Consider the following 56,469-nt stretch of genomic DNA (forward strand, 5'->3'; position numbering starts at 1 on the left):
TGGCGTTCGGCCAGCACCCGGTAGAGCTGCACGGCCTCCTCGGCCGCGGTGAGGCCTTCCTCGCGGCGACCCAACGCCCCCAACCGGACCGAGACGTTGTTCAAGCTGGTTGCGAGGGCGGGTTGGTTGTTGGTGTGGCGGTAGTGCTCGGTGAGGGCGTGGGTGAGGGTTGCGGCGGTGGTGGCGAGTACGCGGGTCTGGTCTGGGATGGCGTCGTGGAGGGCGGCGAGAGTGTCGGGTGGGGTGGTGGGGGTGGAGGCGATCTGGTCGAGTGCGGTGATCAGGGGGGTGGGGTTTTCGACGCGTGTGGCGACTCGGACCGCGGCCAGGTGCAGGGTGGGGTGTCGCACGCACCAGGTGGTGAGTGTGTCCGCGGTGGCGGTGAGGGTGGGGTGTGCGGCGGCGCGGGCGCACACGGTCAGCAGTTGCTCGGCTTCGCCTTGGTTGTCGGTGGTGGCGGCGAGGGTTTCGATGACGCAGTCGCGGGTCGGGTGCAGCATCAACCTGCCCACGAGTTGTTCGGCGAGCCGGTCGGGTCCCAGCCCGGCGTAGGAGCCGATGGCCTGTCCGGGGTAGAGGCTCATCAGCCAGTCCCGGATCCTGGTGTGGATCAGGCGTGGCTGGTCGATGAGATCCGGTATCCGCGCCAGCACCCGCCCGAGTTCTTCGCTGGTGGTGGCGCCGAGCACGATCGTGGCCGCCAGGACGTCCTTGAGCGTGGCGATGCCGAGGCTGTCGAGATGGTGGCGGGTGGCGGTGGCGCTCCAGTAGCGGTGTTCGTGATCGAGGATCCGGTCTTCCAGACTCTGCTGACCCGCCACAGGCGTTGTGGTGGGGTGGCCGGTGTCGAGCAGGTCTGCCAGGGCACCCATCTGCACCCCCAGCACTGTCGTGTCGTTCCCGAGATCCCGATACGGTCCGGCCAACACTCTGGTGGCGGCTTGGGCCCACAGGACCCCTTCCAGATCGGCGAGTCGAGGAAGCTCGGCCGCGAACGCGCGCACGGTGTCGCCGTAGGTGGCACGCCGGGATTCGGGGCCGTCGTCGAGCGGGAGCAGGAGGGTGTGGCGGGTGCGGGCGGTGAGGTCACCGACCACGTCGCTGGTCGCGCCCAGTTGGGCCCACCATTCCCCGACGGTGCGGGCCAGCAGCAGTACCTTCACCGGCTTGTCCCCGACGTGGGCGGCCAGTTCGGTCAACAGCACCCCCACCTGCGGCACCCGCGCTTCGGCGTAATCGATCACCACCAGCAACGGGGTCACGACCTGCCCGAGCACCCGCAGTCTCTCGGCGGAGTCGATGGCGGGATCGAGCCACAGCACCGACCAGCGTTCCTTACTCGCGGCGAGTTCGGTACCGAGGTGGTGAGCCAGGCGGGTCTTGCCCTGCCCGCCCGGACCGTGCACCAGCCACATATCCACCCCGGGCCCGGACGCCCAGGCGCGCAGGTCGGCGAGCACCTCGGCGCGGCCACGGAACTCGACCACCGCGCGACGCGCGGTCAGCAACGTCGCCGGCGTGCCCGCCACCGTCGCCACACGGGTCGGGGACTGGTGATCGGCCAGGCCCTGCAACTCCACCGGCGCCCACTCCAACCCCGCGGTGCCGCAGTGGCGTTGGACCACCTCCCGGAATCCCGTCTGGGCCAACAGGACATAGGCGGGCACCACACCGAGCGCGGCGTAGCCGCGGTGATCGGGGTCGGTGGCCACCACCCCGGTCAACACAGACCCGCAATAGACCGCCGCCCCGGAGATCCCCTTCCACGGCGACTCTCCCAACGCGGTGGGTGGATGTTCGATCAGATGCAGGATGTGCCGATGGCCGTAGCCGTCGCCGGGATTGAGAGTGCCGGTCGGCTGCTCGGTGTCGGCGGCCTTGCCCACCTGCTGGGCGAAATCCGGTAAACCCCAGGTGCGACACGCGATCCCGGGCTGGTAGGTGACGATACGACCCCAGATCACCGGCCGCATCCGCGGCGGCTCCCACTCGGGGTCCTCGATCTGCACCAGCGCGGCATCGCTCGTGCCGTCCCCACGCCCGCACCAGGCCACCGACGCGGTGTACACGCCGGGACGACCCGGTCGAATCACCGTCACCTCGGTGGTGTGCTCACCGACCACATGCGCCGAGGTCAACACCAGGCCAGGCGCGATCAGATACCCCGAACCCGCGCCCGCGCCGGTCACACCGACCAACTGCTCCCACCGCACCCGCGCAACCCCTCCTATACGCCGGGCCCGCCGACCCGATCCTCGTGGCTACGGCTCGTAGCGCTCGTCGTCGGCGCCCGGCACCCGCTGTTGCCGGTCACTGCCGACCAACACACCCCCGCCACCCGGGCTCTTCGGGGTCAGGGTGAGGGTGACGCGGTGTTTGCGGGTGTGCCCGGCCCCGGCTTCCGCATCCCCGGTCACCACCCACGCCTTGAACCCCGCCTTGGCTTTCGCGTCCCGGCGCAACTCGACCTCGAACGACAACTCGATCGGCCCGACCTCGAAATTCAACCCCGCCCCGACCCCCTTCGCCGATGCCGCGAGCAACTCATCACGCAACGCCGCGACCGCGTCCGCCAACTCGATCTCCATGACCACCCCTATCGCCATCGGTAGCACCACCGCTACATTCCCGCCCATCCTGCACCCACCACCACAAAACACGAAAAACCGTGCACCAACGCTTGTTTGGACGGGCCAACCCCATCGGCGCCATCGCCTCACCACGTTCGGGAATCGTTCATCTACCGAACACCCGCCGGACCGGCGCCGGACGCGACGTCCCCGCAAGCGCGAATGTTCGGAAACCCGTTCGTTTTCCGGTAGAGCCGCACCCGGTTGTCGAACACGTTTACCGAACGCTCGGAGGGGTGTGGATGGCATTGGTCGGTCTCGTTCGCGTCAGCACGAGCAAGCAAGAGACTCTGCGCCAGCACGACGACCTCGATCCGATCTGCGTGAAGGTGTTCGAGGAGAAGATCAGCGGCAAGCTCAAGGTCGCCGACCGGCCGGGCCTGCAGGCCGCGCTCGACTACATGCGCCCCGGCGACATGCTCACCGTCCAGGAAGCTGACCGCCTCGGTCGCAACCTGCTCGAGGGCCTGACCGTGCTCAACGACCTGTTCCAGCAAGGTATCTCGGTGAAGATCCTGCACGGCATCGCCGCCGGCGAGCACACCGAACGCAGCCTGATCCTGGACCTGGCGCTCGCCCTGGCCGAAGACCGCCGCCGCGACATCGCCCGCAAAACCCGCAACGGCCTGCAAGCCGCGGCCCGCCGCGGCCGCAAGGGCGGACGCCCACGCGTGGTCGACGCCGACAAACGCCGCGCGATCCTGGCACGCCACGCCGAAGGGCAGTCCCGGCGCGAGATCTCACGCGGTTGCGTCAGCCTCGCCGTCGTGCACGGCGAAGTGAAAGCCGCCCAGCTAGGAACGGCGCCCGCGGCGGAGTAACCAGGACGGCGGCGGCCTATCGCCGAAGTTGTCCGATAACCAGGAAACGAACCGTGCGCGTCGCACGGCGTCCGGCCAGATCGCCCGGCCGTCCCCAGGCGACGTTGCCCCGATAACCGTGGTTATCAGGCAACACATCCCCGACGCCCTGCCGGACGGGATTTTTGTCGCCTCGAGAAGGTCCGTCGGCGCGCCGTCCAACTACATCTCGCTCTGGCGGCCATCGAGGCCGATGCCTATACCCGCATGTCGGTATGGGTTGTGGTGCCGTAGTGAATTTCGAACACTCCGTCGCCGATCGGTACGGAGTCTCGTTCGATCTGCTCGATCCAGCGATCCGGCCAGCGTGTTGTCACCTCAGACCATCGCACCCCGTCCAGCGGCACCCCGGCGAGGTCGACATCTCGCAGGTCGGCGCGGGTGAAATCGTTGAGCATCTGCTCGAGATACCCGAGATGACTCATGAGCTCGGCCAATGCGATGCTTACCTTCCCATGCACCATAGACCGAGACAGGGTTTCGAAGTCACGCCCCGCGTAGCGCGCCATCGTCACAGCCTCGTCAGCATGATCGAGTATCCGCAGCAGGAACTTCCAGGCCACGGAAGCCCACTGGTTGGGCCCCGTAGTCTCAACGGTGCAGCTCGGCTCAATCGGCCAACTCTTTTCCACCACTTCCACGAGTCCATCGAATAGAGCTGAGCGGTCGGACTCCTCAGCTTGTTGGAAGATCCGTTTCACCTCTGCGAGATAGCTGTCGACGGCTTCATCTTGTGCCTCACGTCCGCCTGGGGCTTTGCCGTGCTTATGGATCTGCTCCTGGATGGGTGCGAGGAGCGCCTGGACGTACATTTGCGCGAATCTACGGCTAGAAATCCAGTCGAAGTCCACGTTTTGCCGGTTGAAGATCGGCTCGAGGTATTCCCGGACTTCGCGGAGATGGCCCTCGTCGAGAAGGTCGTTCTGGCCGACTGTGAGTGCGAAGCGCGCGGCCGCACCCAGCTTCGCCGCGTACTGGGCGCGCAACACCAGCCGTGTCGACAGCGGCATGAGCGCGAGTGCATCGGAAGCCCACTGCAACGAACCAGCGTCCTCGTCTTCGTCTTCCGGATCCGGGTACATCAGATCAGTGGGGAGTTCCGCGGGCAGAATGGCTGTCAGACCCGCCTCGATGTCGATTTCGCCGCGCACCTTCTCGACGAAATCGGTGTGCTGTTCATCGAGAAGCACCTCGCGCAGGCCGGCCTCGATGTCGAGCCGCTCGGCCAGACCGGCGACGAAGTTCTGATGCTGTTCGGCCATCCACCGGTCCCGCGAACCGCGTCCGTGTAGGGATTTGGTCATTGCCCCGCGCTCCTGTCTCGATGAGTCGCGATGTTCTTTCGAGCCTTTCGCAGGTTGGAGCGGACGGTTGCCGGGGGCAGGGACAGCTGTTGGGCGATCTCACCGGGTTTGTATCCCTCCAGGGTCCAAGCCATCACTTGCCGTTGCCGCGGTGGAAGGGCGGCCATCGCGGCAACGAGGTCGTCCTGTTCTACCCAGTCGTCGACCTCATGCGATGATCCGAGAAGGGCCGACCGTTCCGGCTCGGCGATCAGGTCCTCGGTGATGCTGGCAATCCGGCGAACGAACTCTCGGCTGGCTACAGTCCGCGCCCAAGTCTTGGGATACTCGGTGGTCGTCCAGTTCCGCCATGCCAGAATCATCGTCTCCTGCACGATGTCGGCCGCGTCGACCGTCCGCGCGCCATGCAGGACAAGAAACCCGACGAGCTTCGGGGTGAAGTCACGGTAGAAGGCCCGAAACGCCTCGCGCTGCTGGGCATCCGGGGTTGCCCGTGCCGAGGGGATCGTGGGCGGCAGTCGCACGTCGGCGCCGCCGATCTGATCAGGCTCGTCCATCATCGCCATGCTCCATAGTCCGGCCCACGGTCAATCTGGTGCGCAGGCCTGCCGGGCCATGCTGGGTGTCCACACTGCTGTTCACCGGCAGCACCTTGACGAGCTCGACCATCTGGCGCCGATGGCCGCGCAGCTCGGTGGCCTTCCACCGTAGCCGTAGCCATACAGCAATGAGCGCCAGAACATTTCCTCCCACGATCAGACAGGCGAGCTCCACACTCATCCGACTTCGTTCCTCTCCTCGCACTGGGGTGTCACAAAGGTAGAGGCGTCCGCGGGCCCGAACGTGCACCGCGCGTCCGAAATTCAGGACTCGGCGACGTCGACCACGGTCGGGCGCGACTGGTAGTCGCGCCGGTGTACCAGGATCGGATGAAGCCACCGGACCTCGGGCGTCTGGGCCTCACGCGGGCCGGTCCAGTAGGTGTGCCAGTGCGCCCGGCGCAGGTGTGCACGAACCCGGTCCCCGCCGCCGTGCGCACTATGTTCGTCGCCGCCGTCGCTGGCGGGTTGGCGGGCCGCGTGCAAGGCGGGGCCGATATCGAAACCGAGATCGATGACCGTTCGAGATTCCTTGCGACGGCGTCCCTTCCGCCCTCGGCGCCCCGAATCGGGCTCGTAGTCGCGGGCGTCGCGGCGGTCGCTGCACAGATACAGCAGCAGGCTCAACGCGAGATTGTGCACGCGCCGCTGGTCGGCAGCAACCAGCGTGCCGAAACTGCCGTACTCGGTGGCGCGCTCGATCAACGCGTCGACGCTGTAGGTGCCCGACACCGGCACCAGCACGGTGGACTCGTCGTGGCTGGGATGCCCGCCCTCGTAGTGGATCCTGCTGGCCAGCGCTACGACCAGCTGCTCGACGTTCGGGTCGGCGGTCGAGCAGACCGCCTCATGCTTGGTCATACCGGTGATCAGCATGCCGACGAACATCGGCTGACCGACCACCGCCACCGGACTGCCGGCCGCCACGGGGGCGGGGATCGGGGTCGGGAAGACTACGAACGGATCCGGATGAGGCAACCGGGCGAAGACCTCGCAGGGCACCGCGGCGCGGGTATCGGTCTCGAGGAGGCTGTCGGCGAGCCCGGGATGCACGCGATACACCACTCGATGCCGCCGCCACAGCCTGGCCGCTTCAGCGGTCATCACGCTGAGGGCGCACAGGTTGGCGAACTGGGCGCCACGAACCGCTTCCAACCGGGTGAGCAAAAGCCTCCCCCGCGCGAAAGCCTCCGGCCCGTCGGCGGTCATCGTCGCGCGCAGCTCGTCGAGGGCGACCGCGAACTCGGGATTGCTCCGGCCGACGTTGAGCACCTCGATGGTGTCCTTGACGTACTGCTCGGCCACCTGCACGGCCTGCTTGGCCGACAACGCCTTCTCCATCCCCACCACCGAAGTGTGGCACCACCCACTGACAGAGATCCGTTACCTTGCAGAACCTTCGACACGTTTTCCAACAGCTCGGATGTAGGCGCGAGCAGGACCGTTCGGTCGACGAGGCAGACGTCGGTAAATCGAACGATTTCCGACACTCTCGATGTGTCGGTTACGAGGCTGGCGCTGGAGCAGGTGGCCAATCCTGTGGCTCGACATTGGCGGGCTTCTGGCTGACATCTTGGTCCCAGTCGAACACCGGTACTGGAGGACCCCACTGCTTCGGGCTGACGAACGAGATGGTCCCAGTACCGAAATTCACCTTCACGAACGAAGCGCCGCCGAAGAAGCTCGCCCCGTCGAACCAGGCGTTGTCGGAGAAGGTCGCCCCGCTGAACCCGGCGTTGCCGGAGAAGGTCGCCCCGCTGAACCCGGTGTCGCTGGAGAAGGTCGCCCCGTCGAACCAGGCGTTGTCGGAGAAGGTCGCCCCGCTGAACCCGGCGTTGCCGGAGAAGGTCGCCCCGCTGAACCCGGCGTTGCCGGGGAAGGTCGCCGCGCGGAACCCGGCGGTGCCGGAGAAGGTCGCTGCGTTGAACCAGGCGTCGCGGGAGAAGGTCGCCTCATCGAACCAGGCGTCGCGGGAGAAGGTCGCCTCGCCGAACACAGCGTCGCGGGAGAAGGTCGCCCCGCTGAACCAGGCGTTGTCGGAGAAGGTCGCCCCGCTGAACCGGGCGGTGCGGGAGAAGGTCGCCCCGTCGAAGCCGGCGTCGCCGGAGAAGGTCGCCCCGCCGAACCGGGCGTCGCGGGAGAAGGTCGCCCCGCCGAACCGGGCGTCGCGGGAGAAGGTCGCCTCGTCGAACCAGGCGTTGCCGGAGAAGGTCGCCCCGCCGAACCCGGCGTTGCCGGAGAAGGTCGCCCTGCCGAACCGGGCTGAACCCGAGAACGTCACATTGCTGAGGTCGACGTCTTCGAGATGTGCTGTGCGGAAGTCGAAGTCGCTTGTCGACCAGCTGTACTCGGCTGAGGGGCGGAGGTGGTCGGCGATGACACGGACGGTGGTGGCGCGGACTTCCCGGTCGTTGTGCCGGTATTCGAGATGGTGCTCCTGGTCGTCCGCGCGGGTGCCGTCGGCTGTCGCTCGATGCTGTTTGACGACCAGTTTGCTCTGGTGGTTGGCACCGAGTTCGGGGCTGTATGGCAGGCGCAGATAGCCGCACAACACGTCGATGCACTGCTGGCGGCGCAGTCCCTCGGATTCGTCGGCGACGCCGGCCATCGCGTAGACCCCGGCGATGCGGACCGCGACATCGGTCGCGCCGAGTTGGGCGGCCGCGGCGCCGAACCGTTCGACGAACCGGGACTGCTCCAGATCGCGTTGGCGGCGGTAGGCGATCACCAAGGCGACGACACCACTGACTCCGGCGACGACGGTCAACGCGACTCGGGTGATGTCGATCTCGGCGGCAGCCTTGCTCGCGTCGACCGGAGTGATCCACCGCAGGAACCCATAGGCGACGAACGCCACACCGAGCCCGGCGGCGAGAGCGAGCAGGACCGCGGGAAGCAACCGGATCCGGCCCGCACGGCGCCCGATCGCCGCGCGGGAATCCTTGCTCAGTCGCGCGCGCAGAGCGGTTGATCTCGTACGTGCCTGTGCGCGAACCGCGCTCACCCTCCCGGCCATCGCACGATTCTGCGCGATACGGGTGCCTACCACCCAGTAGTTCACCCGATCGCCGTGCGGCCACAATATCGACTGTCGAAGAATCGATCGTTTCCGACGCGTGGCTGTCGAGATGGCAGCCGGTTTCCTTACCTGGAGCACTCGGCCTCCGGCGTTGCGAATGCCATACGTCGGACCGCAGGGTTCGCGGACACGATGGCCGCGCTGGTCGGCGTGCACGCGGGGCTCCGTGGTGACGACGCGCCTACGCGCAAGAATTGGCCGATTTCGAAAGCGCAGTGGCAGCACTGCTCCAAGAGAGCCAGTCCGCGCTCTCGCTCTACATCGGCGAAACCCTCACGGAAACGTTCCGCGCTCGCAGCGGCGGTGGTTTGAACCCAGCCTTCGGCGATCGGCGCTCCAGTTGCTGTGCGACCAATACCCGGTAAACCAGCTCAGCGAAGACGACGGGGAAGATCTTGGCGAGATCGACCAGACGCTGCGCGAGGTTGCCCCGGATATCGAACCTATGACGGAAGAAGACATTCCAACCGGACTGCCCGAAAGCCACTGGCGGTGGTGGCTTCCCAGTGGAAAGCCCGCCGACACCGAAGAATGGGAATGTGGGATGAACCCGAATAGCACTTCCCGAGTTACGTGTTCACCGCTTCGGCGAGGCGGGGAAGTTGGCGGAGGGGATTGTGGCGTTCGACTTCCATGCGTTGGTCGGCGTCGAAGATTTCGCTGAGAGCGGGGGCGGGGTCGTGGTCGCCGGTTTGGGGGAGGGTGGCGGCGCTGAAGGGCCAGTCGGAGCCGAAGACGATGTGGTCGCGGCTGGTGACGGCGAGCACGCTGGCCATGGCGGCCGGGTAGCCGCTCAGCGCGGTGTCGTAGTAGAAGCGCGAGATCTGGTTCTGGATGTCGAGGACGGATGGCTTGGGCAAGTCCTGCGGCCACAGGTCGCCGAGTACCGTCTGCGACGCCACGCCGATGCGGTGCGACAGGAACGGCAGGGTGCCGCCCGCGTGCGAGAGCTGGAACCGGATGTCCGGGTAGCGCTGGGTCATGCCGGTGACCATCATCATGGTCGCGGCGCGCGTGGTGTCGAAGGTGAACTCCTCCATGAAATCAGGAAGGGGGAGTTCGGGTTTCGCGTCGGCAGGGATGGCAGCGGGATGCACGAAGACGAACGCGCGGCGCTGGTTCAACGCGATCATCAGCGGTTCGTAGCGCGGGTCGCCGAGGTAGACGCCGTCATAGGCCGAGAGCAGCACCACACCGTCGAGGCGCAGGGTCTCCAGCGCGTAGATCGCCTCCTCGATGGACGCGGCGATATCCGGCATCGGCAGTACCGCGAACGCGCCGAAGCGGGTGCGGTGGGTCTTGATCAACTGGGCGGCGTAATCGTTGCAGTAGCGGGCCAGATCGTTGGCCTCCTTGCCGTGCAGGAACGACACACCGGGATCGGAGACCGAAAGTGCTTGCGCCTGAATGTCGTAGTAGTCCATGAAGGCGAGCGCGTCCTCCGGCGACCACGTGGGCGTCGGGTAGCCGCCGATGGTGAAGTGGCCGTGCGCGAGCAGCGCCGCGCGGTAGTCCGGCGGCAGGAAATGCGCGTGCAGGTCGATGCGGTAGGTGCCGCTCGGGGCGGGCTGCCTGCGGATGGGTGCGGCTTGCGCACGCGCGGCGGAGAATTCCGGCGCGGCCCCGAGCGCGGCGACACCAAGGGTGCCCGCGGCGACGCCACCGAGCATGCGCCGACGAGACAGGGTGGACTCGGTCATGAGACTCGCTTTCTGGAGGATTGGTCAGGCGGGCGCTCGGTCATGGCGGCGCTCGAGGCCCACGGTGCGATGAAGCAGGCCGCTAGCCGCGGCCGGTGAGATCGAGGGCGATATCGATGATCATGTCTTCCTGCCCCCCGACCAGTCCGCGCCGTCCCGCCTCGGTGAGCAGGGTGCGAACGTCGATTCCATAAGCGGCGGACGCCGTTTCGGCGTGCCGCAGGAAGCTGGAGTACACCCCGGCGTAGCCGAGGGCCAGCGTTTCCCTATCGACCTGCACGGGCCGGTCCATGAGTGGACGGACGAGATCGTCGGCGGCATCGGTGAGGGCGTCGAGATCGGCGCCGTGCTTCCATCCGGTCAGGTCGGCGACCGCGACGAACGCCTCCAACGGCGTGTTGCCCGCACCCGCGCCGAGTCCGGCCAGCGAGGCGTCGACCCGGGTGACGCCTTCCTCTACGGCGATGACGCTGTTGGCGACGGCCAGCGACAGATTCTGGTGCGCGTGGATGCCGATCTCGGTGCTCGGATCGAGCACGGCGCGGTAGGCCCGCACCCGTTGGCGCACACCGCTCATGGTGAGTCGCCCGCCGGAATCGGTGACATACACGCAGTGCGCGCCGTAGGACTCCATCAGCCGCGCCTGCTCGGCCAGCCGCGCCGGGCTGTTCATGTGGCTCATCATCAGGAATCCGGAGACGTCCATGCCGAGCTCGCGGGCGTAGCCGATGTGCTGCGCGGCGATGTCGGCCTCGGTGCAGTGGGTCGCCACCCGCACCGAGCGCACGCCGAGCTCGTAGGCGCGCCGCAGGTCCTCGATGGTGCCGATGCCGGGCAGCAGCAGCGTGGTCAGCCGAGCGGTGGTCAGCACTTCGGCCGTCGCGGCGAGCCACTCCCAGTCGGTGTTGCTGCCCGGTCCGTAGGTGAGGCTGCCGCCGGACAGGCCGTCGCCGTGCGCGACCTCGATCGCGTCGACGCCCGCCGCGTCGAGAGCGGCGGCGATGTCGGCGACGATCTGCGGGGTGATGCGGTGGCGCAGCGCGTGCATGCCGTCCCGCAAAGTGACGTCCTGGAGGAAAACCTCGGTCATCGCACTGCCTCCCTGGCTCCTCGGGCGATCTGTTCGGCGACGCGCAGCGCCGCGGAGGTCATGATGTCGAGATTCCCGGCATACGCCGGCAGATAGTGCGCGGCGCCTTCAACTTCCAGGAACACCGACACCTGATGCGTCACCAGCCGGTCGCCGACGAGCGTGCGCACCGGGGCGTCCCGCGGCACCGGTGTGATCTGGATGTCCTGCTCGAGCCGATAGCCGGGGACGTACGCCGCGACGGATTCGACCATGGCCCGGATGGATTCGCGCACCGCGTCCCCGGCGTGCCGCGCCGGATCGTCGATGAGCGCGAGCACCGTGTCGCGCATGATCAGCGGTGGTTCGGCGGGGTTGAGCACGATGAGGGCACGACCCCGCTCGGCGCCGCCGACGGCGGTGATCGCCGCGCCGGTGGTCTCGGTGAACTCGTCGATGTTGGCGCGGGTGCCGGGACCCGCCGATTTCGAGGCGATCGACGCGACGATCTCGGCGTACGGAACCGGCGTGACGCGCGAGATGGCCGCGACGATCGGAATGGTGGCCTGCCCGCCGCAGGTGACCATGTTGACGTTGTCCGCGTCCAGATGCGCGTCGAGGTTGACGGCGGGGACCACGAACGGACCGATCGCGGCCGGTGTCAGGTCGACGAGCCGCTTCCCGTGCGGGGCAAGGGCTTCGGCATTGGCCAGGTGCGCGCGGGCCGAGGTGGCGTCGAACACGATATCGATCTCGGCGAAATCGGGCATGGCGATGAGGCCCCGCACGCCGTCGGCGGTGGTGGGCACCCCGAGCCGCGCCGCCCGCGCCAAGCCGTCGGAAGCGGGATCGATGCCGACCATCGCGGCCATTTCCAGGGTGTCCGAGAGGCGGAGCACCTTGATCATCAAGTCGGTGCCGATATTGCCCGAGCCGATCACAGCGACCTTGGTGCGGGTCATGCGGTTTCCTCCATGCTGAAGCCGACGGTTGCGAGCGTCGCTACGCCGTAACGGATTTCGGAGTGCACGCGCGCGCCGGGCCGCAGCGGCGCCATCGGGCCGAGCGCGCCGGAGAGCACGATCTCGCCCGCACGCAGCGGGTCGCCGAGGTCGCGGGCGGTGCGCGCGAGCCAAGCCAGCGCGTTGAGCGGATCGCCGAGGCAGGCGGAACCGGTTCCGGTGGAGACGATCTCGCCGTCCAGCCGCATACTCATGCTGACTTCGCGCGGCTCGAAATCCGCCAGCGACAGCCGCTGCTCCCCGAGCGCGAACCACCCGCTGGATGCGTTGTCGGCGACGGTATCGCCGAAAGTGATGTCCCAGTCCGCGATTCGGCTGTCGACGATCTCCAGCGCCGCGACGGCGTAGTCCACCGCGTGCCGCACGCTGCGGGCGTCGATCTCTTCGGTGTCGAGATCGGCGGACAGCACGAAGGCCAGTTCCGCCTCGATCTTCGGTTGCAGCAGTCGCGGCCGGTCGGCCAGTGGGATGCGAATGTCCATGTCGGCGAACAGGACTCCGAAGTCCGGCTGGTCGACGCCCAGCTGCTGCTGCACGGCGGGCGAGGTGAGGCCGATCTTGCGGCCGACCACCCGCGCGCCGGATTCGACGCGCGCGCGGACACCGAGCCGCTGCACGGCGTAGGCGGCGGCGACGTCGTCGCTGCCGATGAGGTCGCGCACGGGCGCGGCGGGCACGCCGGTGTCCGCGGCCTCGGCGAGCCGTTGCGCGGCGGCCAGGACCGCCGGGCTCTCGGTGACGGTCGAGGTCATCGGGACTCCTCGTAGTCGGGGGTGATCAGGTGCTCGGTGCTGCGCTCGGGGAGCGTCGCGTGGCCGGTGGGCAGGCGAAGCTGCCGCGTCAATTCCGCAACGAGCGGCGCGGTTTCGCCGCGCGGCGCGACGCCGAACACGAACCGGTCGGGACGCAGCACCACCACTCCGCCGCGGCGGACTCCGGCCTTGCCGAACCAGCGCACCAGCGCGCCGGTGTGGTCTTCGATGTCGGCCGCCGCGTCGCCGCCGCCCCGACCGTCGCCGGGCTTGCCCTGGGGGCGGCTGCCGAGGGGATAGACCGTGACGAAGTGACTGCCGAGCCCGTCCAGTACGGCCAGATCCTCGGCGGAGCACGCCGTGCGCGGGTCGACGCCGTAGCCGAGCACGGCGAAGCCGAGGCCGAGCACGTCGTCGAGGCGGCGATGCCTGCCGTCGTAGGTGCGCACCTCCGGTTGCGGAGCGAGGGTGCCCTCGACCCCGCGCAGCCCGCGCCGGGGCAGACCCAGGTAGGCGTCACGGCGGAACCGGGGCTCCGGCTTCATCTTCGCCCCGCGGATCCAGCCGCCGAGCCCCGGCACTCGCAGCGCGGTGGTCAGCGCGACGTCACGGATTCGGGCAGCCACCGGGTTGTTCACCGAGACAAGGTCTTTCATCCACACCGACATGGTGATGATGGCCTTGGCGTGCGGGCGGCGCTCGGACTCGTAGCTGTCCAGGATCACCGGGTCGGCGCCGTGGCGCAGGATCGCGGTCAGCTTCCAGGACAGGTTGTCGGCGTCGCGCACACCGGAGTTCATGCCCTGGCCGATGAACTGGGGCGTCATGTGCGCGGCGTCGCCCGCCAGCAGGATGCGCCCATCGCGCCAGCTGTCCGCGACGACGGCGTTGAAGGTGTAGACGAGCTTGCGCAGCACCTCGACCTCGTCCGGGTCGACGAACCGGGAGATGTGCGCGCGGACGTTGTCGGGGTCCTCCATCTCCTCCTTGGTCTGAGACTCGCGCAGCATGAACTCGAAACGGTGATGTCCGCCCGGCTGCGGACAGGACACGATCGGCAGCTCGGGCTCGCAGACGAAGTTGAAGTACGGCAGGTGCCGGAACGCGTCCACGCCGTCTTTGGCCTTCAGGTCCACCACGAGCCAGCGCTCCGGGAAGCTGGTGCCGGTCATGTCGATGCCCAGCTGGGTGCGCACCACGCTGCGGCCGCCGTCGCAGCCGACCAGGAACTGTGCTCGCACCCGTTCGGAGGTCCGGAGATCGGTCTCGGGTTCCCGTTTGCCGTAGCCGGTGCCCGCGCAGGCGGCGTGCTCGACCCCGACACTCGTGGCGTCCTGATCGAAGCCGACGACCTCGCGGCCGCGCCGCACGGTGACGTGCGGGTAGCTGTCCAGCGCCCGCTCGAGGGAGTTCTCCAGATACGGCTGGTAGAGGAAGTTGACCACCGGCCAGCCGAGGGGACGCTCGATCTGGTTGAACTGCGCGAGCAGCGACCCGTCGGCGCGGACCCACTGGACGGTGGAGTCGATGTTCATGTCCGCGGCCAATTCGTCTGCCGCACCGGCTATTTGGAAGATCCGCATGCCTTCGTCGTCGGTGTAGACGGCGCGGGCCAGACCGTAGTACTCCGGTTCGCGCTCCAGCACGAGCACCCGCACGCCGCGGCGGCCGAGCAGGTTGGCCAGGGTGAGCCCGGTCGGTCCGAGCCCGACGACCACGACGTCGTAGTCGAATTCGCTCATCGAGAAAGTCCTCCCGACAGTTCCGGCACCGTGATCTCCGGCGTGCGTACGGTTTCCAGGGCGCGGCGGAATTGGGCGAATTTGTCCAGCACCGTCTGCCCGACGGTGGTGTGGCCCCAGATGCTGATGCCCTGATAGGTGCTCGGTTCCCAGGTCGCCTCGCGTTCCGGCGTGATGACGATCGGGTTCCAGCCGACCTCGAGTTCGAAGCCGGACGGTGTCACGCAGTAGTAGGACAGCTCACGGTCGTTGGTGTGCTGGCCGACCGACCACGCCATCCGGAACCCGAGATCGGTGACGCGCTGGAACGACGCGAGCATGTCGTCCAACGTCGCGGACTGAATGTTGATGTGCTGCACCCGGGTTCGGATCGGGTCGATCTTCACCCCGCGCACGTTGGCGATCGCGATCGAGTGGTGGCGCTCGTTGACCCGCAGGAAGCGGATCTTCATCATCAGCCCGGAGACGTTCTCGTCGATGTAATCCGACAGGCGGGAATCGAATACGGTGTGGTAGTAGCCGCGCAGCGACTCCGGCTCCCTGGACACGATCGCGACGTGGCCCATGCCCGCCTCGCCGGTGACCCAGCCCGAGCTGAGCATTCGCAACGGTTCGGGTGTGGTCACCGCGGCCGTGAAGATCTCGGTGGCAACACCTTTGGGCCCGGGGAAACGCCAGAGCCGCTCCACGCCGCGCAGGGCGGCTTCGTCGGCTGTGCCCTCCTCGATCGGAACCCCACGATCGGCGACCCTGGCGATGATCCGGTCGAACGTCTCGTGATCGTCGATCTGCCAGCCGAGGGCGGTCACGTCCTCGGCCGGGCCGCGCTCGATCAGGAATCGGCACGACCGGTCGTCGAGCCGGAAACGCAGGGCGTCGGCGTCGAGCCGGTCGACGTGCATGCCGATCGCCAAGGCGCCGAAGCGATCCCAGTCGGTGAGCCGCTGGGACTGCACCGCGACGTAGCCCAGATGTACCGCTCCGAACACCGAACCGTCGGTGTTCGGGCGCAGGAAATCGTTCACGACTTCGCCTCCAGAAACGCGGTCGCGAGTGCGTTGAACAGGTCCGCGCGCTCCCACTGCACCCAGTGGCCGGTCTTGGCGGCCAGGAACAGGTCGCAGTTGGGCATGCGGTCGGCCAGCATGCGGCCGCCCTCGGGCCGGTTGACCCCATCTTCGGCGCCCCAGATCACCAGCGTGCGATGGTTCACCTTGCCGAGCCGGGGGTCACGGGTGAAGTCCATCCGCCACACCGTCCGCAGCCCAGACGGCCTGCGCAGCGGCGGATTCACGACCACGTCGGGATCCAGGCTGGCCCGATACCGCTCGTCGATCAGCTCCTCGGTGATCGCGCTCGCGTCGTAGACCAGGTGGTCGCGCACGAACGTGGCGAGTTTCTCACGGCTCGGGCCGTCGCCGCCGTAGTACGCGAGCAGGGACTGCAAGCCTTTCGTCGGCAGCGCACGGGTGGTGCCGACGCCGCCCGGACCCATCAGGATCAGCCTGCCGACCTTCTCGGGGCGGTCCATCGTTAACCGCAGCGCCGCGGCGCCGCCGTAGGAGTTGCCGACCAGGTGCGCGTTCGGCAGGTCCAGCGCGTCGAGCAGCCCGCCGACCGAAGCGGCGAGATCGCCGAACGGGTCGGACTGATCGATCCGCTTGGTCGAGCGGCCGTAGCCGGGCATGTCCGGGACGATGACCCGGAAACGCCGCGCCAGCGCCTCGATGTTGCGCGAGTAGTTCGAGTGCCCGGATGCGCCGGGACCCCCGCCGTGCAACAGCACCACGGCCGGGCCCGCGCCGAACTCGGCGAAGAAGATGTCGCGGTCGCCGACCCGAACCGTTCGCCCGGCGTCGACCCCCTTGTCGATGCTTGTCACAAGCCACCTCCACAGTTCAGATGATGAAATCATCAGTTGCGAGGAAACTCTTTGTCAAGAGTAAATGATGAGAACATCAGAAAAGATGGTCGGATCAACAGGATGGATCGACGTCGCGCGCACGGCTGCGCGCCGCGCCGAGAATCGTCTCTGATCGTTTCCTCAGTTACGATTCTCGGGACGATTCCGAGTGGGAGAGGGCCGATGACCACCGAACCCGTAGTGCGCAACCGCGTCGATCGGCGACGTGAGCGCACCCGCAACGCACTGCTCGGCGCGGCGCGCAAGTTCCTCTCGGAGGGGCGTTCGGCCGTCAGCATCCAGGAGATCACCGACGCCGCCGACGTCGGATTCGGTTCCTTCTACAACCATTTCGAATCCAAGGAGCAGCTGTTCGACGAGGCGGTGGCCTCGGCGCTGCAGGTCTACAGCGAGATGCGCGACGCCATCGTGGCGCTCTACGACGACCCGGCCGAGGTGTTCGCGGTCAGCTTCCGCCTGACCGGTCGGTTGCAACGGCAGATTCCCGAGATGGTCAAGGTCGTGCTGAACTCGGGCATGTCGATCATGCTGCGGGGCGAGGGTCTCGCGCCGCGCGCGCGCCGCGACATCGTCGCCGCCCAGGAGGCGGGCCGATTCGAACCGATGGACCCCGACCTGGCCGTGATGGCCGCGGGTGGTTCGATGCTCGGCCTGCTGCAACTGCTCGACATCGAGCCGGACGCCGACGCCGGCGCGCTGTCGGACGAGATGGCGTTCCGAGTTCTGCGCATGTTCGGCATGAACAAGCGCGCCGCGCAGAAACTCACCTCCACCGAGCTGCCGCCGCTGCCGCAGCTCTGACCGTCAGGGCCGGAAGGCGCGCAGGGCGAGGTCGACGAGCGAGTCGGCGTATTCGGGTGTGAGCGGGCCCGAGCGGTGCAGCCATCGCTGGAACAGCGGGCCGTAGAGCACCTCCAGCACCAGGTCGAGGTCGGCGTCCGCGGCTAGCTGACCGGCTTGCTGCGCGCTGCGCAGGCGGGCCTTCTTGGCGTCGTCCATCGGGCCCGCCAGCTTCTCGCGGTACTGGGCGGCGAGCTCGGGATCGTTGGCGATCTCGGTGTTCAGGGCGCGGATCGGCCGCTCGAAGTCCGGATCGGCGAACTCGGCGACTGTTGCCCGCATGACCAGCTTCAGATCTGCCTCCAGGTCGCCGGTGTCGGGAAGATTCAAGCCCTGCCCGTCCGCGTCCTCGCTGAGCGCGAGGAAGGAGTCGAAGATGACGGCGCCCTTCGACGGCCACCACCGGTAGATCGTCTGCTTGCCGACGCCCGCCCGCGCCGCGATGGCCTCGATCGAGACCTTCCCGTACCCGACCTCGGAGATCAGCTCGCGGGTCGCCGCGAGGATCGCCTGGCGTGAGCGTTCGCTGCGCCGGGAACGGTCCGGCTGGGGGGCATTCGACATGCGTCGAGACTAGCAGGCCAACGAGACGGAACGGTTCGTGTTGACAGAAGGGACCCGAGCGTGCAGACTTTGAGCGAACCGAGACGTATCGTCTCGACTAGAGGAGGTGGCTTTTCCATGACGACCGCCAAAGTGTGGTTCATCACCGGCGCTTCGCGTGGCCTCGGCCGGGCGTTCACCGAGGCGGCGCTCGCGGCGGGGGATCGCGTGGTGGCCGCCGCGCGTAATATCGCGCCGCTCGATGATCTGGTCGCCGAATATCCGGACCACTTGGCTCCGCTCGTGCTGGACGTCTCCGATCGCCTAGCCGTGTTCGACGGCGTCGAGCGTGCGGTGGCGGCGTTCGGCAGGCTCGACGTGGTGGTCAACAACGCGGGCGGGCTGCTGTACGGCATGGTCGAGGAGGCCACCGAGGAGCAGATCCGCGCGCACCTCGACGTGAACTTCTTCGGCGCGGTGTGGGTGGTTCAGGCTGTGCTTCCGCACCTGCGCGCGCAGGGATCCGGGCGGATCTTGCAGATCACCTCGATGGGCAGCAGCGGCGGCATGGCGTCCGTCGGCTTCTACGGCGCGGGCAAGGTGGCGCTGGACTCGCTCAGCGAGGCGCTGGCGATGGAGGTCGAGCGATTCGGCATCCAGGTCGTCATCGTGGAGATGGGCGGCTACTCGACCGGGCTCTTCACCGCGGGGACCACGGCGACCGAACCCCTCCCGCACTACGAGACGTTGCGCGCCGAACTCGCCGAGATGTGGGGCGACGAATCCGGACCCGACCCGAGCAACGCGGCCCCGGTGATCATGGAACTGGCCGCCCTGCCGAATCCGCCCCGGCGACTCATCGTCGGCAGCCAGTCCTATGACCAGGTTCTGGAACTCGACCGCGCCCGCGCCGAGTTGTACCGGGAATGGGAACAGCTCAGCCGGAAGGCCGCGGGGTGAGCCCGGCGAGCCCGATACTGCCCGCGAGGTCGGCGAGGGTGGCGTCGAACAGCGCGTCGGGGTCGCTGACGGGCATCGGGTAGTTGCCGAACACCTCGAGGGTGACGTGTCCGTACAGCCGCGCCCAGAGCGTCATCATCAGATAGGCCACGCCCAAGTCGAGCTTCTCGGCGGGGAACTTCTGACTCGATTCGGCGAGCATCGCGAGCAATTCGGTCTGGAAACCGATCAGATCCTCGCGCAACGCGTCGGGAATCGCGTCGGTCGGCGGGGTCACCAGGTCGTAGGTGGTGAGCAACCGGCCCGCCGCGCCCAGGAAGACGCGGCCGAACGGTTCATCGAATTGCCTTATCCCGCCGGGGTTCTCGCCATTCGGCGAAGCGAACACGAGGGTGAACTCGTGCGGGTGGGCGAGGGCCCAGCGCCGAAAGCCCTTGCAGATGGCGAACAGTTGCACGACGCCGTCGTCGGGCAACTCGGCGACCTGCCCCGCGAGCTCGTCCGCCAGGTCCACGCAGATGTCGCGGCGCAGCGCGGCGACCAAGTCCTCGCGCGAGGCGTAATGGCGATACAGCGCGGGCGCGGTGATGCCGAGATCGCGCGCGATGGCGCGCAGGGTCAGCGCCTCGGGCCCCTGGTCGGCCAGCACCGTCCTGGCCACCCGCCGGATGTCCGCGTCGTGTATCGCGGGCATCCGGCCCCGTCGTGCGGGTTGTGTCATTCGTATGCGACCTGCCAGCTCTTGATGCCGTTCAACCAGCCCGAGCGTAGCCGGACCGGCTCGGAGACCTCACGCAGGTTCGGCATCACATCCGCGATGGCGTTGAAGATCAGGTCGAGTTGCAGCCGCGCCAGGTTCGCGCCGACGCAGAAGTGCGTGCCGGTGCCGCCGAAACCCACGTGCGGGTTGGGATTACGGGTGACATCGAATTCGAAGGGCTTCTCGAAGCGCTCCTCGTCGAAGTTGGCCGAGGCGTAGAACAGTCCGACGCGCTGGCCCTTGCTGATGGCCTGGCCGCCGATCTCGGTGTCCTGCAGGGCCGTACGCTGGAAGGCGATCACCGGCGTCGCCCACCGGACGATCTCGTCGGGCGCGGTGCGCGGCCGCTCCGCCTTGTACAGCTCCCACTGCTCGGGGAAGTCGATGAACGCCTTCATACCGTGCGTGGTGGCGTTGCGGGTGGTCTCGTTGCCCGCGACCGCCAAAAGGATGACGAACCAGGCGAATTCGTCCGATCCGAGCGCCTCGCCGTCGAGGTCGGCGGTGACGAGCTGGCTGACGATGTCGTCGGCCGGGCACTTGCGGCGCTCCTCGGCGAGGTTCCACGAGTAGCCCATGATCTCGGCGGTGGCCAGCTTGTGGTTGCCGTCGAAGTCCGGATCGTCGTAGCCCATCATCTGATTCGACCAGTCGAACAGCTTGCCGCGGTCGGACTGCGGCACGCCGAGCAACTCGGCGATGGCCTGCAACGGCAGCTCGCACGCCACCTGCTGGACGAAGTCGCCGCCGCCGGTCTTCTTGGCCTCGTGGACGATTCGCTCGGCGCGTTCGTGCAGCGCGTCGCGCAGGCTCTGCACGGCGCGCGGGGTGAAGCCGCGGGAGATGATCCGCCGCAGCTTGTCGTGGATGGGCGGATCGGTGTTGACCAGCATGGCGCGCTGGATGTCGATCTCGTCGCGGGTGATGTCGCCGTTGAAGCGGATCACCGCGGTGTTGGCGTTGGTGGAGAACACCTCGGAGTTCTTGGAGATCTCCTTGATGTGGTCGAGCTTGCTGACCACCCAGTACCCGCCGTCGTCGAAGCCGCTGACGCCGTTGGGCTGGTCGACCCACCAGACCGGGGCGGTCCGGCGCAGCTCGGCCCACTCCTCGACGGGCAGACGGCTGGCGAGCAGGTCGGGATCGGTGAAATCGAAATCGTGCGAGATGGATGGCGCGGACACGGTACCTCCTTTGGAACACGTTCCACAGGAGTGAACCACACCACACTCTATTTGTGAACACCATTTAGTAAATCGGGTTCACTTGATCTTCGGATCAGTCCGACGGTGGTCCGGCGAGGATGGCGGTGACGACGTCGACGAGCTCGCTCATCACCTGCTCGGGGCTGAGCTGGACGCCGGAGATCGCGAGCAGATCTTGGGTTTGATGGACGTCGCCGAGGACCTGGAAGGTCAGGGTCATGGCCTGCGCCAAGCGGAACCGGATGGTGTGGCGGGGGAGGTCGGGGAAGGCGCGGCTCAGCAGGGTCATGAAACGGCGAGCTTGGTCGGCGAATCCCTCGGCGACGGTCGACAGCGCGGGATGGCCGCTGCCGAGAACGCTCGCGATGAACTTGACCCAGGAGCCGCCCTCGCCGGTCGCCATCTCCCACACCGGCAGCACGAACGCCTCCGCCAAGCCGCGGGCGCCGACGACGCCCGACTGCTCCACCTCGTCGAGCAGGGCGGCCCGCCGGGTCGCGACCGCGTCGCTGCGCTGCCGGATCAGCGCCTCGATCAAGGCTTCCTTGGACCCGAAGTGGTAGTGCACCGCGGCGACATTCGCGCCCGCGGCCGACATCACGGCGCGCAGCGACACCGCGTCGATACCGCGTTCGGCGAACAGTCGCTCGGCCGCGAGAATCAGGCGCCGGTCGGTCGGCATGGCTAGTTCTTCTTCGCTGATTCGAAGCTCGGCACGGTCCGCTGCGCTGGTCACCTGCTGCATTGTAATGACCGTTCGCCCAGCGCAGACGTTATCTCTATCAACTGATGCAATCACTTGATAGAGTGCCGTTCGTGAGTACGACCACCGTTCCCGCCCACGACTTCTCGGGACTGACCGCCCTGGTGGCGGGCGATCCATCCGACACCGTTCCGGTCGTGGAGGTCTTCACCGGAACGGTCGTCGCGCGACTGCCGCAGTCCTCGCCCGCCGATGTCGCCGCGGCGTTCGACCGCGCCCGCGCCGCCCAGGCCGAATGGGCGCGCTGGCCGGTGCGCCGCAGGCTGGCCGTCTTCGAGCGCTTCCACCGCTTGGTCCTGGAGAACCACCGGACGATCACCGATTTGATCCAGATCGAGACGGGCAAGGCGCGCCGCATGGCCTTCGAGGAGCTGTGCGACATCCCGATGGTCATCGGCCACTATCTGAAGCGCGCGCCGCGACTGTTGCGTCCCGTTCGGCATCCCGGCGCGATACCACTGGTCAGCACCTCCACCGAGATCCGCAAGCCGCGCGGGGTCGTCGGCGTGATCGCGCCGTGGAACTTCCCGTTCGCGATCGGCTACTGCGACGCGATCCCCGCGCTGATGGCCGGAAACGGAATCGTGCTCAAGCCGGACAACCGGACTCCGCTCAGTCCGGCGTTCGGTTTGCGGCTGCTGCTCGAGGCTGGGCTTCCGGAGGGACTCGTTCAGATCGTCTGCGGCGACGGGCCGGTGGTGGGCCCCGCGGTCGTGGACGGCGCGGACTTCGTGATGTTCACCGGATCGGAGGCGACCGGTCGGCTGGTGGCCAAGCAGGCGGGGGAGCGCCTCGTCGAATCGTGCCTGGAATTGGGCGGCAAGAACCCGATGATCGTCTTGGCCGACGCGGATCTGCCCGCGGCGGTGCACAGCGCGATCTCCGGGGTCTTCGACAACACCGGTCAGCTGTGTTTGCACATCGAGCGGATCTACGTGCACGAATCGGTGTATGCGGCTTTCCGCGACGAGTTCACCGCGCGCGTCGCGGCGCTGCGGGTCGGGCCCGGCTACGACTTCGACATCGAGATGGGCGCTTTGGTCTCGGCCGATCAGTGCGCCCGCGTGGCGGAGCAGGTCGAGCAGGCGAAAGCCGGTGGCGCGCGGGCGCTCACCGGCGGTCACGTCATGCCGGAGCTCGGGCCGACGTTCTACGCGCCAACGGTGCTCGAGGGCGTCACCGCGGAGATGGACGTCTTCGGAGCGGAGACCTTCGGTCCTGTCGTCGCGCTGTACCCGTTCTCGACCGTCGACGAGGCGGTCGAGCTCGCGAACGACACACGGTACGGGTTGAGCGCGAGCGTCTGGGGGCGCGATCTGTCGGAGGCGCGCGCGGTCGGTGCGCAGCTGGCGGCCGGACACGTGAATGTCAACGACTCCGCCGCGCTCGCCTACGCCGGAAAGAGCGCGCCCTCAGGCGGATTCAAGGCGTCGGGGATGGGAGTCCGCAACGGCGACGCCGGTCTGCTGAAATTCACCGAGTCGACGAACGTGGCGACGCTGAAGCGGCAGGTGCTCGGCCCGCGACCGGATCAGTCGTACGACGCCTACCTCGACCGCACCCTCACGTCGCTGTCGCTGCTGCGCCGCTACCGCATCCGCTGACAGGCGAAACCGGCTGTCCACCAGCCGGTTTCGCCTTGTTCGTCAGCGGTCGAGCCGCTCCGCGGCCAGGGCGCGCACGGCCTTCTTGTCGGGCTTGCCGAGACCGGTGAGCGGCAGCTCGTCGATGACGAGGACGTGCTTGGGCACCTGGACCGAACCCTTGCGCTGCCGGACGGTCTCCTGAATCTCCGCGATCATCGTCTCCACGGCGGTCGCGTCGTTCGGTGCGGCGGGATCGAGCACGACGACCGCGGTGACCGCCTCACCCCAGCGCGGATCGGGCACCCCGACGACCGCGACGTGCGAGACCGACGGATGCTCGGCGACGACGTCTTCGACCTCGCGGGGAAAGACGTTGAAACCGCCGGTGACCACCATGTCCTTGCTGCGGCCGACGATGTGCAGGAACCCGTCTTCGTCCTGGCGGGCCAGATCGCCGGTGCGCAGCCAGCCGTCGCGGAAGGTCTCCGCGGTGGCCTCCGGCTTGTTCAGGTAACCCGCCGCGACCAGCGGTCCGGAGACGCAGATCTCGCCGACCTCGCCGGGCGCGGCGACCTTGTCGTCGGTATCCAGCAGCGCGACGCGCAGCGCCGCCGAGGGACGACCGCACGAGGTGAGCCGCGCCGAATCGTGTTCGCGCTTACCGAGATAGCTGATGGCCATCGGCGCCTCCGACTGCCCGAAGTACTGCGCGAAGATCGGCCCGAAACGCTCGATCGCCTGGGTCAACCGGGTCGGGTCGATGGCCGAGGCGCCGTAGTACACCGTCTCCAGCGACGACACGTCGCGGGTCGCGAGATCCGGGTGGTCGAGCAGGGCGTAGAGCATCGACGGCACCAGCATGGTCGCGGTGATCTTGTGCTCCTCGATGGCGCGCAGCACCTCGCCCGGTTCGAAGCGGGGCAGCACCACGCACTGACCGCCGAGCAGGACGACCGGGAGGAAGAAGGCCGCGCCCGCGTGCGAGAGCGGCGTGCAGATCAGGAATCTCGGCCGCTGCGGCCATTCCCATTCCGACAGCTGGATCTGGGTCATCGTCGCCATGGTGCTCGCGGTTCCGATGACGCCCTTGGGTTTTCCCGTGGTGCCGCCGGTGTAGCTGATCGAGATGACGGCGTCGGGCGGCAGGTCGGTGGCCTCGATCGGCTCCGCGTCGAACGCCGCAGCGGCGGCCGTCAGATCGACGCCGACATCGGCCAGTTCCGGCGGAACGGCGCCGAGCACGAGGACCCGCTTCAACTCCGGCACCCGGTCGACCAGTTCGCGGGCTCGCTGCACGAAGGCGGGCACCGGGTCGAGCACCAGGGTGGTGATGCCCGCGTCGGCGAGCACGTAGGCGTGATCGTCCAGCCCGCCCATCGGGTGCAGCGCGGTGCGCCGATGACCGCGCACCTGCCCGGCGCCGATGGTGAACAGCACCTCGGGCCGGTTGAGCGCGAGGACGCCGACGGGCGTGCCGGTGTCGACTCCGTTGGCCGCGAACGCGGCGACGTAGCGGCTGATCGCCTCCAGCACGTCGGCGCCGGTGAGGACCGTGTCACCGAGGGTGAGCACCGGATCGTGGCGGTGCCTGCGCAGCCCGGCGAGCAGGCTGTGACCGTTGTGCACCGGCAGGCGCAGGTGGGCGTCGAGATCGATTGTCGTCATAGGTGTTTCAGCTCCGAGCACTCGTCGTTGACCGTCGTTGGGCACGTGGGTGCCTGCGCCTCGCTGACGCTCGGCTCCGGCATGCGCGAAGCGCGCTGCAACACGATTCGCTCACTACGTTCGCTCATGCCTGCACCTCGCTGACGCTCGGCTTCGGCATGCGCGAAGCGCGCTGCAACACGATTCGCTCACTCCGTTCGCTCATGACGGCCCCGCGTACAGTGTGACGACGCAAGCGCCGCCGAGGCCGAGATTGTGCGCCAAAGCGATGCGCGCGTCCGGCACTTGCCGATCCGCGGCGAGCCCGCGCAGCTGCCAGCAGAGTTCGGCCGTCTGCGCGAGTCCGGTAGCGCCGAGCGGGTGACCCTTCGAGATCAGTCCGCCGGACGGGTTGACCACCCAGGCGCCGCCGTAGGTGGTGGCGCCGGACTCCACCAGCGCACCCGATTCGCCCTCCCCGCACAGACCGAGCGCCTCGTAGGTGATGAGTTCGTTGATCGAGAAGCAGTCGTGCAGTTCGATCACGTCGACCTGGTCGATGGTGATCCCCGCGGCCTCGAGGGCGCGACCGGACGCGGCGCGGGTCATCGGCGCTCCGACGACATCGATCATCGACCCCGTGGCGAACGCGGACTCGTCGTCGGTGACCAGTTCCTGGGCCAGGATCTCCACGGCCTGCCCCTCCAGACCGAGTTCGCGCACCACGTCCTCGCTCACCAGCACGGCGGCCGCGGCGCCGTCCGACATGGGCGAGCACTGCGAGCGGGTCAGCGGACCGTGCACCGGCACATCGGCGAGCACCTGCTCCAGCGTGTAGGCATTCTGAAACTGCGCCAAGGGATTACGCGTCGAGTGTTGGTGGTTCTTCACCGCGACGGCGGCCAGTTGTTCGGGCGTCGTGCCGTAGCGCTTGCCGTGCTCGAGCGCGGCGTTGCCGAAGAACTGGGTGGTCATCGGCGCGGCGCCGAAGTCGTAGTGCGCGGACATGACTCGCAGGTGCCCGTCGACGGTGGTCGTCTTCGGCGGTGTCGCGGGGCCTGCCATGGCTTGCTTGGTCATCTGCTCGAACCCGACCGCCAGCGCCACGTCCGCGAGACCGGCGCCGATCCACTCGCGCGCCAGCACGAGCGCGGTGGAGCCGGTGGCGCAGTTGTTGTTGACGTTGACCACCGGGATGCCGGTCATGCCGACGTCGTACAGCGCGCGTTGCCCGGCCGCCGAGGGCTGGAAGACATAGCCGACCGCGGCACGCTGGACCCGGTCGTAGCCGATCCCCGCGTCGCCCAGCGCGCAGCGCACCGCCTCGCCGACCATCTCCGGGTAGGTCCACGGCTTGGACCCGATCTTGACGAACGGCGTCATCCCGACACCGACGACGTAAACCCGCCGCATCTTCGAACTCCTGTCTCGGTTCATCCCCGCCCTCGCACCGGCTCCGCCCGCCTCGCAGTGGTGGTGTCCCGTGCGAGGCGGGCGGAAGGTCCGCGTGGGGCTGGCCTCACGTGTTCGGCCGTTCGTCGCCGACGACCCAGAGGGCGTGGAATTGGGATGCGCCGCCCATGGCGTGGCCGATGGCTCGACGCGCGCCGGGGACTTGGTGCTCGCCCGCCATGCCGCGGACCTGTAGCGCGGCCTCGAGGAAGCGGACCAGGCCGGTCGCTCCGGTCGGGTTGCCGGACAGCACGCCGCCGGACGGGTTGATCGGCAGCGACCCGCCGAATCGCGTCGTCCCGTCGTCGACCAGTTTCCAGCCTTGGTGCAGCGGAGCGAGGCCGATGTTCTCCAGCCACATCGGTTCGTACCAGCTGTACGGGATGTACAGCTCCGCCACGTCGACTTCCCTTGCGGGATCGATGATTCCGGCCTGCCGGTAGGCATCGGCGGCGCACTCCGCGCCCGCGCGCGGGTTGACCTCGTCGCGTCCGGCGAAGTGGCCGGTCTCGGTGCGGAACGACATGCCGTGGATCCAGGCGGGCGGGCGCGCTGTCTTCCCGACCTGCGCGGCCGCCGACAACACGATCGCGGCGGCGCCGTCGGAAGACGGGCACGATTCGAGGTAGCGGATCGGGTCCCACAGCATGCGGGACTCTTTGACCTTCTCGACGGTGATGTCGGGCATGTGCACGTGCGCGTACGGATTGCGCAGCGCGTTGAGCCGGTGATTGACCGCCACCTGCCAGCCGATGTGTTCCGGTGCGCCGGAGCGGCGGATGTACTCGCGGATGACCGGCGCGAAATGGCCGCCCGCGCCCGCGCCGAGTTTGGCGCTGAAGGGCAGTCCGCGGGAGAGCGCCCAGGTGAAATTGCCCTCGGACTCTTTGGAATACGCCGCGACGAGCACGCGCCGCGCCAACCCCGCCTCGATGAGGTGCGCGCCGTAGATGGCCGCGTGCCCGCCGACGCTGCCGCCGGTGAAGACCCGCGTCACCGGAAGCCCGCGGGCGCCGAGCGCGTCGGCGAGGTAGAGCTCCGGGTTCATCACCCCGTCGAACAGGTCCGGGGTCTTCGACAGCACGATCGCGTCGACCTCGCCCAGCTCCAGTTCGGCGTCGGCCATCGCGGCCGCGACCGCTTCGCGCACCATCGCGCCGATGGTCGTCTCGCGGCGCTTGGCCTGCTTGCCCTGACCGATGCCGATGACGGCGACGGGTTCAGTCATGCCGGGTCTCCTTCCAACAGGCAGACCAGATTCTGTTGCAGCGCTTGGCCGTTGGTGGCGTGCGCGAGGGCTCGGCGGGCTCGGCCCGACCGAATGCCCTTGGCCGCCTCGGCGATACGGATCAGACCGGTCGCGGTGGTCGGCCTACCCGCCAGCGGCCCGCCCGACGGATTGATCGCCGTCGCCGCGCCGAGCCCGAGTTCGCGAACCAGAAGCGGTTCCTGCGCGGAGTATTCGACGTGCAGTTCGGCGATGTCGACCTCGCTCGCGGCGAAGCCCGCGGTCGCCGACGCCCGCGCGGCGGCGAGGTTCGCGGAGGGCGTCCTGGTCAGATCGCGCGACCCCGGGTAGTGCCCGTCCATCCGGTGGTCGATGCCGCGGACCCAGGCGGGACGTTCGCACAGCGATCTGGCGACGTCACCGGTCGCGAGCACGACGACGCTCGCGGCATCGCCGACCGGCGACACGTCGTGGTCACGCAAAGGCGCGGCCACATAGGGCGCGGCGAGCAGTTCGTCGACCTCGTATTCGCCCGCCACCTGTGCGTGCGGGTTGGCCTTGGCGTCCGCCAGGCTGCGCGCGACGATCCGCGCCATCTCGCGCTCCGTGGTCACCTCGGACTGGAGCAGCGCGCAGGCCTGAACGCCCGCGATCGCGTCGCGATGCGGGCGCAGCGGCGTGAGGTAGTAGGGGTCCAGCTGGGTGGGCACGACCTGGTCGAGGTCACGCGGCAGCGAACCGCGGCCGATCCCGTACACCAGCGCGATGTCGCCGTGCCCCAGTTGCAGCCACGACCACGCCTCGTAGAACGCCCAGGCGGCGTCCATCTCCACGTGCGACTCCGCGATCGGCGGCCAGGCGCCGACGGCGTCGAGCGAGTCGATGTAGGCGAAGGTGCGTCCCTCGTGGAAGTCGTGACTGCCCGAACACACGAAATCGACTCGGTCGCGGTCGAGTTGGATGTCGGAGAGCGCTTCCCGGATCACCGGGAGCAGGATGCCCGCCATGTCGTCGCGGCGGTTCGCGGCGAGGCAGGCGGACTGTGCGGAGCCGACGACGGCGATCTCACGCATGCCGAACCTCCTCGGTCGCGACGGGGCGGTAGTGGCGGATGCTCATCCACGACGGCTCGAGCTCGGCGCCCTCCTGCCAGACCGGCTCGACCTCCATGCCGATGTGCACCTCGGCGATGTCGACCTCGCGGATCAGGTGCATCAGCCGGGTGTCCGCGCCGTGCGGCTGGATGTAGGCCACCACGTACGGCGGCTCGATCTCCTGACCGGGGAACGGGAAGCTGACGACGCAGAAGGTGGAAACGATTCCGCGCCCGTCGAGTTCGGTGGGCTCGTCGAGTTCGACGAGGCAGCGTGCGCAGAACTCCGGTGCGGGCAGATACACGTGGCGGCACGACGGGCAGGTGCTCGCCAGCAGGCGGCGCTCGGACAGGCCGCGCAGGAATCGCGAGCGACCGACACCGGCGACGAACGTGAACTCCATCCGCAGCGGCGTCGGCATCAGCGAAACCGGTTCCGGCAGTGGCTTATTCATCGTCGCCCTCCGGCTCGAAACAGCGGAGGTCGGACATCTCGCCGCGGCGTTCTTCCGCCCAGCGCGCCCGCACCCGCAGGCCTCGCCGAATCCGCGCCGGGTCGCCGCCGACGTCGAGGGCGTGGAAGAAGGTGCCCTCCGTACCGTCGACGGCGATGAGCGCCCACGCGAAATCGTCGTCGACCGGATCGCCCGGGCGGTGCCGAACCCAGGTCCAGGACTCGACGGCGCCGACCGGCTTCAGCTCGACGAGCTCGCTCAGCTCCTTGCCGGTCACCGGATCGAACTCGGGCGGCGGGCACACCACGGTGCCGCGCTCGGTCCGCGCGCCGAACAGCCGCTTCTCGCGCAGCCCGGCGAGGAACGTCCCGACGACCGGTCCCACCGTGCGCTCGAACGGGAACTCGATCTCATAGGGGGCCTGTAGGCCCTCGTCGACATCAGCGGACATCGGCAGCTCCTTTCACGGTCGGAGTCTGCCTCAATCACTTGATTGAATCAAGTGCTTGAGCCCGCGTGCGCGGGTCTCGTGCTGTCAGCGTCCGCGCGCGAGCAGCTCCGCCGCGCCGGAGCAGAGCTCGTCGATCACCTGCGCCACCGGGGTGACCGCGGTGATCATGCCGACCCCTTGCCCCGCGTCCACCGGCGCGGTTCGCGGATCGTCGGCGGCGATCGCGGCGGTCAACGCGGCCTGCGCCGCCTCGTCCGTGCGCAGCGCGTCCTCGTGACCCGTCCACCGGGCCGCGAAGTCGTTGCGCAGCACCCGCGCGGGAAACCTTGTCGGCCAAGGCAATCGCATCGCCACGTCGAACGCCGTGGTGGCGATGGTTTCGGTGCCGTCGGCCGCGATCATCGCGCGGCGGCTCGCCTCCGACAGCGAGGACTCCGCGCAGGCGGCGAGGTGCGTGCCGAGCCACGCCCCGCTGGCGCCCGCGGCGAGAACGGCCGCGAGACTCGCGGGTGACCCAATGCCGCCCGCGGCGAGCACCGGCACCGTCACGGCGTCGAGCACCGCGTCCAGCAGCGGCAGCGTCCCCATCTCCACCGCGCCGTGGCCGCCGCCCTCCGCGCCCCGCGCGACCAGGAGATCGATACCGGCGTCCTCGGCCCGGCGCGCCTCGGTCGCGTTGTATACCTGTGTGGCCGTGCGTATTCCGTTGGATCGGACGCGCTCGATCCAGGACGGATCCGTCCCGAAGCTCACCGCGATCAGCGTCGGCGCCGCGGCGATGGCCACGTCGAGCAGTTCCGGTTCGGCGGCGACGACCCAGTCCACGACACCGATGCCGAACCGCCCGCCGAGGGACGTCGTGTGCGGAAGTTCCCGGCGCAGCGCGGCCGCGGATCCGGCGCTGCCCATGCCGATCATCCCCAGCCCACCCGCCGCGGTGACCGCCGCGGCCATCCGCCCGCCCGCGACGCCACCCATCGGCGCGTTCACCACCGGCACGCGCAGGCCCATCGCCCGCGACCACTCCGTGGTCAGGAGCGGTCGATCTTCCGAAGAATGCGGTTCCCGTTGCGACACAGCCATCCCTCCATGCCAGCACAGCGGCGGGATTGAAGCGCGGCGGGGTGGGTAGACCGAAGCGACGACGAAGGAGGCCCCCATGCCACGCGCGAAAGACACCGACGACGAGAACAACGACAAGTCCAAGAGCGACAAGCCACCAGGCCCGACCGACCAAGGCCGCGACGCCGGAATGGCGACCAGGGAGGTCGCCCCGGAAATGGCCGCCACCGAGAACGCCCAGGAACCGCCGGACTGATCCCTCAGCGGATCACCGCGCCGGGAGCTGACCCGCAGCGCCGGTCAGCTCCCGCAACCTGACTTCCAATCCGTCGAGGACACGCTCGAGCGCGTAGCGGCAGTACTCCCGATGCGCGGTCTCGCGCGCCGCGTCGTCATCGATCGCGGCGGCGGAGGCGAGATCGCGCATCTGGTCCAGTCCGTCCGACGGTCGCGATTCGAGCATCCGCGCCAAGCCCGCCATGCCGGATTCCGCTGCGGCACCCTGTCTTTCATCGCCGATGGCAGGCTTCTGGTCCCCGAGGGCGATCAGGCCGAGGCAGGTGTTGAACGCGACCGAATAGGCGTGCGCGGCTTCGTCCCCGAAGCCCGCGTCGACCATCCGGCGCATTCCCGCCTCCATGGTCGGCAGCAGTCGCTCGGTCTGCGGGCCGTTGCGCAACAGCCAGGCCGCGACGCCGGGATAGCGCACCAGATGGTCGATCATCGCGGACAAGATGTCGTACAGCCAACGCCGCCAATCGCTTTCGTCGAGCGACAACGACATCTCGGCGAAGATCTCGTCGATCACCGCGGCGTGCACACGGCCGCGATCGCCGACGTGGTGGTAGATCACCGACAGCGAGGTGTCGAGCCGCGCGGTGAGTTCGCGCATGCTCCACCCGTCGAGCCCACGCTCGGCGGTCAGTGCGACGGCCGCCTCGGTGATCGCCTGCCGTGAGAGCCCGGTGTGATACTCCCGCCTCGAACCTCTGGACACCGTGCCGACCCTACCGGTAGCCTCCGAAATTAGAACACTGATCTAAAATTGGGGTTGGTTATGACGGCATCCGTTCTGGACCCTGTGCTTCCCGAGGTCGCGCCGCCGGTTCCGAAGAAATCGGGATTGGGTGTCTTGCTGTCGCCCGTGCGCGGTCGGCTGGTGGCAGCGGGCGCGCTCCAGCTGCTCGGGGCGCTGGCCGCGCTCGCCCCGTACGTCGCCGTGGTCGAGATCGGCCGCGAACTCCTCGGCGGCGGCCCGGCCGACCGTGGCGCGGTCTGGCTGTGGGTCGCGCTCTGCGGCGTCGGATTCGCCTCGCGCACAGCGTGTTCGGCGGCCGCGTACACGCTGAGCCACATCGCGGACGCCGATGTCGGCCTGTTGATTCGGCGCCGGATGGCAGACCGGTTGGGGCGGGTGCCACTGGGTTGGTTCACCGAGCGCAGCTCCGGACGGGTGAAGCGGGTGCTGTCCGACGACGTCGCGGCGGTCCATCACGCGGTCGCGCACGCGATCAACGATCTGGTGGCGGCGGTCGTCGTGCCCGTGGTGGCGCTGGGCTATCTGTTCGTCCTCGACTGGCGGCTGACGCTGATCTGTCTGGCGCCGATCGTCCTGTGGTTCGCCGCGGTGGCATGGATGATGCGCGACGGGTCCGCACGGATGACGCAGTGGAGCGCCGAACTGGACCGTGTCAACGCTGCCGTCGTCGAATTCGTCGACGGCATCGCGGTCGTGAAGGCTTTCGGGCAGGCGGGGCGCGCACGGGATCGCTACCGCCGCGCGGCCGACGATCTGGCGCGGTTCCTGAGCGAGTGGGCGGGTCCGATGCGGCGCATGGAAGCGCTGTCCACCGCCCTCGTCTCGCCGCCGGTCCTGCTGCTCGTGGCGCTCGGTGGTGGCGTCCTGCTCGCTGTGGAACCCGCCGAGCTCATCGCGTTCGCGATGCTGGCGGTCGGGCTCGGCGCGCCGATTCTGGCGCTCGGTTTCGGCGCGCAGGCGATGCAGGTGGCGACCGAGGCGGCGGGCCGCATCGCCGATCTGCTCGCCACTTCCGAGCTGGGCCGCGCCGCCGACCCGGTGGCGCCTGTCGACGGGCGGGTCGAATTCGACAGTGTGCGTTTCTCTTACGGCGGGCAGACGACCGTGCTCGACGGCGTGGACATCGTGATGGCGCCGGGCACGGTCACCGCCCTGGTCGGCGCCTCCGGTTCCGGCAAGTCCACGCTGGCGCGGCTGCTCCCGCGCTTCTGGGACGTCGAGGGCGGCGCCGTGCGGATCGGCGGCGTCGACGTCCGCCGCATGTCCGAGCGCGAGCTGTACCGCCGTGTCGGCTTCGTCTTCCAAGAAACGGCGTTGCTGCGCACCAGCATTCGCGACAACATCGCCCTCGGCCGCCCCGACGCAAACGCGGCGGAGGTGGCTGCCGCGGCGCGGGCCGCCCAGATCCACGAACGCGTCGAGGCGCTGCCGCGCGGCTACGACAGCGTCGTCGGCGCGGACGCGCCCCTGTCCGGTGGTGAGGCACAGCGTATTTCGATCGCCCGCGCACTGCTGAGCGATACGCCCGTCCTGGTGCTCGATGAGGCGACGGCGTTCGCCGATCCCGAATCCGAGGCGGCGGTGCAGGACGCGTTGTCGCGGTTGGTGGCGGGGCGGACGCTGCTGGTGATCGCCCACCGCCTGCACACCATCCGGCACGCCGACCGCATCGTGGTCCTCTCTCGCGGCCGGGTCGTCGAGGCGGGCAAGCACGAGGAACTGGTCGCCGCCGACGGCGAGTACGCGCGAATGTGGCGGTCGCAGGTTGTCGTTCGGAAGGAAGCACGATGATACGCAAGCTTTTGCGCATCGTGGACCCGGCGCATCGGACCAGGTTCACGCGGTGGATCGGGTTGATCGTCGCCTTCTCGGTGCTACAGGGCATCTGTGTGCTGCTGGTGGTTCCCGTGCTGCGCCCGCTGCTGGGCGGCGATCGGGACGCTGCGTTGCCCTGGCTCGCCGCACTCGCGATCGTCACGGCCGCGACTTCGGTGGTCTACTACGCGCAGGCGATGCACGGTCAGCAGATCGCCGACGACCTGTTGCTCGGCATGCACCATCGAGTCGGGGACCATCTTGCCCGGGTGCCGCTCGGCTGGTTCGGCGCCGATCGCACCGGCAGGCTGACGCATTCGATGTCGCAGGGCACGACGAACATCGTCAGCGTGCCCGCGCACCTGATGCAGCCGGTGATCAGTGGCGCGGTGACGCCCGCCGTCGTGGCCGCGGGCATGTTCTTGTTCGATCCGCGGCTCGGGGCGGCGCTGTTGATCGCGGGAGCGATGCTCCTCGCGACGCACCGCTGGGCTCAGGACGCCATCGCGCGCAGCTTCGGCGCGATCGATCGCGCCGCCGTCGAATCGGCGAGCCGGGTGGTGGAATTCGCGCAGCGCCAGCAGGTGCTGCGCGCGTTCGGCCGCATCGGCGAAGGCAACCGGCTGCTCGACGACGCCCTCGTTAGGCAGCGGCGCGCCTACGGCGAGATGAACCGGAACGCCGTTGCTGCTCTGGTCGCGTTCTCGGCCGCCGTGCAGGCCACGTTCGTCGCGCTGATCGCGATCGGTGTCGCGCTGGCGCTCGGCGGTTCACTCGACGCCGCCGAGTTGATCGCGCTGCTGGTGCTGGTCACGCGCTTCGCGGGACCGCTGATCGATCTGGTGGACCACGCGGCCGGGTTGCGCATGGCCGCCGCAGACATCGACCGGATCGACGAGGTTCTCGCCGTTCGTCCGCTTCCCGAGGGCGACAAGCCCGTCACCTCGCCGGGCGCGGTGTCTTTCGAGAAGGTCGCCTTCGGCTACGGCGGAGCGCCGATCCTGCGGGACATCGGGTTCGACATCCGGCCCGGCACCCTCACCGCGATCGTCGGACCGTCCGGGTCCGGGAAGACGACGCTGCTGCGCCTGATCGCGCGGTTCTGGGACGTGGACGCGGGCGCGGTGCGAGTCGGCGGCGTCGACGTGCGCGACCAGTCCACCGACACATTGATGAGCCAGGTGGCCATGGTGTTCCAGGACGTGTACCTGTTCGATGACACCATCGAAGCCAACATCCGGCTCGGCCGCCCCGACGCCACCGCCGAAGAGGTCCGTGCGGCTGCCCGATCGGCGCGCGTCGACGAGATCGTCGACCGGTTGCCCGACGGCTGGTACACGCGGGTAGGCGAAGGGGGAGTGAGCCTGTCCGGTGGTGAGCGCCAACGGGTCTCGATCGCGCGGGCGTTGCTGAAGCAGGCGCCGATCGTGCTCTTGGACGAAGCGACAGCCGCACTCGACCCGGACAACGAATCGGCGATCGCCGCGGCGCTGCGGGCGCTCGCGCGGCAGCGGACGGTGATCGTCGTCGCTCATCGGCTGCACACCGTCGCGTCCGCCGACCAGATTCTGGTGCTCGACGGCGGGCGCATCGCGCAGCGCGGCACGCACGAGGAACTGATCGACCAGCCGGGGAGATACCAGGACTTCTGGCGGGAGCGCGAGCGGGCGCGGGGCTGGCGGTTGACGGTCTGAGTTCAGCGGAGATGTCTACAGGTCGAGGTCCAATGCGGGGTCGAGGTCCAGGGCGTGGCGGGTGCGCCAGGGTGGGGGAGTGAGCATGGCGGTGAGTTGGGGGTGGGTGAGTCGGGTGCGGAGGGCGGGGTTGGTGCGCAGGTGAGTCATGGTGGAGTACAGGGAGTTCGGGCGGACGCCCCACATGATCGGGGCGATCTTCCACGGGCCGTCCGGGCTGTCGGCGGGTGGGCGCAGGTGGGTTGGGGTCTTCCTCGGGGTCCGGCGGGTGGTCACCGCGTGGCGGGGACATCGGATCTCGATCGTCTCGGCGCCCTTGGGGTCGAAGCCCGCCGCGAAGTGCGCCGCGTCCCAGGGGAATTCCCAGTCGAAGTTGCGCGTGGTGATCCGGATGGCGTCCGGGGAGAAGGAAAGTCGTGCGGTGCGTCGGTAGGAGAGGGCCAAACCCGCCAAGAGGAGGAGCGCGACGAGGAGCGCGATCCCGCACAGCGTCGGCTCGAGCTCGCCTGTGACGATGCCGAGCCACAGTGCCGCCACCGCCACCGCGGCGAGCCCGGCGAGCACGGGAGCCAGGCGAACCGGAAGATAGCGCAGCACGAAGGTGTTCTCCGCATCGCCCGGGCGCACCTTGGGGCGATCCTCGATGCCCATGACGAAATAGGTGATCGCGGCGATCCCGCCGAGCAATAGCAGAAGCCCGCCGATCCCCACGACAGACCGGTCGCCGAACACCATTCCCACGACCGAACCCGCCGCCCCGCCGACCAGCGCGGCCAAGGACGCCACCGACCACCCGATGGCCCGAGACTCGGGCCACACGCACCGCCACGTATACCCGGGCGGCGCGCCGGGATGGCCGGGAACTGTAGGTATGCTCATCGCTTTCCGTTCAGGGATCGTCGTCGCACCGAACCCCGTCGTCCGGCACCGCCCTGAAAGTAGCCGGAGTCGCCGACCAACCCGAACACCAACACGGCCCGGGTCGGTCCGACATCGGTCGCGCCGGACATGAGCCCGGTCAGCGGCTACGCGTCGGCGCCGGAAGTTGTGCGCCGCTGTCGCAACAGCTCTCGGTGATGGAAGTCGCGGGTATATCCACCGGCAATACATCCGGGCCATCGATCTTGAATTCGAGCGGGTTATATCGCTGGTGCGGCGCGTCCGCCGGCCCGCCGTAAGCGTTTTCTCGGCATTCTGAAAACACGCGTGCGAAGCTACGGGTAGACCGGTCGGTATCTGGCAAAGTGCCTGTGTATGAGTGATCAGGACACCGAACTGATCTACCTCGTAGAGATATCGCGACCCGGCCGGACGGAGGAGCTGTGGTGGCGGGTCGGCAACGTGGGCACACCGGCGCAGACGTCGGCGGCGCTCGCCGAACTCGCCAGGCGCGTCTGCCGGGATCTGCTCTCGCCCGAGCCGCGGCGATGCGATCGTGCGCGCCGCTGCTGGTATCACTGCCGAGTTTCCTGGCCGGACGGGGTGGTTCTGGATGAAGTCGAGGGACGCGTGCAGGCATTCTTGCTCGCCGTCGAGTTGTGGCGAGCCTCGGCGATAGCGGGATCCGCGATCAAAGACGTGGACACCTAGATTCCGAGCGTCCGATCCGACTTTTCGATTTTCGCGCACGCGCTACCGCGCACCCCTATCCTTGATGGGTCAGTTTCTCCAACACGGCTCGAAACCTGTCCTGTCGGAGCGGCAGCCGCCGCCCCGCCTAGAAGCTGGGAGAGAACCGAATGGATATTCAGGACATTCACGAGAAGTTCGACATGCTGGACATCGACGGCGACGGCTACATCGACCGCGAGGAATTCATCCAGCACTACGAGCGCCGGGGCCAGGACATCGACATCCTGATGACCCGCTTCGACGAAGTCGACATCGACGGCGACGGCCGGATCAGCAGGGAAGAATTCCTGTCCGCCGCTCGCGCGCCGCTCTGAATCGGCCTCGCTGGAGCGTCTTCGCTCCGAGCCGAAGAAGAGCGTTGCCGATCCATCGTTCCACCGGAACGAGCGAGGGCCCCTCCGCCGAGGGGCCCTCGTGTTCCCCTCCACCGCCGCCGGTTTCGTAGCGGCGGCGCATTCGCCGAGCGTTCACTCGGCGACTCCGAGAGCGCGCCACGTCGCGGCAAGAACTTGCCGACGGCGGGCGGGCGGCCACGGCGCGCCCTCGTCGAACCCGCCGACGACGAGGCCGTCCACGACGACGTTCAGCAGATCCGCGGCGCGCTCCAGCTCCGTGATTCCCGCCTGCGCCAACAGGTTTTCGAGCGCGGCGTCCCACCACTCGTTGAACGCGTCGAGCTCCGCGCGCAGGACCGGCTCGGTGGGCGCGCCGAGTACCAGCGCGAGCCAGAACCGGTGGGTCGCTTCGTCGGCGGTCAGCACGGCCCATTCGATCAGCGCGCGCAACCCGACCGCGCCACGGCGGCTTGCCATGGCGTCCTCGGCTTGCGCGCGCCGCGCGTCGACCTCGCGTCGAACCGCCATGCGCAGCATCTCGTCTCGGCTGCCGACGTAGTGCGTCACCACCGAGGTCGACGCGCCGACGCGTTCGGCTACCGAACGGATGGTCACGGCGGCGAAACCGGTCTCCGTGGCGAGGCCGACGACGGCGTCGCTGACGGCCGTGAGGCGGGCGGTGCGATCGACGGTGCGCGGCATGGCCACAGCCTAGCATTTATGCAACACTTGTTTTACAACAAGCGTTGCATAAAGGAGCTGGCGATGGAACGAACGACGGTCGCGGTCATCGGCGCGGGATTCGCGGGACTCACCGCCGCCCGTGCCCTACGCGCGCACGGCATCGACGTACTCGTCCTGGAAGCGGCCGACCGCGTCGGCGGCCGCACCAGGACCGAGCGCTCGGCCGCGGACACCCCGGTGGATCTCGGCGGCCAGTGGATCGGCCACGACCACGCCCGGATGACCGCGCTCGCAGGCGAATTCGGCATGACCCTGTTCCCGACGCCCAGCGTCGGCAAAGGCCTCGTGCTCGACGGCGGGCGACGCGTGCGGATCGGCCCGCTCACCGCCGCGGCAGCCGGATCGGCGCTGCTGCGGCTGGAGTTGCTGGCGCGCATGGGTGCGCGTCGCCGGTGGGACGAGGTGACGGTGTCGAACTGGGTCGGCCGGATCCCCGGGTCGCGAGCACGCCGGTTGGTCGAGGTGGTCCTGTCGGAAGCGCTGGCTTGCGATCTCGACGGTGTCTCCGTCGCGGCGCTCGCCGTGGGCATTCGCTCGGCGGGCGGTCTGCGCGTCATGCTCGGCACCGCGGGCGGTGCGCAGGAATCGCTGCTCTCGGGCGGAGCCGGTGCGCTGGCCGAAGCGCTCGCCGCCGAACTGGGCGACGCGGTGCATCTCACGCGGCCGGTCACCGCGATCACGCGATCGGCCGACGGTGTCACCCTCACCACCCCCGCCGGTTCGGTGCACGCCGCGCGCGTGATCGTCACCGTCCCCGCGCCCGTCGCGGCGGAGATCCGGCACGATCCGCGCCTGCCCGCCGAACGCCGACGCCTCCAGGACAACCTCCGCATGGGCACGATCTACAAGGCGATCGCCGTCTACGACAGGCCGTTCTGGCGTGAGCGCGGACTCAGCGGCGAGATCGTCGCCTTGGACGGTCCGGTGCCCGCCTCGTTCGACATCTCACCGCCGACCGGCCCCGGCCACCTCTGTGTGCTCGTCCCAGGACGGGATGCCAGGGAACTGGATCGGCTCACCCCCGCCGACCGTCGGGACACCGTGCTGTCCGCCTTGGCCGATCATCTCGGTCCGGCCGTGCGGAACCCGCTCAGCTGGCACGAGAAGTCCTGGCACCACGATCCGTTCGTCGGCGGCGGGTACTCCGGGGTCCCGCTTCCCGGCACGCTCGATGTCTTCACCGACGCCGCGAAGCCGACCGGCCCGATCCACTGGGCGGGTACGGAGACCGCGCCGCGCTGGACTGGTTACCTCGAAGGCGCGGTCGTCTCCGGTGAGCGCGCCGCCGACGAGGTCGTGGCGTCGTTGCGCTCGACTTGCCTTGGAGCGCACTCCAAGTCGTAGCGTTGTGGTCACGGGCTTGCCGATACACGAGGAGACCACACCATGGAACTCGGCTTTCACATTCCGATCTTCGACATCGACGGTGGACCCACCGCCATCGCGGGCGAACTGGCCAGGGTCGGCGCCGCGGCCGAAGCATCGGGTGCGACCTGGTTGTCCTTCATGGATCACTACTTCCAGATCGAGCCGACCGGCCTTCCCGCGGAAGCCAACATGCTGGAGGGCTACACCACGCTCGGCTTCCTCGCCGCGCACACCTCGACGATCGAGCTCGGCTTGCTCGTCACCGGCGTGACGTACCGGCATCCGGGCCTGCTCGCGAAGATCGTCACCACGCTCGACATCCTGTCGGGCGGGCGGGCCGCGCTCGGCATCGGCGCCGCGTGGTTCGAGCGCGAGCACCGGGGGCTCGGCGTGGAATACCCCTCGGTCGCCGAACGCTTCGAGCGACTCGAAGAGGCCTTGCGCATCTGCGAGCAGATGTGGGACCCGCAGAACAACGGACCGTTCGAGGGCAAGCACTACCAGTTGGCCGAGACGCTGTGTTCACCGCAGCCGATCCACCGCCCCAAGGTGCTGATCGGTGGCGGCGGGGAACGCAAGACGCTGCGGTTGGTCGCGCAGTACGGCGACGCGTGCAACCTGTTCGGCACCTCGCCGCAGGACGTCGAACACAAGCTCGACGTCCTGCGCAGGCACTGCGACGATCTCGGCCGCGACTACGACCGGATTCGCAAGACGATCATGGCGAACAACCCGCGCCCGACGCCGGACACCCGCGACGAATTCGTCCGTGAGATGGCCGATTACGCGAAGCTCGGCGTGCACACCGTCATCGTCGTGCCGACCACCGGTTCGCCTGCCGCGTGGATCGACGGGCTCGCACCGGCCGTCCCGCAGCTCGCCGACCTCGGTTGACGACCGCCCCCGTTCTGATGGGGCGGGTCGAGGGCGGCTGCGTCGTTGACAACCCCACATCCCACTGTGGAATATGGTGGAACCAATCGGCGGTCCGCCGCCACCCCTCTGATCGAAAGAGCGGTCTATGCCCACGCTTCCGTGGACGACAGTCGGCATGTCAACCAAGCCCGAGGTCCAATGTATGGCCTCGCGCCTCGAGGTCGAGTCGCTGCGCAGCGCACCCGGCTTCCTGATCGCCTCGCTGGCGCTGTGGTGGCAGGCCCGCCGCTCGCCGGGAGTGCTGGGCGTGGCTTTGAAGGCAGAGATGCTGAAGGGCACATTCTGGACCTATTCGGCTTGGGAGGACAAGGCAGCCATCTACGCCTACGCGGGCTCCGAGCCGCACAAGTCGACTGTCGAGCGCAAGCGAAAGGTCATGCGAGACGCCACCTTCGTGTTCTTCAGCGCACCGGTGGACGAGTTGCCTTTGTCGTGGGGCGAGATCCGCCGCCGGATCGCCGAGCAACGCGACTCGACGCAATCAGGCCACCGGGCCGCCCAGTGACCGATTTCGACGTACCTCAGCTCGATCGGCGGAGGCGACGCCGGCGCTGAGCGGTGCGTCTGGAATCCGAACACCCGTCCCCGCCAATCCGATCGGAGGCCGATGGGCTCCGATCATGGCGCCTCGCGCTTCCGGCGCATCCAACACCGATGCGCCGGAAGCTGCTCACCGTGGCATCACGACGTCGGCGCGGGGCTGAACACGCAGAAGAAGTTGCCGGAGGTGTCGAGCAGGTCGGCCGACACCAGTCCGTCGTTGCTGGTGACCGGCGGCGTCACCACCTTGGCTCCCAATGCTTCGGCCGCCGCCAGCGTGGCCGCGACGTCCTCGACGACCACCAGGAAGGTGGCGTGGTTCGCCGAGGCCTCCGCGGTGTGCGCGATCCCGCCGCTCGGGCCCTCGCTGCCGGGGTAGTGGATCAGTTCGTAGCCCTGGTCACCGCTCGGGTACGGGCTGAAGGTCCAGCCGAACAGCTCGCCGTAGAACTTCTTCACCAGTTCGGGCTTGTCGCTGCCGACCTGGAACCAGGCGACGGTGTTGTAGGCGGGAGTGGTCATTCGATTTCGCTCCGGAATCTCGGGGTCGTTGACTTGCCGGATCACGATCTCCCGCCGTGGCGACAACCCCCTGTCGGTGTTTTCGAATCCGTTCAGAGCGCGACGATTCGGAGCCGATCGTCGGGGATGTCGAACGCGGGACCGTCGAACGCGCGGTGCGGCGCGGGCTGTTCGGTCGCGGCCGCCGAGGCGATCCGATCCAACCGGAAGCAGCGCGGATTGCCGCGTAGCCTGCACCATGCCGCCAGGTACCAGCCGTTCGTCCCGCTCACCAACGCGAACGGTTCGACGTAGCGTTCGGTACGCGCGCCGAACCGGTCGAGATAGCCGATCCGCAACACCCGCCCGACCTCGATGGCCCGTTCGATCACCGCGGGAATCTCGTTGATCTGTTGCGCGTCGAGCGGATCCATCACACGGATGCGCCCGGCGAGCTCGCGCGCGGCGACCGCGTTGCGTTCCGGCAGCACCGCCAAGATCTTGCGCAGCGCGCTGTGACCCGCCTGCTCGAACGGGCCGCCGCGATGGCGGGCCAGCGCGACCGCCAGCGCGACGGTCTCCGCGGGCGTGAAGTTCAACGGCGGCAGGGACATGCTCTTCTCCAGCGCGTACCCCCCGCGCCTGCCCACGTCGGCGTAGATCGGGATACCGGCCTGCTGCAGCGCGGCGATGTCGCGTTCGATGGTCCGGACGCTCACCTCGTACCGCTGCGCCAACTCCCGCGCGGTGCGCAGCCGCGGGGAGATCGCCCGCAACTCCTCGACTATCGCGTACAGCCGATCCGTCCGGTTCACGCCGCCACCGTAGCGCCGCCCACCGACAATTCTCCGGGACGGAATCCCGAGCCATCGGCGCGAATTCGACAGGCGGTCAGACCCAGGTCGCCGTGGCGGGATCGATGCCATTGGCGCGCGCGTTGGCGTCGATGATGTCGCGAATCCAGGCGCTCAGGCCGGTCTCGATGCCGTCGTAGAAGGCGGCGAATCCCGGGTCGGTGGCGTACTTGCGACCCAGGCAGACGTGCATCGAATGGGTGCAGTCGAAATACGCGCCGAGCGAGGCGCGGTGCCGCTCGGCCAGCGCGTTGGCCCGATCGCTTCCTGGAAGCACCGCGTCGCGATGGGCCGCGGCCAGTTCCGCGTTGAGCGCCTCGACGCTCTCGGCGATCTGTCGCCAGTGCTCGGCGGTCCGGCCCGCGGCGCGCTCGGCGTACTGCGCCCACTGGGCGGTGTCGCCCCAGCGATCGCGTGCTTCCTCGGCCCAGGACGGCTGCCAGTGCTGGCCGAAGATCGCCACCTGTTCCTCGGCGGACAGCAGAATGCCGGATTCTCTCGCCTCGATCATGCGGTCGAGCGCGTCGCCCATCCGGCGCAGGTGGGCGACGCGCTCGCGCAACTGGTCCCGCTGTTCGCGCAGCGACGCGAGCGCGTCGGCCGCCCGCGCGTCCAGCAGCGCCGCGATGTCGCCGAGCGGCACGCCGAGTTCGCGGTAGACCAGCACCCGGTGAATACGGGCCAGATCCGCCGCGGTGTAGCGCCGATAGCCCGCGTCGGTGCGCTCGGACGGGTGGACGAGCCCGATCGAATCCCAGTGGTGCAGCGTCCGGATCGTGACGCCCACCAGCGACGCGACGGCGCCGACGGTGCGACCGCCGTCTTCGTCCAAGGCTTGATTCGTCACGCCGACCAGTCTGGCAGTCGCGTCTCCGTCACCCTCGGGGCGGTTCGATCCCGATGGCGCGGAGCTGCTCGGCCTCCGGGCTGTCCGGATCGTACGGTCGGGCGGCGGTCATGATCACCCGGGTGTTCTCCGGTGTGCGAATCTCGAGTTCCACCGAATTCCACGGCATCTGTCGCGGCCCTGTCGTGCAGCCGGGCAACAATTCGGTGCACTTGGCCTCGATCTGGTCGAGCTGGCTGAGCACGCAAGCGAAGCTCACGGTCAGCGGCGGTGCGTCGGCGGGCCGCTCGCCTTGCACGAGCAGGACGTCCTGGAACGCCCAGCGGCGCAGGTGGGTGAGCTGGCCGGGGATCGAGAACAGATCGAAGAACCCGAGGCCACGGCTCCAGAAGTCGACCGACGCGGCCAGATCCGGCGTCGGCGCCGTGACGAACATCGGCATGCCGTACAGGCCGCGGAAGAGCTCCGGGGGTGTGGCGTCCAAGGCGGGAATGGGAACGGGGCTGATGTCGAAGGCGGGGTATGTCTCGGTCATGACGTCATCGTCGAGCCTCACGCGACGTGAGGGTCAAGTCGTGCGCCGTCGTGCCTCGGCGACCACCGAGGCACGACGGGGCGTTCGCTAGGCGATCGTGACGGTTTCCAGGTCGAGGTCGCGGAAGGGCGTGACGGTCACGTTCCGCAGCCGTTCCGACCAGCCCGTCTGCACGCCGGGGACCACCAGCGGCACCGCGGGCATGTCCTGGATGACCAGCCGTTCGGCCTGCTGGTAGAGGCTCCAGGACTCCTGTTCGTTCGCCGTGGCGTCGGCGCGCGCGAGCAGCGCGTCGACCTGCGGGTTGCTGTAGCGGCCGGTGTTGGACGAACCGCCGGTGCGGTAGAGCGGGTTCAGGAAGTTCTCGATCGACGGGTAATCGGCGACCCAGCCGGTGCGGTAGATCGTCCGCATCTGGTGAGCGTTGATCTGGCGACGGAACTCGCCGAGCGTCGAGACGGGCTGGAACCGGCATTCGCGGCCGAGCGCGGCGGTGATCGACGAGCACACCGCGGTCAGCCACTTCTCGTTGGCCGAATCGACGTTGGACGCGATCTCGATCGGACCCTGGAATCCCGTGCTGTCGAACAGTTCTCGCGCCTGCTGCGGTCGATGTTCGCACAGTGCCCCGCACTGGCCCTCGGCGGCGCCGCGCACGGTGGACGGCACGAGTCCCGGGGCCGGGATGCGATCACCGGTGAACACCGTATCGATGACGTGCTGCCGATCGATCGACATCGAAATCGCCTGGCGCACCCGGGGATCGGCGAAGCGTGGGTCGTAGAGCGGGAACGTGATCGACTGCAAACCCGTTCCGGCGCGGGTGAAGTGGCGGCCCGCGAGATCCTGCTTGTAGCGTCCGCCGACGAGTGCGTCGCCGGGCAGCACCTCGAGGAAGTCGAGGCGATTGCCGACGACGTCGGCGTAGGCCGCCTCCAGCGTCTTGTTGAAGCGGAACTCCGCGCGTTCGATGGCGGGCTTCTGCTGGCCGGAGTAGTCGTCGTTGCGCTGGATGGTCAAGCTGGAACCCGCTGCGTGCGAGACGAACTCGAAGGGGCCGTTGCCGACCGGGTGCGCCAGATAACCCGCCCGGTCGGTGAAGAACTGCTTCGGCAGCGGCGCGTAGGCGAGGTAGCCGAGGCGGTTGACGAAGCTCGGCAGCGGCGCGGCGAGCGTGATGGTGAACCGGTGCTCGTCGACGACACGCAGTCCGCTCATCGTGCGCGCCGCGGGGCTGCCGGAACTCGCCGCGGGTGTGCCGCTCGGGTCGGGCGCGTTCACCGCGTCGAAACCCTCGATCACGGAAAGGAATCCGGCGCCCTGCTGCTGGTTGGGTGCGTACGCGGTGTAGTTCCATGCGTCGACGAAGCTGTGCGAGGTCACCGGTGTGCCGTCGTGGAAGGTCCAGCCGCGCTTCAGTGTGACGGTGAAGACTCGGGAGTCGGAGGTCTCGATGGATTCGGCGACGGCGTTGCGCGGCGCGGCCGTCTTCGGGTCGTAGTCGACCAAACCCTTGAACAGGGTACGAAGGATTTTCGAGCCACCGGCGTCGGTGGTGTCGCCGGGCACCAGTGGGTTCTCCGGCTCGGTCGTGTTGAGGGTGAGGAGGCTTGCCGCTTGGGCGGGAGGGTTCGTGTCCGCGCCACAGCCGACCGCACCGAGGGCCGTGATACAGGCGGTGAGAACGCTGAGCGCTAGTCGAGATTTTCGCATCGGGTGCTGCCTTTCCTGCGTGATGCCGGGCGCGTCCGACCGCGACGAGGATGTGGCCGGATGCCCCCGGACCAGTGCAGCAGTGCCGTGCGTTGACCGTAATACGTTGAGCGCCAGGACAATCAAAACCGGTCAATTGATCAGGACTGCGTCGCGGTGAAGCCGATCCACATCGCCGCCCACCAACAACTCTGGGAGACGAGAGCGGTCGCGATGCCACGCAATACGAGTGGAAAGCCGAGGTGGGGCCCCGCCGCGGCCATCCGCCGTTCGAGCGCCATCGCCTGGACTCCGTTGACCATCAGAATCGCGACCAGCGCCAGCTTCACGCGCGTGGCGAGGACCTCGAATTCGGGTTCGAGCAGCATCCCGCTGCCCACCAACCCCGCGAGGCCGACCCAGATCGGCAGATGCAACCGGCCGATGTCGTGCAGCAGCTGTGCCGTCGTCACCCGCCTCGTCAGCCAGAGCAGCGCCGCGTAGTCGCCGACCAACACCGCGCCGAGGCCGACCACCAGCGCCGCGAGATGAACGAACAGCGCGACGCGGTGCAGTTCCTCGCTCACGTCCAGGCGGCTCGACACCCAGATCGCGATCGCGAGAAACCCGCCCGCGGAAAGCGCCGCGAGCGCGGGCGCGACCGTGCCGCCACGAGTTGCCGGTGTCACCTTCGCGACGTCGATGGACATGACGCCTCGTCCTCTCCCTCGGGCAGATCCCATGCGACTGCCAGTGGACCAGGCGCGCGCGTTGACCTCCGCTTGTTCGGTCAACCGTCCATCAATCGACCCGGCGCGAGCCCTGCACTTCCGCACCCGCGGAGGAGACCGCCGGCGGACTTCCGGACCTCGCCGGCGTCCATCGGTAGCTCCCGGATCGCCACGGATTCGGCGCCGGAGGATTCGCCCGCTCGGTGCGGGGTACGCGGCGAAGATGGATGCCTCGAACACCCGGACCGGCATCACCCTCCGCGTCGATGGTGAACAGCGGTCCCTTCGGGTCGACAACCGCACCACGCTGCTCGACGCGCTGCGCGAGCAGCTCGGCGTGACGTCGCCGAAGAAAGGTTGCGATCACGGACAGTGCGGGTCGTGCACCGTGCTGCTGGACGGTCGCCGAGCCACCACCTGCCTCACCTTCGCCGTCGCCCAGGACGGCGCCGATATCGTCACCGCGGCTGGGCTGGGCGAGGGCGACGAGCTGCACCCGATGCAGGAAGCGTTCCTGGATCGCGACGGGTTCCAGTGCGGCTACTGCACGCCGGGGCAGGTGTGTTCCGCCGTCGGGATGCTCGACGAAGCGAAGGCCGGTCACCCCAGCCACGTCACCGCCGATCTCACCGCGGAGCCGGAACTGACCGACGACGAGATCAGGGAACGGATGAGCGGCAACCTCTGCCGCTGCGCCGCCTACCCCAACATCCTCGCCGCGATCCAAGCGGCGGCGGCGCCGTGATCCCGTTCGAGTACCGCCGCGCCGCCACCGCCGAGGATGCCGTGGCGACGGTGTCGGCTCGCCCGGATGCCGCGTACCTGGGCGGCGGGACGAACCTCGTCGATCACATGAAGCTGGGCGTGCGCGAGCCGCGCCTGCTGGTGGACGTCAGCAGGCTCCCGCTCGCCGAGGTCGAGGAGACCGCTGACGGCGGTCTGCGGATCGGCGCGGCCGTGCGCAACAGCGATCTCGCCGCGCACCCGCTCGTGCGCACTCGCTATCCCGCGCTGTCCAGGGCGCTGCTCGCCGGCGCGTCCGGGCAGTTGCGCAACTTGGCGACCACGGCGGGAAATCTGTTGCAGCGCACTCGTTGTCCGTACTTTCAGGACGTCACCACGCCGTGCAACAAACGTGAACCGGGCGCCGGATGTTCGGCGATCGGCGGATACGTCCGCTACCACGCCATTCTCGGCGCCTCACAGCAGTGCGTGGCGACGCACCCGTCGGATATGGCGGTGGCCATGACCATGCTCGACGCCCGCGTGGTGGTGCAGGACGTCGACGGAACGAAACGGATCCCGGTCGCGGATTTCTATCGCCTGCCGGGCGATCGGCCCGATCTGGACACCGTGCTGAGTCACGGGCAACTGATCACCGCTGTCGAGCTGCCCGCACCGCCTTCCGGTGCGCGCTCGACCTACCGCAAGGTGCGCGATCGCGCCTCCTACGCCTTCGCGCTCGTTTCGGTCGCCGCCGAGATCGTCCTCGAATCCGGCGGGATCGCTTCCGCGCGAATAGCTCTCGGTGGCGTCGCGCACAAGCCGTGGCGGGCCAGGCAGGCGGAAGCGGCGCTGGAAGGCGCCGAGGCGGACGTCGAGTCGTTCGGCCGCGCGGCACAGGCCGAACTGGCGCAGGCACGGCCGCTCGACGGCAACGAGTTCAAAGTCGAACTGGCCCAACGAACTCTGGTCGCGACCTTGCGCACCCTCACCGAAGAGGCGCGGCGATGACACTGATTCCAGCGAAATCGATGGGTGCGCCGCTCACTCGGCTCGACGGTCCCGCGAAGGTGACCGGCACGGCGCCTTACGCATTCGAGCACCGAGTGGAGCGACCCACCTATCTACATCCCATTCAGGCGACCATCGCGCACGGGCGGGTCGTCGCGATGGACACCTCCGCCGCCGAGACGCTGGACGGTGTGGTCACCGTGTTGACCGTCTTCGACGCTCCGAAGCTCGCGGATACCTCGGACGGCGAACTGAGCATCCTGCAAGACGATCGGGTGCACTTCCGCGGACAGCTGATCGGCGCTGTCGTCGCGGAGTCGGCCGAAATCGCCCGGCAGGCCGCCGATTCGGTGCGCGTCGACTATCGAACCGAGCCGCACGACACCGAGCTGCGCACAGACCACCCCGAGCTGTACGCGCCGGAGAAGCTGCTCGAGACCGAGCCCGCCGATACCGACGATGGCGACGTCGACGCCGCGCTGGCCGCCGCCGCGGTGACGGTCGACCAGACCTACACCACCCCGATCGAACACAACAATCCGATGGAACCGCACGCGTCCATCGCGCTGTGGGACGAGACCTCGGGGCGCACCCGAGTGACGCTCTACGACTCGACACAGGGCGTGCACCCGGTGCGCAAGACGCTCGCGCCGTTGTTCGGCCTCGAGCCCGAACAATTGCGGGTCATCGCTCCGCACGTCGGCGGCGGGTTCGGTTCGAAGGGCGCCCCGCACGCCCACAATGTGCTCGCCGTCATGGCCGCGCAGCGCAGCGGTGGCCGCCCGGTGAAGTTCGCCGTCACCCGTCAGCAGATGTTCGCCCTCGTCGGCTACCGCACCCCGACGATCCAGCGGATCAGGCTCGGCGCCGACCGCGACGGCACAGTGACGGCGCTGTCGCACGAAGTCGTCGAATTGACCTCGAAGGTCAAGGAATTCGCAGAGCAGACCGCGCTGGTGTCGCGAATGATGTACGCCGCGCCGAACCGCCGGACCTCGCATCGCCTTGCGCCGCTGGACGTTCCGGTGCCGTTCTGGATGCGCGCGCCCGGCGAGTGTCCCGGGATGTTCGCCGCGGAGGTCGCGATGGACGAACTCGCGGCCGCCTGCGGCATCGACCCGATCGAATTGCGCGTGCGCAACGAACCCGATTCCGAACCCGCGTCGGGCAATCCGTGGTCGGGGCGGCATCTGATCGAATGTCTGCGCACCGGCGCAGAACGGTTCGGCTGGGCCGAACGCGATCCGGCGCTTCGAAGCCGTCGGCAGGGCGAGTGGTTACTCGGTACCGGCGTCGCCGCCGCGACCTACCCCGCCTCGTCCATGCCGGGCAACGTCGCCCGCATCGTCTACTGCTCCGACGGCCGGTATACGGTCCAGATCGGCGCGGCCGACCTCGGCACCGGCACCTGGACCGCGCTGACCCAGATCGCCGCCGACGCGCTCGGCTGCGATACCGCGACGGTCGATCTCCAGATCGGCGACACCGACCTGCCCGCCGCCTCGGTCGCCGGTGGGTCGTCGGGCATCAGCTCATGGGGCACGGCGATCGTCGCCGCGGCGCGCGCCTTTCGCGAGGAACACGGCGAAAAGCCTTCCGCCGGAGCGCAAGCCACTACGGAAATGCCGGAGAATCCCGACGCCGACAAGTTCGCCATGCATTCCTTCGGCGCCCACTTCGTCGAAGTCGCCGTCGATCGGGACACCGGCGAAATCCGCGTCCCCCGAATGCTCGGCGTCTTCTCGATCGGCCGCGCCATCAACGCCCGCACCCTGCGCTCCCAGCTGATCGGCGGAATGACCATGGGCTTGTCGATGGCGCTGCACGAGGAAAGTGTGCGCGACCACCGCTTCGGCCACGTCGTCACCCAAGACCTCGCCACCTATCACATCAGCGCCCACGCCGACGTCCGTGACATCGATGCGATCTGGCTCGACGAAGTCGACGAACACGCCAACCCCATGGGCTCCAGGGGCGCCGGTGAGATCGGAATAGTCGGCGCCGCGGCCGCCGTCGCCAACGCCGTCTACCACGCCACCGGCGTGCGCGTCCGCGACCTCCCGATCACCCCCGACAAGCTCTTGGGCTGACCATCATCGAAAGCCCAACTCGGACAACCCAGGCGTTGGGCGCTTTTGCATGCGGCTGTTGGAAGAGATCGAGTGGTGTCGGGGTCAGCGGTGTTGTTGGGAGGCGGCGGCGTCGGCGCTGAGGTCGGAGAGAGACAAGGGGTGGGAGGGGGGACGGTCGAGGATGAGGGTGCGGTGGATCTGGAGGTTGTGGTCGATGTGGAGGAGTTCGCCGGAGGGGAGGAGGTTCCAGTCGGGGTCGTCGTCCATCTCCTCGCTGGCCACGACGACGGTGGGGACGCGGGCCGGGTCGGTCGATCGGACTCGGACGGTGCCCGCGGTGCCGCTGTGTTCGAGGTGTTCGCCGGGTTCGCGGTCCAACACGTAGAGGTCGTGGGTGGCGGGGTAACGGAGCGCCCACAGCTCGGTGGCGGTGGTGAGCAGCATGTTGATCGCAAAGATCGGCAACCGGTCGGCGATCCAGTGCGTCGCCGCGGTGATGCCCGCGGTGACATCCCCGTTGTGGGCGTCGATGTGTTTGGTGATCAGGGCGAAGAAACGTTCCGAATCGGTGTCGCCCTCGACCAGTTCGCGGTATCGGCCGAGTTCCTCGTCGAGGCGGGGAAGTTCCTCGATGACGCCGTTGTGCGCGAAGATTCGCCCGTCCTGGGTGAAGGGGTGGGTGTTCTTCGTGCTGAGGTCGCCGGTAGAGGCGTGCCGGATGTGGGCGAGGAATGTGGCCGACTCGCGGTGCTTGGCTTCCACGGCGAACTGCCGGTCCTCGTAGGCGGCAAGCGGCTGTTTCTCGACCAGCGGCCGCCCCGCGGTGTCGAAGGTGCCGAGCCCGGTTCCGTCGGGATTCGCCTCGCTCTGGCGGTCCAGGCTGTCGGCCGCGTCCAGTAGCCAGAAGCTTGCTTTGACTCGTCGCGGAGCGGCGGTCAGTCCGAAGAGTCGACACATAGTGGCATCACCCCTGCGCCGGTCGCACCGAATGATCTTGCCGAGCCTATCGCGCGTTCACTCCGCGGACCGGGGACTCGGCAAAGGTCCGCGGAAACGCCGACGCGCGCCGGAATCCTATCGATTCCGGCGCGCGTCGCCGTTATACCGGTCCGCCGAAAATCGGCGGGACGCCTCCCCGAATCTGGCGATTCAGCACTCGAGCCCGACGGTTACCGCGAGCGCCGATCAACGCTGAGCGAGTCCGACCAGCCGTTGACGCAACCAGGTGAGCGGGGTCGCGCCCCCGGCGATCCGGTAGGACGGGTAGCTCTGGTGGGCGCCGGAGGCCAGGAAGTCATCGATCTGCTTCTTGCGCTCCTCGTAGGCGGAATTGTTGAGCTGGTCGTGCAGGAGTCCGAAGCCTCCCGCGGCCATGGCGTCGTTGATGAGCTCGCCCGCCTGCTGCTGATACTTGTCGAACAGGGCGGGGTCCGGGTTGGAGACCTGCGCGAAGAATCCGGCGATCCGGGCGGCGTAGTCACCGTCCGGGGTAGCGCAGTACAGGTCGCCGGGGACGCAGAACGTGAAGGTGTGCGGGCTCAGCCAGCCGAATCCACCCAGGCGCGGGCCGCCCGCTCCCGCGCCCGGCACCGGCGGGCCGATCAGGGTGTCGGTGGGGGAGCGGCGCGGGTCGGCGATCAGACCGACCAGTCCGACCCGGTCGGGCGAGACCACGCCCAGCCCGGTGCCGATCTCGGCGGCGAGATCGCCCGCGGCGTCCGCGCCTTGGCTGTAGCCGAGCAACGCGAATCGCGTCGTCGCGCAGCGCTGGGCCGTGTCCGCGATGAGCGCGCGGGCGGTGTCGATGGCTTCGCGCTTGGACCGGCCGTACACCTCGCCTTCCCAAGGGAACGCGGTCGCGGTGTAGGCGACGTAGTCGGTCCAGACGTCGCCGGGCAGGTCGTCGGCGACGGCGGCCAACATCCCCTTGCCCGGTTCGGTTTTCGAGGTCTCCCAGGTCCCCGGAACCGCCACGACGTGGACGTCGGGGCAGTGCGGTGGGCTGGCGTGTGCGGGGGTGGAAGCGGCGGCGGGTGACAGGACTGCGGCGAGGGTCGCCACCGCGCAGGCGGCTGTGTTCGTCCATCGAGTAAACATCGCGTACTCCGTGTGTTCGCTGTGGGCGAGGACGACGGCTCTCGGGCGAGCGCCGGTGTCGATGTCTTTCAGGTAGGCACGAGTGCGTCGGAAATCGTCCGGGGGGACAGACAATATTGTGGCGGAAAGTTTCGTTTGTGCACGGTGATGCTCGAGGATTGCTCCACCCGTGTCGGTTCGAGCGCCTGAGCGGCGGTGCCCACCGGCGGTCGGCGGTGCTCCGGCACGGTGAGGTTTCGGGCAGACTGGGCGCGGGGATCCACCACAGCGATCCTCGGACCACGCCCGGCTGACACGATCGCGAACAGGAGTGCCCGCGATGACCGACGTGCGTATCGGCGAGCGTCCGGCGCCGGTCGTCTCCGCGCGCGGCTTGCCGCCGGTCGGCGGGTGGTCGCGGCGGGCACGCGCGGCGCTGGCCTCGTCCACTCCGCGCGCCGTTGTCCTCCTGGCCTGCTGTCTCGTCGTGGCGCAGGTGGCGCTGCGCGGTTGGATCGCCGGTCGCGGCTATTTCTATTGGGACGACCTCGTTCTGGTCGGGCGCGCCGGTCGCTACGAGTTGTTGTCCACGGACCTGCTGCTCTACGACCACGACGGTCATTTCATGCCGCTGGCCTTCGGCGCGGCGTGGCTCGTGACCAGGGCGGCGCCGCTGGACTGGGCGGGTCCGGTGATCTCGCTGGTCCTGCTGCAACTCGCGGCCTCGCTCGCGGTGCTGCGCATGCTGATCGTCGTGCTGGGCAGACGCCGGGCGATGCTGGTGCCGCTCGTGCTCTACCTGGTGTGTCCGCTGACGCTGCCCGCGTTCGCGTGGTGGGCGGCGGCGTTGAACGCGCTGCCGTTGCAGTTCGCCCTCGCCTGGGTGATCGGTGACGCGGTGTTGCTGGTGCGGACCGGGCGGCGCCGGTACGCGGTGTCCGGGATCGTCGTCTTGGTCCTGGCGCTGCTGTCCTTCGAGAAGTCGGTAGTCGTTCCGTTCGTGGCGTTCGCGGCCGCCGCCTCGACGCACCACGTGGACGGTCACACCGGTGTCATCCGGACGGTCGCCCGTCGCGGGGCGATGCTGTGGGTGGGTTGCGGTGTGGCTCTGGTGGCGTGGCTCGGCGTCTATCTCAGCGTCGTCGACGTCGCCGCCGTGCACGGCAACGGGCACGATGTCGGGGAGCTGCTGCGCACCGCCACGTCGCTGGGTGTCGTGCCCGCGTTGTCGGGCGGGCCGTGGGTGTGGGAACGGTGGTTGCCCGCCACGCCGTGGGCAGCGCCGCCGGACTGGGCGGTCGCTTTCGCTTGGGTGGTGCTCGGTCTGCTCGCTGTGGCCGCCGTCTTCCTGCGTCGGCGGGTGACGGCGGTCTTGGTGACGGTCGCGGTCTACGTCGTGGTGGCGCAGCTGCCGCTCGCGCTGATTCGCAGTGGACCGCACACCGCCACCGAGATCATGCAATCCCTCCGGTACCTGGCCGACGTCGCGGTGCTGATGGCGCTCGCCGGTGCGCTGGTGCTTCGGGCACGTCCCCGCGAATCCGAGCTGTGGGCGCGGCTGGGCAGGCGGCGGTTCGTCGCGCCCGCCCTGGTGGGGCTCACGGCGGCGTTCGTGGTGAGCAGCCTGTGGTCCTCGTGGACCTTCGCACGCGCGTGGGCGATCGGCCCGACCCGCACCTACCTCACCAACGTCACGGCCGCGCTCGGCGAACAGGACGCGCCGCTGCTGGAACAGGAAGTGCCGTGGGCGGTCCTGGCGCCCTACGCCTATCCGCAAAACCTCGCCGAGAACGTGCTCGCACCGGTCGCGCCGCCCAGCGCGTTCGCCGACTCGACGCCACGGTTGCGCATGATCACCGACACGGGCGAGATCGTAGACGCCGTCGTCTGGTGGAACCGGCACATCCGCCCTGGTCCCGATCCCGGCTGCGACCACCGGATCGCGGGTCCGACACCGGTCGCGGTTCCGCTGGACGGGCCGATGCTCGACAACAACTGGACCGCCCAGCTGAACTACGTCGCCGATCGGGACGGGCAGCTCACGGTCGGCCTCGAGCGCGGGCGGCCGGTCGTCGTCCCGGTCCGCTCCGGGACGCACACGGTGTACGTGCGGGTGGTCGGTGGCGGATCCTTCCTTCGAATCGGTTCCTACACAACGGGTCTCACGTTGTGTGTCGGTGTGGGTCCGGTCGGCGTCGCCTCCTACGACCGCTGAGTACTCGGGTGGTCTCCCCGCTGACTCGCACGAAGTTGCTTGAACTTTTAGCTTGCTTCGGCCATTCGACAGGAAGAATTCGCTGCGAATCTCCGAAGTTCTGTCGATCGCGCCGGTGGCCAGCGGTAAACTGAGCGGGACGCTTGCCGCGGCGCCGAAGGGGTCTGTCCTCGTTCGTCCGCGCGCGCGTTCGGACCCGTTCGAAAAGCCGTGCCGCGGACGGAAGTCGACGCCTGATGATCTCGCACCGGTCAGTTGCCGTTCCGGCACGGTGATTCGCCGCGTGGTCGTCGTAGTGGCCAAGGGTCGCAGCGCCGTGGCCCCCCCGGGATTCCGCAGATTTCTGAAAACGCGTGGCGGGCAACCACATAAGGCTCGTGTGTCCCCGGATCGGTCACCGGCCACGGGCGGACGGGCCATTCAACAGCTCTGTTGTGGAGGTGGCCGATGGCCGAAAAGTTCGAGGGACGCGTCGAATTCGATATCCGCGATTCGGTGCCCGACTGGGGACCGTACGCGGAGCCGACGGCCCCGAAAAACGCGCCGAACGTGCTGTACTTGGTGTGGGACGACATCGGCATCGGGACCTGGGACTGCTACGGCGGTCTGGTCGAGATGCCGACCATGTCCCGCATCGCCGAGCGCGGCGTGCGGCTGACGCAGTTCCACACCACCGCCCTGTGCTCACCCACCCGCGCCGCGCTGTTGACCGGACGGAACGCGACCTCGGTCGGCATGGCGACCATCGAGGAGATCAGCGACGGCTTCCCCAATATGTGCGGACGGATACCCGCCGACACCGCCCTGCTGTCGGAGGCGCTGTCCGAGCGCGGGTGGAATACGTACGCGGTGGGCAAGTGGCATATGACGCCGCTGGAGGAAGAGAATTTGGCCGCGTCGAAACGGCATTGGCCGCTGGGACGTGGGTTCGAGCGGTTCTACGGATTCCTCGGCGGTGAGGCGGATCAGTGGTATCCGAATCTGGTGTACGACAATCACCAAGTCGCGCCGCCGTATTCACCCGAGGACGGGTATCACCTGTCGAAAGACCTGGCGGACAAGTCGATCGAGTTCATCCGGGACGCGAAAGTGATCGCCCCCGACAAGCCGTGGTTCCTTTATCTGTGTCCCGGCTGCGGGCATGCGCCGCATCACGTGCCGCGGGAGTGGGCCGACAGATACCGCGGACGTTTCGACATGGGCTACGAGAAGTACCGCGAGGTCGTGCTGGAGAATCAGAAGCGCATGGGTCTGCTGCCGGAAGGCACCGAGCTCTCGCCCGTCAATCCCTACGCGCACGCCACCAGCGCGGACGGCAAGCCGTGGCCCATGCTGGACACGGTACGGCCGTGGGATTCGTTGTCGGAGGACGAGAAGCGGCTGTTCCGTCGGCAGGCGGAGGTGTTCGCCGGATTCCTGTCCTACACCGACGCGCAAATCGGCAGGCTGCTGGACTATCTCGAGGAGAGCGGCCAATTGGACAACACGATCATCGTCGCGTTCTCGGACAACGGCGCCAGCGGCGAAGGCGGTCCGAACGGCACGTCCAACGAGATGAAATTCTTCAACGGCTACCTCGACACGATCGAGGAGAACTTGGCCAAGCTCGACGAACTCGGTTCGCCGAGCACCTACAACCACTACAGCATCGGTTGGGCGATGGCGTTCAACACCCCGTACAAGCTGTACAAGCGGTATGCCTCGCACGAAGGCGGCATCGCCGATCCGTGCGTGGTGTCGTGGCCCGCCGGGATGTCGGCCCGTGGTGAGTTGCGCCACCAGTACGTCAACGTCTGTGACGTCACCCCGACCATCTACGACCTGATCGGCATCGCGCCGCCGGACATCGTGAAGCATGTGCCGCAGCGACCGTTGGAGGGCAGCACTTTTCGCGCACTGCTCGACGACGCGAACGCGGATACCGGCAAACACACGCAGTTCTATTCGATGTTGGGGACGCGCGGGATCTGGCATCGCGGGTGGTTCGCCGACGCCATCCACGCGGCATGCCCCTCCGGCTGGGGACATTTCGACCAGGACCGCTGGGAACTGTTCGATCTCGAGCACGACCGCAGCCAGGTGCACGATCTCGCCGACAGTTATCCCGAGAAGCTGGAAGAGCTGAAGGCGCTGTGGTTCTCGGAGGCGGAGAAGTACCAGGGATTGCCGCTCAACGACCTCGACATCGTCTCGGCCATGACCCGATACCGCCCGACGTACGCCGCCAAGCGCGACAGGTCGGTCTACTATCCCGGCGGCGCTGAAGTGGGACCCGGTGCGGCACTGGAGATTCGGGGCCGATCCTTCGCCCTGCTCGCCGAGACGACGATCGAAAGGCCGGACGCGAAGGGCGTGTTGTTCGCCCACGGTGGACGGCTCGGCGGGC

Annotated in this window: 54 protein-coding genes (1 of these 54 only partly in view); 17 read left to right on the forward strand and 37 right to left on the reverse strand. The window is 68.4% G+C overall.

Annotated features, from left to right (window positions below; translation table 11 throughout):
* A partial coding sequence (locus T333_RS19510) for a P-loop NTPase (protein ID WP_496425363.1) occupies positions 1-2,213 on the reverse strand: 2,213 nt, incomplete at its 3' end.
* Positions 2,214-2,261: 48 nt separating this feature from the next.
* The gene (locus tag T333_RS19515) at positions 2,262-2,606 is read right to left on the reverse strand and encodes a trypco2 family protein (RefSeq protein WP_496425364.1); all 345 of its coding nucleotides are present in this window, start codon (positions 2,604-2,606) and stop codon (positions 2,262-2,264) included.
* A gap of 266 nt (positions 2,607-2,872) precedes the next feature.
* Here T333_RS19515 and T333_RS19520 point away from each other — a divergent pair, with 266 nt between their 5' ends.
* Positions 2,873-3,451 (forward strand): recombinase family protein, encoded by a 579-nt coding sequence (locus T333_RS19520; protein WP_496425365.1) that lies wholly within the window; start codon positions 2,873-2,875, stop codon positions 3,449-3,451.
* 236 nt (positions 3,452-3,687) lie between these two features.
* On the opposite strand, the gene T333_RS19525 is transcribed toward T333_RS19520, so the two are convergent.
* The 12 genes from T333_RS19525 to T333_RS19580 form a co-directional block, all read right to left on the reverse strand.
* On the reverse strand, positions 3,688-4,752 hold the full coding sequence (locus tag T333_RS19525; protein ID WP_496425366.1) for a hypothetical protein: 1,065 nt from the start codon (positions 4,750-4,752) through the stop codon (positions 3,688-3,690).
* A gap of 38 nt (positions 4,753-4,790) precedes the next feature.
* Positions 4,791-5,360 (reverse strand): RNA polymerase sigma factor, encoded by a 570-nt coding sequence (locus T333_RS19530; protein ID WP_496425367.1) that lies wholly within the window; start codon positions 5,358-5,360, stop codon positions 4,791-4,793.
* On the reverse strand, positions 5,338-5,574 hold the full coding sequence (locus T333_RS19535; protein ID WP_496425368.1) for a hypothetical protein: 237 nt from the start codon (positions 5,572-5,574) through the stop codon (positions 5,338-5,340). The genes T333_RS19530 and T333_RS19535 overlap by 23 nt, the downstream gene beginning before the upstream one ends.
* Before the next feature lie 83 nt (positions 5,575-5,657).
* Positions 5,658-6,734: an AcrVA2 family anti-CRISPR protein gene (locus T333_RS19540; protein ID WP_496425761.1), complete on the reverse strand. Its 1,077-nt coding sequence runs from the start codon at positions 6,732-6,734 to the stop codon at positions 5,658-5,660.
* A 163-nt stretch (positions 6,735-6,897) separates the two neighbouring features.
* The gene (locus T333_RS19545) at positions 6,898-8,409 is read right to left on the reverse strand and encodes a pentapeptide repeat-containing protein (protein WP_496425369.1); all 1,512 of its coding nucleotides are present in this window, start codon (positions 8,407-8,409) and stop codon (positions 6,898-6,900) included.
* A 632-nt stretch (positions 8,410-9,041) separates the two neighbouring features.
* Complete coding sequence (locus T333_RS19550) at positions 9,042-10,172, reverse strand: amidohydrolase family protein (protein ID WP_496425370.1); 1,131 nt, start codon at positions 10,170-10,172, stop codon at positions 9,042-9,044.
* Between the two features lie 82 nt (positions 10,173-10,254).
* Positions 10,255-11,262, reverse strand: coding sequence for a 4-hydroxy-2-oxovalerate aldolase (gene dmpG, locus T333_RS19555; protein ID WP_496425371.1), 1,008 nt, complete (start codon positions 11,260-11,262; stop codon positions 10,255-10,257).
* A complete protein-coding gene (locus T333_RS19560; RefSeq protein ID WP_496425372.1) occupies positions 11,259-12,203 on the reverse strand; it encodes an acetaldehyde dehydrogenase (acetylating) in 945 nt (314 codons plus the stop codon). Before T333_RS19560 ends, dmpG begins: the two co-directional genes overlap by 4 nt.
* Positions 12,200-13,015, reverse strand: coding sequence for a 2-keto-4-pentenoate hydratase (locus tag T333_RS19565; RefSeq protein WP_496425373.1), 816 nt, complete (start codon positions 13,013-13,015; stop codon positions 12,200-12,202). The genes T333_RS19560 and T333_RS19565 overlap by 4 nt, the downstream gene beginning before the upstream one ends.
* Positions 13,012-14,757 carry a bifunctional 3-(3-hydroxy-phenyl)propionate/3-hydroxycinnamic acid hydroxylase MhpA gene (gene mhpA, locus T333_RS19570; RefSeq protein WP_496425374.1) on the reverse strand — a complete coding sequence of 582 codons (1,746 nt, stop codon included), beginning with the start codon at positions 14,755-14,757 and terminating at the stop codon, positions 13,012-13,014. Before mhpA ends, T333_RS19565 begins: the two co-directional genes overlap by 4 nt.
* Positions 14,754-15,782 carry a VOC family protein gene (locus tag T333_RS19575; protein WP_496425375.1) on the reverse strand — a complete coding sequence of 343 codons (1,029 nt, stop codon included), beginning with the start codon at positions 15,780-15,782 and terminating at the stop codon, positions 14,754-14,756. The genes mhpA and T333_RS19575 overlap by 4 nt, the downstream gene beginning before the upstream one ends.
* Complete coding sequence (locus T333_RS19580; protein WP_496425762.1) at positions 15,779-16,630, reverse strand: alpha/beta fold hydrolase; 852 nt, start codon at positions 16,628-16,630, stop codon at positions 15,779-15,781. The genes T333_RS19575 and T333_RS19580 overlap by 4 nt, the downstream gene beginning before the upstream one ends.
* Positions 16,631-16,843: 213 nt before the next feature.
* Between T333_RS19580 and T333_RS19585 the strand changes: the two genes are divergently transcribed.
* Positions 16,844-17,482 (forward strand): TetR/AcrR family transcriptional regulator, encoded by a 639-nt coding sequence (locus T333_RS19585; RefSeq protein ID WP_496425376.1) that lies wholly within the window; start codon positions 16,844-16,846, stop codon positions 17,480-17,482.
* Positions 17,483-17,485: 3 nt separating this feature from the next.
* Here the strand turns inward: T333_RS19585 and T333_RS19590 are convergent, their stop codons facing one another.
* Entirely contained in the window at positions 17,486-18,085 is a 600-nt protein-coding gene (locus T333_RS19590; protein ID WP_357255409.1) for a TetR/AcrR family transcriptional regulator, read from the reverse strand.
* Positions 18,086-18,202: 117 nt separating this feature from the next.
* Between T333_RS19590 and T333_RS19595 the strand changes: the two genes are divergently transcribed.
* A complete protein-coding gene (locus T333_RS19595; RefSeq protein WP_496425377.1) occupies positions 18,203-19,024 on the forward strand; it encodes an SDR family NAD(P)-dependent oxidoreductase in 822 nt (273 codons plus the stop codon).
* On the opposite strand, the gene T333_RS19600 is transcribed toward T333_RS19595, so the two are convergent.
* The 3 genes from T333_RS19600 to T333_RS19610 form a co-directional block, all read right to left on the reverse strand.
* On the reverse strand, positions 19,002-19,718 hold the full coding sequence (locus tag T333_RS19600) for a TetR/AcrR family transcriptional regulator (protein ID WP_496425378.1): 717 nt from the start codon (positions 19,716-19,718) through the stop codon (positions 19,002-19,004). The two genes, T333_RS19595 and T333_RS19600, sit on opposite strands and share 23 nt — an antisense overlap.
* A gap of 23 nt (positions 19,719-19,741) precedes the next feature.
* Positions 19,742-20,968: a cytochrome P450 gene (locus T333_RS19605; protein WP_355003160.1), complete on the reverse strand. Its 1,227-nt coding sequence runs from the start codon at positions 20,966-20,968 to the stop codon at positions 19,742-19,744.
* Positions 20,969-21,062: 94 nt separating this feature from the next.
* Positions 21,063-21,725: a TetR/AcrR family transcriptional regulator gene (locus T333_RS19610; RefSeq protein WP_496425379.1), complete on the reverse strand. Its 663-nt coding sequence runs from the start codon at positions 21,723-21,725 to the stop codon at positions 21,063-21,065.
* An 80-nt stretch (positions 21,726-21,805) separates the two neighbouring features.
* On the opposite strand from T333_RS19610, the gene T333_RS19615 reads away from it, so the two are divergent.
* The gene (locus T333_RS19615) at positions 21,806-23,356 is read left to right on the forward strand and encodes a succinic semialdehyde dehydrogenase (RefSeq protein WP_496425380.1); all 1,551 of its coding nucleotides are present in this window, start codon (positions 21,806-21,808) and stop codon (positions 23,354-23,356) included.
* Positions 23,357-23,398: 42 nt separating this feature from the next.
* Here the strand turns inward: T333_RS19615 and fadD8 are convergent, their stop codons facing one another.
* The 8 genes from fadD8 to T333_RS19655 all read right to left on the reverse strand — a co-directional run bounded on the left by fadD8 (position 23,399) and on the right by T333_RS19655 (position 30,672).
* Entirely contained in the window at positions 23,399-25,003 is a 1,605-nt protein-coding gene (gene fadD8 / locus T333_RS19620; RefSeq protein WP_496425381.1) for a fatty-acid--CoA ligase FadD8, read from the reverse strand.
* Positions 25,000-25,131 (reverse strand): hypothetical protein, encoded by a 132-nt coding sequence (locus T333_RS19625; RefSeq protein WP_496425382.1) that lies wholly within the window; start codon positions 25,129-25,131, stop codon positions 25,000-25,002. The genes fadD8 and T333_RS19625 overlap by 4 nt, the downstream gene beginning before the upstream one ends.
* Positions 25,132-25,204: 73 nt before the next feature.
* The gene (locus tag T333_RS19630; RefSeq protein WP_496425383.1) at positions 25,205-26,395 is read right to left on the reverse strand and encodes a thiolase C-terminal domain-containing protein; all 1,191 of its coding nucleotides are present in this window, start codon (positions 26,393-26,395) and stop codon (positions 25,205-25,207) included.
* A gap of 106 nt (positions 26,396-26,501) precedes the next feature.
* Complete coding sequence (locus T333_RS19635) at positions 26,502-27,662, reverse strand: thiolase family protein (RefSeq protein WP_496425384.1); 1,161 nt, start codon at positions 27,660-27,662, stop codon at positions 26,502-26,504.
* A complete protein-coding gene (locus T333_RS19640; protein WP_496425385.1) occupies positions 27,659-28,735 on the reverse strand; it encodes a thiolase family protein in 1,077 nt (358 codons plus the stop codon). Before T333_RS19640 ends, T333_RS19635 begins: the two co-directional genes overlap by 4 nt.
* Positions 28,728-29,210, reverse strand: a complete 483-nt coding sequence (locus T333_RS19645; RefSeq protein WP_357255385.1) for a Zn-ribbon domain-containing OB-fold protein — start codon at positions 29,208-29,210, stop codon at positions 28,728-28,730. The genes T333_RS19640 and T333_RS19645 overlap by 8 nt, the downstream gene beginning before the upstream one ends.
* Entirely contained in the window at positions 29,203-29,661 is a 459-nt protein-coding gene (locus tag T333_RS19650) for a Zn-ribbon domain-containing OB-fold protein (protein WP_496425386.1), read from the reverse strand. The genes T333_RS19645 and T333_RS19650 overlap by 8 nt, the downstream gene beginning before the upstream one ends.
* 84 nt (positions 29,662-29,745) lie before the next feature.
* A complete protein-coding gene (locus tag T333_RS19655; protein ID WP_496425763.1) occupies positions 29,746-30,672 on the reverse strand; it encodes an NAD(P)H-dependent flavin oxidoreductase in 927 nt (308 codons plus the stop codon).
* A gap of 148 nt (positions 30,673-30,820) precedes the next feature.
* On the opposite strand from T333_RS19655, the gene T333_RS19660 reads away from it, so the two are divergent.
* The gene (locus T333_RS19660; protein WP_357255376.1) at positions 30,821-30,979 is read left to right on the forward strand and encodes a hypothetical protein; all 159 of its coding nucleotides are present in this window, start codon (positions 30,821-30,823) and stop codon (positions 30,977-30,979) included.
* 12 nt (positions 30,980-30,991) lie between these two features.
* Here T333_RS19660 and T333_RS19665 read toward each other — a convergent pair whose 3' ends face one another.
* Positions 30,992-31,720, reverse strand: coding sequence for a TetR/AcrR family transcriptional regulator (locus T333_RS19665; protein ID WP_357255373.1), 729 nt, complete (start codon positions 31,718-31,720; stop codon positions 30,992-30,994).
* Between the two features lie 60 nt (positions 31,721-31,780).
* Here T333_RS19665 and T333_RS19670 point away from each other — a divergent pair, with 60 nt between their 5' ends.
* The gene (locus tag T333_RS19670; RefSeq protein WP_496425387.1) at positions 31,781-33,553 is read left to right on the forward strand and encodes an ABC transporter ATP-binding protein; all 1,773 of its coding nucleotides are present in this window, start codon (positions 31,781-31,783) and stop codon (positions 33,551-33,553) included.
* The gene (locus T333_RS19675; RefSeq protein WP_496425388.1) at positions 33,550-35,271 is read left to right on the forward strand and encodes an ABC transporter ATP-binding protein; all 1,722 of its coding nucleotides are present in this window, start codon (positions 33,550-33,552) and stop codon (positions 35,269-35,271) included. Before T333_RS19670 ends, T333_RS19675 begins: the two co-directional genes overlap by 4 nt.
* Before the next feature lie 15 nt (positions 35,272-35,286).
* Here T333_RS19675 and T333_RS19680 read toward each other — a convergent pair whose 3' ends face one another.
* Positions 35,287-36,057, reverse strand: a complete 771-nt coding sequence (locus T333_RS19680; RefSeq protein ID WP_496425389.1) for a hypothetical protein — start codon at positions 36,055-36,057, stop codon at positions 35,287-35,289.
* 468 nt (positions 36,058-36,525) lie between these two features.
* Here T333_RS19680 and T333_RS19685 point away from each other — a divergent pair, with 468 nt between their 5' ends.
* Positions 36,526-36,861 carry a hypothetical protein gene (locus T333_RS19685; protein WP_355003173.1) on the forward strand — a complete coding sequence of 112 codons (336 nt, stop codon included), beginning with the start codon at positions 36,526-36,528 and terminating at the stop codon, positions 36,859-36,861.
* Between the two features lie 149 nt (positions 36,862-37,010).
* Entirely contained in the window at positions 37,011-37,217 is a 207-nt protein-coding gene (locus T333_RS19690; RefSeq protein WP_355003174.1) for an EF-hand domain-containing protein, read from the forward strand.
* Between the two features lie 153 nt (positions 37,218-37,370).
* Here the strand turns inward: T333_RS19690 and T333_RS19695 are convergent, their stop codons facing one another.
* A complete protein-coding gene (locus T333_RS19695) occupies positions 37,371-37,940 on the reverse strand; it encodes a TetR family transcriptional regulator C-terminal domain-containing protein (RefSeq protein ID WP_357255361.1) in 570 nt (189 codons plus the stop codon).
* Between the two features lie 63 nt (positions 37,941-38,003).
* On the opposite strand from T333_RS19695, the gene T333_RS19700 reads away from it, so the two are divergent.
* The 3 genes from T333_RS19700 (at position 38,004) to T333_RS19710 (ending at position 40,791) form a co-directional block, all read left to right on the forward strand.
* Positions 38,004-39,326 (forward strand): flavin monoamine oxidase family protein, encoded by a 1,323-nt coding sequence (locus T333_RS19700; protein WP_496425390.1) that lies wholly within the window; start codon positions 38,004-38,006, stop codon positions 39,324-39,326.
* 42 nt (positions 39,327-39,368) lie between these two features.
* Complete coding sequence (locus T333_RS19705; RefSeq protein WP_357255356.1) at positions 39,369-40,244, forward strand: LLM class F420-dependent oxidoreductase; 876 nt, start codon at positions 39,369-39,371, stop codon at positions 40,242-40,244.
* 184 nt (positions 40,245-40,428) lie between these two features.
* Entirely contained in the window at positions 40,429-40,791 is a 363-nt protein-coding gene (locus T333_RS19710) for an antibiotic biosynthesis monooxygenase (protein ID WP_355003178.1), read from the forward strand.
* Between the two features lie 176 nt (positions 40,792-40,967).
* Here the strand turns inward: T333_RS19710 and T333_RS19715 are convergent, their stop codons facing one another.
* From T333_RS19715 to T333_RS19740, 6 genes are all read right to left on the reverse strand, one after another.
* Complete coding sequence (locus T333_RS19715; protein WP_355003179.1) at positions 40,968-41,348, reverse strand: VOC family protein; 381 nt, start codon at positions 41,346-41,348, stop codon at positions 40,968-40,970.
* A 92-nt stretch (positions 41,349-41,440) separates the two neighbouring features.
* On the reverse strand, positions 41,441-42,142 hold the full coding sequence (locus T333_RS19720; RefSeq protein ID WP_496425391.1) for a helix-turn-helix transcriptional regulator: 702 nt from the start codon (positions 42,140-42,142) through the stop codon (positions 41,441-41,443).
* Positions 42,143-42,218: 76 nt separating this feature from the next.
* Positions 42,219-43,028, reverse strand: a complete 810-nt coding sequence (locus T333_RS19725; RefSeq protein WP_357255349.1) for a MerR family transcriptional regulator — start codon at positions 43,026-43,028, stop codon at positions 42,219-42,221.
* A gap of 28 nt (positions 43,029-43,056) precedes the next feature.
* Positions 43,057-43,563: a VOC family protein gene (locus T333_RS19730; protein ID WP_355003182.1), complete on the reverse strand. Its 507-nt coding sequence runs from the start codon at positions 43,561-43,563 to the stop codon at positions 43,057-43,059.
* An 87-nt stretch (positions 43,564-43,650) separates the two neighbouring features.
* Positions 43,651-45,276, reverse strand: a complete 1,626-nt coding sequence (locus T333_RS19735) for a peptide ABC transporter substrate-binding protein (RefSeq protein ID WP_496425392.1) — start codon at positions 45,274-45,276, stop codon at positions 43,651-43,653.
* A 140-nt stretch (positions 45,277-45,416) separates the two neighbouring features.
* Positions 45,417-45,965 (reverse strand): hypothetical protein, encoded by a 549-nt coding sequence (locus T333_RS19740; RefSeq protein WP_496425393.1) that lies wholly within the window; start codon positions 45,963-45,965, stop codon positions 45,417-45,419.
* Positions 45,966-46,209: 244 nt separating this feature from the next.
* Between T333_RS19740 and T333_RS19745 the strand changes: the two genes are divergently transcribed.
* Genes T333_RS19745 through T333_RS19755 form a run of 3 tightly spaced genes read left to right on the forward strand, consistent with a single transcriptional unit; the run spans position 46,210 to position 49,810 of the window.
* Positions 46,210-46,731, forward strand: a complete 522-nt coding sequence (locus T333_RS19745; RefSeq protein ID WP_496425394.1) for a 2Fe-2S iron-sulfur cluster-binding protein — start codon at positions 46,210-46,212, stop codon at positions 46,729-46,731.
* Positions 46,728-47,720, forward strand: a complete 993-nt coding sequence (locus T333_RS19750) for an FAD binding domain-containing protein (protein WP_496425395.1) — start codon at positions 46,728-46,730, stop codon at positions 47,718-47,720. Before T333_RS19745 ends, T333_RS19750 begins: the two co-directional genes overlap by 4 nt.
* Positions 47,717-49,810 (forward strand): xanthine dehydrogenase family protein molybdopterin-binding subunit, encoded by a 2,094-nt coding sequence (locus T333_RS19755; RefSeq protein WP_496425396.1) that lies wholly within the window; start codon positions 47,717-47,719, stop codon positions 49,808-49,810. The genes T333_RS19750 and T333_RS19755 overlap by 4 nt, the downstream gene beginning before the upstream one ends.
* A gap of 84 nt (positions 49,811-49,894) precedes the next feature.
* Here the strand turns inward: T333_RS19755 and T333_RS19760 are convergent, their stop codons facing one another.
* Together T333_RS19760 and T333_RS19765 are read right to left on the reverse strand one after the other, a co-directional pair.
* Positions 49,895-50,749 carry a class II glutamine amidotransferase gene (locus tag T333_RS19760; protein ID WP_355003188.1) on the reverse strand — a complete coding sequence of 285 codons (855 nt, stop codon included), beginning with the start codon at positions 50,747-50,749 and terminating at the stop codon, positions 49,895-49,897.
* A 228-nt stretch (positions 50,750-50,977) separates the two neighbouring features.
* A complete protein-coding gene (locus T333_RS19765; protein WP_355003189.1) occupies positions 50,978-51,889 on the reverse strand; it encodes a cutinase family protein in 912 nt (303 codons plus the stop codon).
* Between the two features lie 319 nt (positions 51,890-52,208).
* On the opposite strand from T333_RS19765, the gene T333_RS19770 reads away from it, so the two are divergent.
* Entirely contained in the window at positions 52,209-54,083 is a 1,875-nt protein-coding gene (locus tag T333_RS19770; protein ID WP_496425397.1) for a hypothetical protein, read from the forward strand.
* Between the two features lie 447 nt (positions 54,084-54,530).
* A protein-coding gene (locus tag T333_RS19775) for an arylsulfatase (RefSeq protein ID WP_496425398.1) crosses the window boundary here: on the forward strand, positions 54,531-56,469 show its 5' portion. Its footprint extends 413 nt past the window's final position; 1,939 of the gene's 2,352 nt are visible here — the first part of the coding sequence; it begins with the start codon at positions 54,531-54,533; the stop codon falls past the right edge of the window.

The sequence above is a fragment of the Nocardia sp. CNS-044 genome, from assembly GCF_059570515.1.

Bases quoted from the DNA above. Each gene is read 5' to 3' on its own strand.
- T333_RS19595 (WP_496425377.1), top strand. From the start codon at position 18,203: ATGACGACCGCCAAAGTGTGGTTCATCACCGGCGCTTCGCGTGGCCTC.
- T333_RS19635 (WP_496425384.1), bottom strand. From the start codon at position 27,662: ATGACTGAACCCGTCGCCGTCATCGGCATCGGTCAGGGCAAGCAGGCC.
- T333_RS19675 (WP_496425388.1), top strand. From the start codon at position 33,550: ATGATACGCAAGCTTTTGCGCATCGTGGACCCGGCGCATCGGACCAGG.
- T333_RS19625 (WP_496425382.1), bottom strand. From the start codon at position 25,131: ATGAGCGAACGTAGTGAGCGAATCGTGTTGCAGCGCGCTTCGCGCATG.
- T333_RS19640 (WP_496425385.1), bottom strand. From the start codon at position 28,735: ATGCGTGAGATCGCCGTCGTCGGCTCCGCACAGTCCGCCTGCCTCGCC.
- T333_RS19770 (WP_496425397.1), top strand. From the start codon at position 52,209: ATGACCGACGTGCGTATCGGCGAGCGTCCGGCGCCGGTCGTCTCCGCG.
- T333_RS19690 (WP_355003174.1), top strand. From the start codon at position 37,011: ATGGATATTCAGGACATTCACGAGAAGTTCGACATGCTGGACATCGAC.
- T333_RS19695 (WP_357255361.1), bottom strand. From the start codon at position 37,940: ATGCCGCGCACCGTCGATCGCACCGCCCGCCTCACGGCCGTCAGCGAC.
- T333_RS19655 (WP_496425763.1), bottom strand. From the start codon at position 30,672: ATGGGCCTGCGCGTGCCGGTGGTGAACGCGCCGATGGGTGGCGTCGCG.
- T333_RS19535 (WP_496425368.1), bottom strand. From the start codon at position 5,574: ATGAGTGTGGAGCTCGCCTGTCTGATCGTGGGAGGAAATGTTCTGGCG.
- T333_RS19755 (WP_496425396.1), top strand. From the start codon at position 47,717: ATGACACTGATTCCAGCGAAATCGATGGGTGCGCCGCTCACTCGGCTC.
- T333_RS19705 (WP_357255356.1), top strand. From the start codon at position 39,369: ATGGAACTCGGCTTTCACATTCCGATCTTCGACATCGACGGTGGACCC.
- T333_RS19565 (WP_496425373.1), bottom strand. From the start codon at position 13,015: ATGACCTCGACCGTCACCGAGAGCCCGGCGGTCCTGGCCGCCGCGCAA.
- T333_RS19545 (WP_496425369.1), bottom strand. From the start codon at position 8,409: ATGGCCGGGAGGGTGAGCGCGGTTCGCGCACAGGCACGTACGAGATCA.
- T333_RS19645 (WP_357255385.1), bottom strand. From the start codon at position 29,210: ATGAATAAGCCACTGCCGGAACCGGTTTCGCTGATGCCGACGCCGCTG.
- T333_RS19685 (WP_355003173.1), top strand. From the start codon at position 36,526: ATGAGTGATCAGGACACCGAACTGATCTACCTCGTAGAGATATCGCGA.
- mhpA (WP_496425374.1), bottom strand. From the start codon at position 14,757: ATGAGCGAATTCGACTACGACGTCGTGGTCGTCGGGCTCGGACCGACC.
- T333_RS19710 (WP_355003178.1), top strand. From the start codon at position 40,429: ATGGCCTCGCGCCTCGAGGTCGAGTCGCTGCGCAGCGCACCCGGCTTC.
- T333_RS19735 (WP_496425392.1), bottom strand. From the start codon at position 45,276: ATGCGAAAATCTCGACTAGCGCTCAGCGTTCTCACCGCCTGTATCACG.
- T333_RS19585 (WP_496425376.1), top strand. From the start codon at position 16,844: ATGACCACCGAACCCGTAGTGCGCAACCGCGTCGATCGGCGACGTGAG.
- T333_RS19670 (WP_496425387.1), top strand. From the start codon at position 31,781: ATGACGGCATCCGTTCTGGACCCTGTGCTTCCCGAGGTCGCGCCGCCG.
- T333_RS19740 (WP_496425393.1), bottom strand. From the start codon at position 45,965: ATGTCCATCGACGTCGCGAAGGTGACACCGGCAACTCGTGGCGGCACG.
- dmpG (WP_496425371.1), bottom strand. From the start codon at position 11,262: ATGACCGAGGTTTTCCTCCAGGACGTCACTTTGCGGGACGGCATGCAC.
- fadD8 (WP_496425381.1), bottom strand. From the start codon at position 25,003: ATGACGACAATCGATCTCGACGCCCACCTGCGCCTGCCGGTGCACAAC.
- T333_RS19730 (WP_355003182.1), bottom strand. From the start codon at position 43,563: ATGACCGAGACATACCCCGCCTTCGACATCAGCCCCGTTCCCATTCCC.
- T333_RS19560 (WP_496425372.1), bottom strand. From the start codon at position 12,203: ATGACCCGCACCAAGGTCGCTGTGATCGGCTCGGGCAATATCGGCACC.
- T333_RS19760 (WP_355003188.1), bottom strand. From the start codon at position 50,749: ATGTGTCGACTCTTCGGACTGACCGCCGCTCCGCGACGAGTCAAAGCA.
- T333_RS19745 (WP_496425394.1), top strand. From the start codon at position 46,210: ATGGATGCCTCGAACACCCGGACCGGCATCACCCTCCGCGTCGATGGT.
- T333_RS19515 (WP_496425364.1), bottom strand. From the start codon at position 2,606: ATGGCGATAGGGGTGGTCATGGAGATCGAGTTGGCGGACGCGGTCGCG.
- T333_RS19600 (WP_496425378.1), bottom strand. From the start codon at position 19,718: ATGCCCGCGATACACGACGCGGACATCCGGCGGGTGGCCAGGACGGTG.
- T333_RS19590 (WP_357255409.1), bottom strand. From the start codon at position 18,085: ATGTCGAATGCCCCCCAGCCGGACCGTTCCCGGCGCAGCGAACGCTCA.
- T333_RS19525 (WP_496425366.1), bottom strand. From the start codon at position 4,752: ATGGCCGAACAGCATCAGAACTTCGTCGCCGGTCTGGCCGAGCGGCTC.
- T333_RS19530 (WP_496425367.1), bottom strand. From the start codon at position 5,360: ATGGCGATGATGGACGAGCCTGATCAGATCGGCGGCGCCGACGTGCGA.
- T333_RS19715 (WP_355003179.1), bottom strand. From the start codon at position 41,348: ATGACCACTCCCGCCTACAACACCGTCGCCTGGTTCCAGGTCGGCAGC.
- T333_RS19630 (WP_496425383.1), bottom strand. From the start codon at position 26,395: ATGCGGCGGGTTTACGTCGTCGGTGTCGGGATGACGCCGTTCGTCAAG.
- T333_RS19520 (WP_496425365.1), top strand. From the start codon at position 2,873: ATGGCATTGGTCGGTCTCGTTCGCGTCAGCACGAGCAAGCAAGAGACT.
- T333_RS19550 (WP_496425370.1), bottom strand. From the start codon at position 10,172: ATGACCGAGTCCACCCTGTCTCGTCGGCGCATGCTCGGTGGCGTCGCC.
- T333_RS19650 (WP_496425386.1), bottom strand. From the start codon at position 29,661: ATGTCCGCTGATGTCGACGAGGGCCTACAGGCCCCCTATGAGATCGAG.
- T333_RS19540 (WP_496425761.1), bottom strand. From the start codon at position 6,734: ATGGAGAAGGCGTTGTCGGCCAAGCAGGCCGTGCAGGTGGCCGAGCAG.
- T333_RS19765 (WP_355003189.1), bottom strand. From the start codon at position 51,889: ATGTTTACTCGATGGACGAACACAGCCGCCTGCGCGGTGGCGACCCTC.
- T333_RS19700 (WP_496425390.1), top strand. From the start codon at position 38,004: ATGGAACGAACGACGGTCGCGGTCATCGGCGCGGGATTCGCGGGACTC.
- T333_RS19660 (WP_357255376.1), top strand. From the start codon at position 30,821: ATGCCACGCGCGAAAGACACCGACGACGAGAACAACGACAAGTCCAAG.